Origin of the sequence: Streptomyces sp. NPDC051136 (assembly GCF_044455745.1) — a bacterium.
Lineage (GTDB): Bacteria > Actinomycetota > Actinomycetes > Streptomycetales > Streptomycetaceae > Streptomyces.
On the sequence record NZ_JBITFE010000003.1, the window covers coordinates 155,566 to 211,931 of the forward strand.

Sequence of the window (56,366 nt, forward strand, 5' to 3'; positions counted from 1 at the left end):
AACTGGCCTGCCATGTCGAGCCGGGGAAGCTCGTCAGCCAGCCCAGGATCGCGCGGGCACCGACCATGCGCGTGGACTGTGCGCTCCTGCCGTCGGCGCGGAGAGGCCGGCGGCCGAGGGACTCCAGGATGTAGTCGGTGTCGGCTTCGGTCATGGGCCAGGCTTCGGGGTTCTGGCGGGGTGGGAACTTCTGCAGAAGCGTGGCGGCCTCGGCGCCGGCGAGCTTGCGCGGAGTCTGCGGTGGCGCCGTGAGCGTTGCGGTGGTCATGCGACGAGCCCCCCGAAGAGGGTGTTCAGCGAGTCCTCGTTGTAGGCGGGTGCTGCGGGAGCCGGCGGCGGGTTGTTCTTCTTCGCCTCCTGCCGGGCGTGGTGTGCCAGCCCGGCTGAGATGACCTCGTCCCGGCTCGGTCGGATGTACTTCTGCAGCGTGCGCTGGTCCTTGTGGCCGAGGATGTGCTGGACGTAGACCAGCGACATTTCGGGGTCTTCGGTCATGCGGTAGGTGGCGGTGTGCCGCAGGTCATGGAGTGTCCAGTTGGCGCCCAGGAGCTCGTTGGCGCGGTTGAACATCATCCGGGCTGCGTCGTATTCGAGAGGTCGCCAGGGGCGCCGCAAGGTCCACCACAACGGTTGTGTGCGGCCTCGGGGGACGCCCTTCTTCCAGGCTTCTTCCTGGTAGAGCCGGAGCCAGATGAACGCGTCTGGGGACGCGGGGAGTTGCTGGTAGTCGCGGGTGCCTTTGCGGATTACGCCGATGAGCTGCTGGCCGGGCAGGGCGTCGCGTTCGGTCGCTGTCAGCAACTCTTCCGATCGGGCGGCGCTGGAGACCCAGAAGGCGAGCAGTGCGCGGTCGCGGTGCGAGCGCAGGCCGGCGAAGACCTCGGTGTACTTGTCGTCCGGAATTCGACGGGGGATCCGTTCTGGGACGGTCGGCCGGTAGCGGCCGGTCCGCTCGTTCTTGAACTCGTCCGCCGGGTTGTGGTGGGCATGGGGCCGCCCCTTGCGGCGGTTGCGGTCCAAGGGGAACGGGTTGACCAGCAACTGGCCGCTGTTGAGGTCGAGGTGGAAGTCGTAGAACGTCCGCAGCACGGTCTCGCAGTGAGCACGGGTGCTGGGTGCGTACTTCTTGCCGACCGTCGGCTTTCCGGTCACGGGGTTCGGCGTTCCCGGCGCGAAGGTCGGGGGCTTGCGCCGGGGTATCTCGGCAGGGTTCTTGCTGCGGTGTCGCCAGTGCACGCGTACCGGTTTGTCGGCGAGCTGCATCCACAGGGTGAAGTCGCGGGCGTCCTCACGTACGGCGCGGTCCCACTCGATGCCGTGAGCCCACAGGAATCGCCACCAGCGGAGCAGGTCGTTGCCGTACGAGTAGAGCGTGGTGGCAGGGCTGTCTGCGGCGAGCAGGTCCTTGAAGTAGACCGCAACGGGTTCGACGGGTCGGCCTTCCGGGTCGATCAGTCGGTACGGCTCCCAGGCGTCTCCTGTCGCTTGCAACCGTCCGATCTCGGGCAGCACGAAGGTCTTCAGATTTCGTTCAAGTGTCCTTGCTTCACGCACTGCCGGAACTTAACAGAAACACCCTCTGACCTGCGAAAACACCTGAGTTAGTTCGGTCAATACACCGCATCCGCCCTCGTGTCCCGTGTTCAACGCGGCCAGGAGATGGACCACCTCGGGACCGCGCACCTCCCCCACCACCAGCCGGTCCGGCCGCATGCGCAGCGCCTGGCGCACCAGGTCCTCCAGGGTGACCAGGCCCGCGGCCTCCTGGTTCGCCGGCCGGGTCTCCAGACGGACGACGTGCGGGTGGTCGGGCCGCAGCTCCGCGGAGTCCTCCGCCAGCACAAGGCGTTCGTCCGGCCCGACGAGCCCGAGCAGGGCGCTGAGCAGCGTCGTCTTGCCGCTGCCCGTCCCGCCGCTGACGAGGAAGGACAGCCGGGCCCGCATCAGGGCGCGCAGCACGCGGTCCCCGCCGGGTGGCACGGTGCCCGCCGCCGCCAACTCGTCGAGCGTGAAGGCATGCGGCCGTACCACCCGCAGCGACAGACAGGTGCAGCCGACGGCGACCGGCGGCAGCACCGCGTGCAGCCGGGTGCCGTCGGGCAGCCTTGCGTCGACCCAGGGCCGCGCGTCGTCGAGCCGTCGTCCGGCGACGGTGGCGAGGCGCTGCGCGAGCCGCCGTACGGCGCCCGCGTCCGGGAAGGCGACCGGTGCCAGTTCGAGACCGCCGCCCCGGTCCACCCACACCCGGTCAGGAGCGGACACCAGTACGTCCGTCACCGACGGGTCGGCGAGCAGCGGCTCCAGCGGTCCGCTGCCGACCAGCTCCGACCTGAGCTGCTCGGCGGCTCCGAGGATCTCGGCGTCTCCCAGCACCCGGCCCTGCTCCCGGAGGGCTTGCGCCACCCGTGCGGGCGTCGGCTCCGCCCCGCTCTCGGCCAGCCTGCGCCGTACACCGTCGAGCATCCCGGGCGCGGTCGGCATCCCGTGTGCGGCACCCGGCCCGCCCCGCGGTGCCGCCCCCGGCGCCCGTACGGGAACCCGCTCCTGCCCGTGCGGCCGTCCGACCGCCGTTGCCGGACCTCCGGCAAGTGCCGGTCCCGTCAACGGTCCGGAAGCGTGGCGCCCGGTCCCTCCCGCAGGGGGCCGATCGCTCTGTCGAGAGGCCCGTCCCGGCGCCTCGGACGCCCCCGTCCTGCGCGAGCCCGCCCCCCTCTCCGCCGCCGGGACATGCGCCACGGTCGTCCCTGGCCTCCCGCCCGACCGCGCCGCAGTCATCACATCCATCTCGCCCCAGGTCCCGTCCGACAGCCCCGCAGTCGTCACGTCCATCTCGCCCCGCCTTCCTCCGCTCATCACCGATCCGGCCCCGTCCCTCACGAACCGCTCCCGACCCGGCCGTCCGTCTCCGCCAGCGCCATCTCCCAGAACTCGCGGCAGAAGCGCGCCAGCGGGCCCCGGGCGGGGGTGCCAGGGGGGCGTCTGCTCTCGGTGGCGCGCAGGAGGCCGGACTCGACGGGCACCTCACCGACGAGGGGGAGGCCGAGCAGCCGGGCCACCTCACGGTCGTCGAGTCCGGAGGCGTAGGGTCCGCGCACCGCGACCCGGAGGTCGCGCAGGACCATGCCGACCGCGGCGGCCACCCGGCCGGCCGCCGCCACGGCCCGCAGCTCGGCGGGGACGACGAGGACCCCGACGTCGAGCTGCGCGAGGACCTCGGCGACGCCGTCGTCGATCCGGCGCGGCAGGTCGACGACGACCGTGCCGCCCCTTCGCCGGGCCGCGGCCAGCACAGCGCGTACGGCCTGCGGCGGCACGGAGACGCAGTCCCCGCGGTCCCAGCTGAGCACCCGCAGCGCATGCAGCTCGGGCAGCGATTCCTCCAGGGCGCCGCCGCCGACCCGCCCGCGGGAGGCCGCGAACGCCGGCCACCTCAGGCCGTCGGCGGTCTCACCGCCCAGGAGGACGTCGAGGCCGCCGCCCATCGGATCGGCGTCCACCAGCAGAGTGCGCAGCCCTTCCCGCGCGGAGGTGACGGCGAGCGCGCAGGCCAGCGTGGACGCCCCGGCGCCGCCCCGGCCTCCGATGACCCCGACGGTGAGGGCCGGACGGCCCACCCCCTCGGCGACGTCGGCGATACGGTCGACCAGCCATTGCTCGCCGTCCGGCAGCATCAGGACGTGGTCGGCACCGATCTCGACCGCCCGCTGCCAGATCCCCGAGTCGTCCTGGTCGCGGCCCACGAGGACGACCCCGCGCCTGCGCACGGCTCCGCGGACGCGTCGCGCCGCGTCGTCCCCGACGAGGACCAGTGGCGCGGCCTCCCAGCCGGCCGGCCACGCGGAAGCCGACGCCGCGGACGCCGAGGACGTCACGGGCGCTGCCGTCGTGAGCGCCCAGGACGGCGAGGAGCGCGATCCGGGCACCGAGTGGTGGACCTCCGGTGTGGCGCCCGCGGCCGCGCACAGGCGCAGCAGGTCGTCGAGGAGGTCCGGGTCCTCCGTGACGATCAGGGGTCCGCTCTGCCGGCCTCCGGAGGCGGGCGGCGGGTCGTGCGTGATGGTTCCGGTCATGGCTGCTCCCTCTGCGCGCGGCACCCGCGGTCGCGTCGGTGTCTCGTGGTCTCTCGCGCAGCCCCCGCGGCCCCGCGATCGGCGGCCGTGTGAAGGACCGGAATCCGGTCCCGCACGAGCGGCCGACATCACGCGTCCGGCAAAGGAGATCCGGCCGTAGAACTCGGCGCGGCCCGAACGCGTGGGAATCACGGTGCAGCGATCTGGAAAATCGTGTGGATCTTGGTCGAAAACTGTGGACAACTCGACGATTGTGAATATCGACTCACTCGAACCGGTGAGCCCCGTCCGACCTCGCTCCGCCCCTCGTGCGACTTCCGTAGAGCAGTCCGTTAACTACGCTCAGTAGTCAACGACGTCCATGACGGCGTCTGGGCCCCCGCGCCGCAACGGCTCGGGGCCCAGATCGAGGAAAGAGCGAAAAACCCACCCGGACATGCGACGACCCCCGCCGGGGGGGAGAGCGGGGGTCGTCTCCACGGCCGACTCGGGGGGGGAGGAGTCGGACCGGGTTAGCACGGTCGCGAACGATCCGTGACTTCCATGGTGTACCCGAGAGCCTTCTCAGGCAAACCCACACGCCCCACCTTACGCCGAATGGGCTGCGCCTATGCTCAGGGTCGTGGAAAACCACTCCTCGCCCCACTCCGCGCCGCACTCCATGCCTCGCGCGGCGGCCTTCTTCGACCTGGACAAGACGGTCATTGCGAAGTCGAGCACACTCACGTTCAGCAAGTCGTTCTACCAAGGCGGCCTGATCAACCGCCGGGCTGTGTTGCGTACCGCGTATGCCCAGTTCGTCTTCCTCGCCGGTGGAGCCGACCACGACCAGATGGAGCGGATGCGCGCGTACCTTTCGGCGCTGTGCCGCGGATGGAACGTCCAGCTGGTCAAGGAACTGGTCGCCGAGACCCTGCACGACCTGATCGACCCGATCATCTACGACGAGGCGGCCTCCCTGATCGAGGAGCACCACACCGCCGGCCGCGACGTCGTGATCGTGTCCACCTCGGGCGCCGAGGTCGTCGAGCCGATCGGTGAGCTGCTCGGCGCCGACCGGGTGGTGGCGACGCGCATGGTCGTGGGTGAGGACGGCTGTTTCACCGGAGAGGTGGAGTACTACGCGTACGGCCCGACGAAGGCGGAGGCGATCCGGGAGCTGGCCGGGTCCGAGGGATACGACCTGTCCCGCTGCTACGCCTACAGCGACTCGGCGACCGATGTCCCGATGCTGGAGGCCGTGGGCCACCCGCACGCCGTCAACCCCGACCGGGCACTGCGCAAGGAGGCCCTCGCGCGCGAGTGGCCGATTCTCGACTTCCACCGTCCGGTGCGGCTGAAGCAGCGGTTCGGGCGGTTCTCCGTGCCACCGCGGCCCGCGCTCGTCGTCGCTGCGGCGATAGGCGCCGCGGCGGCCACCGCCGGCCTCGTCTGGTACGCGAGCCGACGCCGCTCCCCGGCGGCCTGACTCGGTCCCCTCGTCGCCCGCCGGGCCGGCTCCCTGCCTGCCGAACCGCCCGATCAGCCGTTTCACCCGCGTATGAGCGCAAAAGTAAAGAAGTGCGACGAACACTTCCGCTTGCTCCGGCCCAGGAGTACAAAGGAATCAACGGCCCGCGAGACCAAGGACATCCGAAAGGATTACCTTAAACACGCATTTGGCCCCACGGACCGAGCATGGACACCGGGCACCCACGCGACGTCGACCCGTCGATTACGGGCCAGCCGCACCAGGTGACGGGCGAAGTTCCCGACCTGATGGGCACATCCGAGGACGCTTGGTAACCCGGTGGTCATGCCAGCGGCGGTACGAGCACTCGTACCGCCGCATTTCTGTACCGGCCCCACGGACAGCGCGCCGTGCGCGTTATGCCGCCCCGCGCTGGAGCGCCTCGCACACCGCCGTCGACTCGCGGGCGCCCAGCGCCACCGCCTCGCCGCAGTGGCCGATCCAGGCGGCCATGCCCTCCGGCGTCCCGGACACGTACCCGTCGAGCGCCGCCAGGTAGGCCGCGCGGCCCAGCTCGGCGTGGCCGACCTCGGCCGGGCAGACCGACTTGGGGTCCAGGCCGCTGCCGACCAGGACGATGCGCTCGGCCGCCCGCGCGACCAGTCCGTTGTGGGAGGCGAAGGGGCGCAGCGCCAGGATTTCCCCGTGCACCACGGCTGCCGTCACCAGCGCCGGAGCCGAACCACCGGCCGCGATCAGCTCGGCCAGGCCGTCCAGACGGCCGTGCGCCTCCCCTGCGTCGGGCAGTGGCAGCTCCACCATCGGTTCGTCCACCGGTTCGCCCCGCCGACGCGGCCGGCCCACCTCGTCGGCCTGGGTCGCGGCCGCCACCAGGTGCAGCCGGGCCAGCACCCGCAGCGGCGACTGGCGCCAGATGGACAGCAGCTGTCCCGCCTCGGCGGTGAGCCGCAGCGCGGCGCCCACCGCGCGCGCCTCGTCGTCGCCGCTGAAGTCGCTGCGCCGGCGCACCTCCTCCAGGGCCCAGTCCGCGCCGGACAGCGCCGCCGAACCCCGGGCGCCGCGCAGTGCCGCCTCGGAGGTGATCTCGTTGCTGCGGCGTCGCATGATCCGGTGGCCGTAGACACGGTCCACGGCCTTGCGTACGGACTCCACGGACTCGGACACCCCGGGCAGGGCACCCAGGGCCGCGAGCGGATCGGCGTTCGCGCCTGTCGTACTCATGGGTAAGACCCTACGCAAACCCGCGCCGCGCCCCACGAACGAGTGGTCTTCTTCACCCCTCACCAGCCTCCAGTGCCACGTACAGCTATCGAGACACTACCGTTGGTGAACATGAAAATTGCTTTCGTCGGGAAGGGCGGCAGCGGCAAGACCACCCTGTCCTCCCTGTTCGTCCGCCATCTCGCCGCCACCGGCGCACCCGTCGTCGCGATCGACGCCGACATCAATCAGCACCTGGGGGCCGCACTGGGCCTCGACGAGGCGGACGCGGCCACGCTGCCCGCGATGGGCGAGCGCCTTCCGCTGATCAAGGAGTACCTGCGCGGCACGAACCCGCGCCTCCCCTCCGCCGACACGATGATCAAGACGACACCGCCCGGCGAGGGCTCGCGCCTGCTGCGGGTGCGCGAGGACAACCCGGTCTACGACGCCTGCGCCCGGCCGGTGGAACTCGACGGCGGGGCCGTCCGTCTGATGGTCACCGGCCCTTTCACGGACGCCGACCTGGGAGTCGCCTGCTACCACTCCAAGACCGGAGCGGTGGAGCTGTGCCTGAACCACCTCGTCGACGGCCGTGACGAGTACGTCGTGGTGGACATGACCGCCGGCTCGGACTCGTTCGCCTCCGGCATGTTCACCCGTTTCGACATCACGTTCCTCGTCGCCGAGCCGACCCGGAAGGGGGTCTCCGTCTACCGCCAGTACAAGGAGTACGCCCGCGACTTCGGCGTCACCCTGAAGGTCGTCGGCAACAAGGTCCAGGGCCAGGACGACCTCGACTTCCTGCGCGACGAGGTCGGGGAGGACCTCCTGGTCACCGTCGGCCACTCGGACTGGGTGCGTGCCATGGAGAAGGGCCGCCCGCCCCGGTTCGAGCTCCTGGAGGAGGCCAACGGCCGGGCGCTGCGCGCGCTGCACACGGCCGTCGACGCGACGTACGAGCTGCGGGACTGGGCGCGTTACACCGAGCAGATGGTCCACTTCCACCTGCGGAACGCCCGCAGTTGGGGCAACGAGCGCACCGGGGAGGACCTGGCGGCGCAGGTCGACCCCGACTTCGGGCTCGGCGAGGAGGTCACCGCACCCGCGTGACCTGCCACGTGAGACCTCCTCGCGCGACCGCACTCGTGCCTGCTCCGGGCAGGGGGCGCTACTGCTTGGCGGCCGGTGCCCCGGGCACGCCCTTCGGCGCCGGTGCGGGCGCGGCCGACAGGAAGGACGCCCAGCCCTTCTCGGGGGCCTCCCCGACGCCGAGGGTGCGCAGCTTCTTCAGGACCTTCGGGTCCTGGGCGTCGAGCCAGTCCGCGAGTTGCCGGAAGGAGACACAGCGCACTTCCTCCTTGGTGCACACCGTCTCCACGACCTCCTCGACGGCGCGCATGTAGGTGCCGCCGTTCCAGGACTCGAAGTGGTTGCCGATGACGAGGGGCGCCCGGTTGCCGTCGTAGGCCCGCTCGAAGCCCTGGAGGAGGCTGTCCCGCATCTGGTCACCCCACCCCTCGCGCTTGGCGGGGTCCCCCTGGGTGGCGGTGCCCGACTGGTTGACCATGTAGTTGTAGTCCATGGTCAGCTGCTCGTAGGAGTGGCCGGGGAACGGCACGAGCTGCATCGACAGGTCCCACAGGCCCTCCTTCTTCGACGGCCAGACCTGGTTGTTCACGCCGCTGCTGTCGTACCGGAAGCCCATCTGGCTCGCGGCCTTCGTGAAGTTCTTCTGGCCCTCCAGGCACGGGGTGCGGGCGCCGATCAGCTCCTTGTCGTAGTCGAAGGGGAGCGGCGCCGCGTTCTTCGTCCCGGTGTTGGTCTTCCAGGTCTTCACGAACTGCTTGGCCTGCGTGATCTCCTCCTTCCACTCCTCGACCGACCACTCGCCGACGCCGCCGCCGGCGCCGCAGAAGTGGCCGTTGAAGTGGGTGCCGATCTCGTTGCCCTCCTGCCAGGCCAGCCGCAGCTGCTTGACGGTGTCGGTGATGCCCTGCTCGTCGTTGAAGCCGATGTCGGAACGGCCCGGGGAGTGCTGCGGAGGGTTGTACAGGTCCCGCTTCTCCGTCGGCAGCATGTACACGCCGCTCAGGAAATACGTCATCGTGGCGTTGTTCTCCTTGGCCACTTCGCGGAAGTGGGAGAACAGCTTCTGGCTGTCCTCACCCGCGCCGTCCCACGAGAACACCACGAACTGCGGGGGTTTCTGACCGGGCTTGAGGCGTTCGGGCCGGGGCAGGTGCGGCTGGGCCCCGGTGTACGCGGTGGAACCGTCGCCGATCAGCCGCACGGCGTTCTTGGGCGCCGGTGCCGCTTTCCCCTTCTCCTTCTCCGAACCTCGCGTCCCTTCGGAGCCGTTGCCGCTGTCGATCGCGCAACCGGCGAGCGACGCGGCGCAGACCGCGGCGACCACGGCGCGCGCGGCCATCCTGTGGGAAGCCATCCTGCGGGTGGCGGCCATGTCCGCCCACCTTCTTCCTTCTCTCGGGCCAACGCCGACGAGGCGATGTCGGGTGCTGAGCCGGGCCGTTCCGTCAGCGCCGTCAAGGTGACACGGAAATGAGAAGGAATTAGTACGACAAGCCGATGAAATAACTGATTCACCCGAATACGCGGGGCACTACTCCATTCGCGCTAAAAAACTATGCCTCTTCTTTACTCTGAATTACTCTTTGTTTACTCGCTGTAATCGAACGAGCTCAGGAGTCGGACACATGTCAGCCTGCGTCCCCGCCCGCGCCGACTCGGCCCGGACCGAACACGTTCACCCACCCCACAGTCCTCCGCCCGGCGGCTCCCGGCGCTTCCGCGTCGCGGGCGCCGACGTCTCGGCCGCGATCGCGGTCTTCCTCATCGCTCTCCCCCTCTCCCTGGGCATCGCCCTCGCCACCGGCGCCCCCCTCCAGGCGGGCCTCGTCGCCGCAGCGGTGGGCGGGATCGTCGCCGGGCGGATCGGCGGCTGTCCGCTCCAGGTCAGCGGCCCGGCAGCCGGACTCACCGTGGTCACCGCCGACCTCATCCAGCGCTACGGATGGCGTACGACCTGCGCCATCACCGTGCTCGCCGGGCTCGCCCAACTGGGCCTCGGCTGCCTGCGCGTGGCGCGCTCGGCGCTCGCCGTGAGCCCCGCGATCGTGCACGGCATGCTGGCCGGCATCGGCGTCACCATCGCCGTCGCGCAGCTGCACATCGTCCTCGGCGGCACCCCGCAGAGCTCCGTCCCCGACAACCTGGTCGCCCTGCCCGCCCAGCTGGCCGACCTGCACCCCGCCGACCTGGCCGTGAGCGTGCTGACCCTGTCCCTGCTGCTGCTCTGGCCCCGCATCCCCGGCCGCGCCGGACAGCTGCTGGGCAAGCTCCCCGCCGCGCTGATCGCCGTCGCCGGGGCCACCGCGGTCGCCGCCCTCGCCGGGCTGAGCCTGCCCAAGGTCGACCTGCCGTCCTGGAGCAGCCACGCCCTGGCCACGCTGCCCGACGGTCCGGTGCTCGGCCTCGTCGCCGCCGTCCTCACCACCACGCTGGTGTGCAGCGTGCAGTCCCTGCTCGGCGCGGTCGCCGTGGACAAACTGGTGGCCGCCCGGCCCGTGTCGACCGGTCACGTCAAGCGCTCCGACCTCGACCGCGAACTGCTCGGGCAAGGTGCCGCCAACATCGTCTCGGGGTCGCTCGGAGGGCTGCCCATCGCCGGTGTGGCCGTGCGCAGTTCGGCGAACGTGGCGGCTGGCGCCGTCAGCCGGAACTCCACGATGCTGCACGGCGTTCTCGTGGTGATCGCGGCACTGCTGATGGTCCCGGCCCTGGAGCTCATCCCGCTGGCCTCGCTCGCCTCCCTGGTCATGGCCGTCGGCCTCAAGATGGTCTCGCTCAACCACATCCGCACGGTGACCCGCCACCGTGAGGTGCTGGTCTACGCGGTCACCACCTGCGGCGTGGTGTTCCTCGGCGTCCTGGAGGGCGTCGCGCTGGGCATCGCCGTCGCCGTCGGGGTAGCCCTGCACCGCCTCACCCGCACCCGGATCACCCACGACGACGCGCAGGGAGTCCATCACGTTCACGTGCGGGGCCAGTTGACGTTCCTCGCCGTGCCCAGGCTCAGCCGCGTCCTGCACCAGGTGCCGAACGGAGCGGACGCGGTGGTGGAGCTGGACGGGTCGTTCATGGACCACGCGGCCTACGAGGCGCTGCAGGACTGGCAGAAGACGCACACCGCACAGGGCGGCGCCGTCGACATCACCGGCCGCCGGCCCGGCACCCGCATCTCCGAGCCGGCCGAGGCCGACGGCTGCCGCTGCCGCCCCTGGACCCCGTGGCGCAACCACCAGTGCGAACGACCGCCGTCGGCACCGTCACCCGGCACGGACCGGCAGGCCACCACCGGCAGACCCCCCGGCGGGCACCCGGCCGGCGCCCCCGGCACGGCGACCGGAGCGACACCGGGAGCCGCCGCTCAGGCCACCGGCCCGGCCGCCAGACCAGACGCACCCGGCACGCCCGACGGTTCAACCGTCCGCACCACGTCCACCAGCCCCACCGCGTCCGTCGGTCCCACCCGCTCCGCGAGACCCACCAAGGGTGAACTCGCCCGTGGCATCAGCGCGTTCCACCGCAACACCGCCCCGCTGATGCGCCACGAGCTGGCCCGGCTGGCGCGGGAGGGGCAGCAGCCTTCCCAGCTGTTCCTGACGTGCGCCGACTCCCGGGTCGTCACGTCGATGATCACCTCCAGTGGCCCCGGCGACCTCTTCGTTGTGCGCAACGTCGGCAACCTCGTGCCGCTGCCCGGCGAGGAGAGCGGTGACGACTCGGTGGCCGCCGCGATCGAGTACGCCGTGGACGTGCTGAAGGTGCGGTCCGTCACCGTGTGCGGGCACTCCGGGTGCGGAGCCATGCAGGCACTGCTCGGTGCCGAGCCCGGGGGTGCGCGGACGCCCCTCCAGCGCTGGCTGCGGCACGGCCTCCCGAGCCTTGAGCACGTGTCCACGAGCGAAGACGCGGACGGGGGCAAGGACGCCGACGGTGTCGGGACCGGCCGCCGTCGGTCGCCCCGGCTGGCCGGACGCGAGCCCGCCGACGCCGCCGAGCGGCTGTGCCTGGCCAACGTGGTCCAGCAACTGGAGCACCTGCGCGCCCACGAGTCGGTGGCCCGGGCCCTGGGCGCCGGAGACCTGGAGCTGCACGGCATGTACTTCCACGTCGGCGAGGCCCAGTCGTACCTGCTGTCCGAGGACGAGGAAGGCGGCGTGTTCCAGCTCGTGCTGGAGACGGACCTGACCGCCTGACCCCCCGAGCGTCCGGGCGGTCCCGGAGAGCCGAGGCGCGGGCCGGTGTGAGCGGCGTTACACACACTGAACCCCGCGCCGTCGGCGTCCGTGGGTACGGATGACCACTGACCGCGAAGGACACGCGAGGACACAGGAAGGGCATGCGGCGCGCAGGACCGCCGGACAGGTCTAAACCATTTGCCCGTCGACCCTTGTCATCGGCCCCCCGGGTCTGATGAGCTGTGGCCTGGGACACAACGGACAACCCTGAGAAAGGGAGATGTCGTGAGCAACGAATCCTTGGCCAACCTGCTCAAGGAAGAACGCAGGTTCGCGCCCCCCGCCGGCCTGGCCGCGAACGCCAACGTCACGGCAGAGGCGTACGAACAGGCCAAGGCTGACAGGCTCGGCTTCTGGGCCGAGCAGGCCCGCAGGCTGACCTGGGCGAAGGAGCCGACCGAGACGCTCGACTGGTCGAACCCGCCGTTCGCCAAGTGGTTCGCGGACGGCACGCTGAACGTCGCCTACAACTGCGTGGACCGGCACGTGGAGGCAGGCAACGGCGACCGCGTCGCCATCCACTTCGAGGGCGAGTCCGGCGACAGCCGCGCCCTCACCTACGCGCAGCTCAAGGACGAGGTCTCCAAGGCCGCCAACGCCCTGCTGGAGCTGGGTGTGCGGAAGGGCGACCGGGTCGCGATCTACATGCCGATGATTCCCGAGACCGCGATCGCGATGCTGGCATGCGCCCGCATCGGCGCCGCGCACTCGGTGGTCTTCGGCGGCTTCTCCTCGGACGCGCTGGCCACCCGCATCCAGGACGCCGACGCCCGCGTCGTCATCACCGCCGACGGCGGTTACCGGCGCGGCAAGCCGTCCGCGCTCAAGCCCGCCGTCGACGAGGCCGTCGAGCGCGCCGGGATCGTCGAGCACGTGCTCGTCGTCCGCCGCACCGGCCAGGACGTCGACTGGGACGCCTCCCGCGACAAGTGGTGGCACGAGACCGTCGACGGGCAGTCCGCCGAGCACACGCCCGAGGCGTTCGACGCGGAGCACCCGCTGTTCATCCTGTACACGTCCGGTACGACGGGTAAGCCCAAGGGCATCCTGCACACCTCCGGCGGCTACCTGACGCAGGCGGCGTACACGCACTGGGCCGTCTTCGACCTCAAGCCGGAGACCGACGTCTTCTGGTGCACCGCCGACGTCGGCTGGGTCACCGGTCACTCGTACATCGTCTACGGCCCGCTCGCCAACGGCGCGACGCAGGTCATGTACGAGGGCACCCCGGACACCCCGCACCAGGGCCGGTTCTGGGAGATCGTCCAGAAGTACAAGGTCTCCATCCTCTACACCGCGCCCACCGCGATCCGGACGTTCATGAAGTGGGGCGACGACATCCCCGCGAAGTTCGACCTGTCGTCCCTGCGGGTCCTCGGTTCGGTCGGCGAGCCGATCAACCCCGAGGCGTGGGTGTGGTACCGCAAGAACATCGGCGCGGACGCGACCCCGGTCGTGGACACCTGGTGGCAGACCGAGACCGGCGCGATGATGATCACGCCGCTGCCGGGCGTCACCGAGGCCAAGCCGGGCTCCGCCCAGCGCGCGCTCCCCGGCATCTCCGCGACCGTCGTCGACGACGAGGCCAACGAGGTGCCGAACGGTGGCGGCGGGTACCTGGTCCTCACCGAGCCGTGGCCGTCGATGCTGCGCACCATCTGGGGCGACGACCAGCGGTTCATCGACACGTACTGGTCGCGTTTCGAGGGCAAGTACTTCGCGGGCGACGGTGCCAAGAAGGACGACGACGGCGACATCTGGCTCCTCGGCCGGGTCGACGACGTGATGCTCGTCTCCGGCCACAACATCTCCACCACCGAGGTCGAGTCGGCCCTCGTCTCGCACCCGTCGGTCGCCGAGGCGGCCGTGGTCGGCGCGGCGGACGAGACCACCGGCCAGGCCATCGTGGCCTTCGTGATCCTGCGCGGCGCGGCGGCGGAGAGCGAGGACCTGGTCACCGAGCTGCGCAACCACGTCGGCGCCACGCTCGGCCCGATCGCCAAGCCCAAGCGGATCCTGCCGGTGGCGGAGCTGCCGAAGACCCGCTCCGGCAAGATCATGCGCCGTCTGCTGCGCGACGTCGCGGAGAACCGCCAGCTCGGAGACGTCACGACCCTGACGGACTCGACGGTCATGGACCTCATCCAGTCGAAGCTCCCGGCTGCCTCCAGCGAGGACTGAGCCCCGGACGAGGACTGAGCCACGGACACCGAGGGCACCCGGCACCGCACACGTGCCGGGTGCCCTCGCCCTGTGGGAGCGCCTGGGCCCGGGTAAGCTGAGGAGGACGTTAGAGACCCATCAAGATCCTCATGGTGCGCCGGGAAGTCTGGTCGGCACGTGTTCCGTGCTGCCCACCGACCGGAGGTTCTCCTCGTGACCGCGCCCCGCACTCCCCGCAAGGTCTTCGGACGGTTGTCCCTTCCGGAGCGGAACTACCTCGCGGACGCGCTGCGCACCGAAACCGTGGGTGGCGTCCTGCTGCTCGTCGCCGCCGTCGCCGCCCTGGTCTGGGCGAACGTCCCGGCGCTGCGCGACAGCTACGAGAGCGTCGGCCACTTCCACTTCGGCCCCGAGGCCCTCGGCCTGAACCTGTCGGTCGCGCACTGGGCCGCCGACGGACTCCTCGCCGTCTTCTTCTTCGTCGCCGGCATCGAGCTCAAGCGCGAGCTGGTCGCCGGTGACCTCAAGGACCCCAAGGCCGCCGCCCTCCCGGTGGTGGCGGCACTGTGCGGCATGGTCGTACCGGCGGTCGTCTACACCGTCACCACCTCCGCCGGCGGCGGTTCACTGGCGGGCTGGGCCGTGCCGACCGCCACCGACATCGCCTTCGCACTCGCCGTGCTCGCCGTCATCGGCACGTCGCTGCCGAGCGCCCTGCGCGCCTTCCTGCTGACGCTCGCCGTCGTCGACGACCTGTTCGCCATCCTGATCATCGCCGTCTTCTTCACCGACACCCTGAACTTCGCCGCGCTGGGCGGCGCGGTCGCCGGCCTCGCCGTCTTCTGGCTGCTGCTGCGCAAGGGTGTGCGCGGCTGGTACGTGTACGTTCCGCTCGGCCTCGTGATCTGGGGCCTGATGTACAACAGCGGCATCCACGCCACCATCGCCGGCGTCGCGATGGGCCTGATGCTGCGCTGCCACACGCGCGAGGGCGAGGAGCACTCCCCCGGCGAGCGCATCGAGCACCTGGTGCGCCCGCTGTCGGCAGGGCTGGCCGTGCCGCTGTTCGCGCTGTTCAGCGCGGGTGTGGCCGTCTCCGGCGGGGCCCTGGCCGAGGTGTTCACCCAGCCGGAGACCCTCGGCGTGGTGCTCGGGCTCGTCGTCGGCAAGACGCTGGGCGTCTTCGGCGGCACCTGGCTGACCTCGCGCTTCACCAGGGCGTCGCTCAGTGACGACCTGGAGTGGGCCGACGTGTTCGCGGTGGCAACCCTGGCCGGCATCGGCTTCACCGTCTCGCTCCTGATCGACGAGCTGGCCTTCGAGGGCGACACGGCGCTGACCGACCAGGTCAAGGCCGCCGTCCTCATCGGCTCGCTCATCGCGGCGGTTCTGGCGACGGTGCTGCTGAAGATACGGAACGCGAAGTACCGGGGGATGGTCGCCGAGGAGGAGCGCGACGACGACCTCAGCGGCGTACCGGACATCTACGAGGAGGACGACCCCGCGTATCACCTGCGGGTGGCCGCCGTCTACGAGAAGAAGGCCGCCGAGCACCGCCGGATCGCCCAGGAGATGGAGTCGGCGCGGCTTGCCGAAGTCGCGGGCGGGGCAGGCGATGAGGGCGACGGTCCGGCATGATCTGACGAGACGGTACAAAAGACGGGACCGTCAGCAGTCGGAGCGGACACGGGCAGGCCGGAGCAGGGCGGCCCGGGGACGACCCGACGCCACGGAACCGTACGCAGATGAGCCAGCAGAAGAGGGAGACCGCGATGAGCGCACCCGACGGCAGCCCGGTCGGCACCGAACGCAGCATCGGCCAGCTGTTCGCCTCGGCGACCACCGAAATGTCGGCGCTCGTGCACGACGAGATCGCGCTGGCGAAGGCGCAGCTGAGGCAGGACGTGAAGCGCGGGGCGACGAGCGGCGGCGCGTTCTCCGCCGCGGGTCTGCTCCTGGTGTTCTCGCTGCCGATGCTGAGCTTCGCGCTGGCCTACGGCATCCGGACCTGGAGCCACTGGAACCTCGCGGTCTGCTTCCTGCTGTCCTTCGCGGCCAACGTCCTGATCGCCGGCCTCCTCGCGCTGATCGGCGTCGTGTTCGCCAAGAAGGCCAAGAAGGGCCGCGGTCCGCAGAAGGTCGCCGCCTCGATGAAGCAGTCGGCGGGCGTGCTGCAGAACGCCAAGCCGCACCCGCGTCCGGAACTGCCCGCGGACCGGTCCCCCGAAGCGATCGAGGCTGTGGCACGCTCGACCTCATGACGGGCTCCACCACCCCTTCGGGGCAATCCTCCTCGGCGCAGCACCCCACGTCGGTCGTACGGCTCGGAATCCCGGGCGGGCGCGAGGTGACCCACCGGGACGTCGCGGCCAACGGTGCCCGGTTCCACATCGCCGAGCTGGGTGACGGGCCGCTGGTACTGCTGCTGCACGGTTTCCCGCAGTTCTGGTGGACCTGGCGGCACCAGTTGGCGGCGCTCGCCGACGCCGGTTTCCGCGCGGTCGCCATGGACCTGCGCGGCGTCGGCGGCAGCGACCGCACCCCGCGCGGTTACGACCCGGCGGGTCTCGCCCTCGACATCACCGGCGTGGTCCGCTCACTGGGCGAGCCGGACGCCGCGCTGGTCGGTCACGACCTCGGCGGTTACCTGGCGTGGACGGCCGCCGCGATGCGGCCCAAGCTGGTGCGGCGGCTCGCGGTGTCCTCGATGCCGCATCCCCGGCGCTGGCGCTCGGCCATGCTCGGGGACGTCCGCCAGAGCCGGGCGGGCTCCTACATCTGGGGTTTCCAGCGCCCCTGGGTGCCGGAGCGTCAACTGACCGCGGACGACGGCGCCCTCGTCGGCCGGCTGCTGCACGACTGGTCCGGGCCGCGGCTGCTGGACGACGAGGCGGTGGCGGCGTACCGCCGTGCCATGTGCATCCCGTCCACGGCGCACTGCTCGGTCGAGCCGTACCGCTGGCTGGTGCGGTCGCTGGCCCGTCCGGACGGCATCCAGTTCTACCGCCGGATGAAGCGGCCGGTACGGGTGCCGACACTGCATCTGCACGGCTCGCTGGACCCGGTGATGCGCACGCGGAGCGCCGCCGGATCGGGCCGGTACGTCGAAGCGCCCTATCGCTGGCGGTTGTTCGACGGGCTCGGGCACTTCCCGCACGAAGAGGATCCGGTCGCCTTCTCCACCGAACTGATCAATTGGCTGAAGGATCCCGAACCCGATCGGTGACCGAACCGCTGCCGTACGGTCACCGAACGGACGCGCCCGGTATCCGAACCGGAACGCCTGTCCTGTGAACGGCCACTTGCCCGGCGCATAGGCCAATTGGGGGCCCGGGGAGAGGTTATCGACCTTGGGGCGGGGGCAGACGTCCCGGTATGGGCTGGACGCACGACTACAGTGACGTAGCACGCGACGGCCGCTCCACGAGCGGCGTGAGCAGTACCCACCGACGCGGCAGCACCCCGCAACTCGCGGGTGCGGACCTGCGGGTGGGCATTCCGCGCATCCTGCGCCGCCGGGCCCGCTGGGTCTCCGTCCGCCTGCGCCATCCGCGGACCTGACGCACCCGGACCTGACGCACCGGGCCTGACGCACCGGGCCTCCGCTTCCGGGTCCCGCTCCCGGGACGCCTCGGTGCCCGGTACGCCTCGGCGCTCCCGCGCGTGCTGTCCGACCGGGCTAGAGCGCGCAGCTGTCGCTGTCCACCTGCTGGGTGGCGGTGCGGCCCTCGCTGATGTCCTCGCGGATCTCGTCCGCGGTGAGCGCGTACCCGGTGTCGGGGTCGTCCAGGGACTTGGCGAAGACCACGCCGTACACCTCGCCGCGCGGGGTCAGCAGCGGGCCGCCGGAGTTGCCCTGACGGACGGTCGCGTACAGCGAGTAGACGTCCCGGCGCACGGTGTCGCGGTGGTAGATGTCCGGCCCGTTGGCGGTGATGCGCCCGCGCACGCGTGCGGCGCGGACGTCGTACGCCCCGTTCTCCGGGAAGCCCGCGACGATCGCGCCGTCGTCGCCCTGCGCGTCCTCGTCCTCGCCGGTGAACCGCAGCGCGGGCGCGTCGAGTTCGGGCACGTCCAGTACGGCGATGTCGCGCCGCCAGTCGTAGAGGACGACCGTCGCGTCGTACTTGCGGCCCTCGCCGCCTATCTGCACGGTGGGTTCGTCGACGCCGCCCACCACGTGGGCGTTGGTCATGACGCGGCGGTCGGCGAAGACGAAACCGGTGCCTTCGAGGACCTTGCCGCAGTCGGGAGCGGTGCCCATGACCTTGACGATGGAGCGCTTGGCGCGGACCGCGACCGGGCTGTTCGCCAGCGCCGGGTCGGGCGGCTGCGTGTTGGGGATCGACTCGTTGGCGAACGGGCTGAAGACCTGGGGGAAGCCGTTCTTGTCGAGGACCGAGGTGAAGCTGTCGAACCAGTTGTCGGCGCCCGCGGGCAGCACCTCCTGCACTCCCGCGAGCACCGTGGACTGGCGCACCTCCTTGCCGACCGTCGGCATCGTGGTCCGCGCGAGGGCGGAGCCGAGCAGCCAGGCGACCAGGAGCATGGCGACGACGTTGACCAGGGCGCCGCCGGTGGCGTCCAGGGCGCGGGCCGGGGACCACGTGATGTAGCGGCGCAGCTTGTTGCCCAGATGGGTCGTCAGGGCCTGGCCCACGGAGGCGCACACGATGACGACGACGACCGCGACGACGGCGGCGGTGGTGCTCACCTCCGCGTCGTCCGTCAGCGCGTCCCAGACCACCGGCAGCAGGTAGACGGCGACGAGACCGCCGCCGAGGAAGCCGATGACCGACAGGATGCCGACGACGAAGCCCTGGCGGAAGCCGACGATCGCGAACCAGACGGCGGCCAGCAGCAACAGGATGTCCAGCACGTTCACTGATTCAGGCCTCGCCTTGTCGTCTGCGGTACGCAGGCCACCCTGTCATGCGTGCCAGTCCAGCGGGACCTGCTTGTCCCGGTCCCAGGGCCGCTCCCAGCCGGCGAAGTGCAGCAGCCGGTCGATGAGTCCGGCGGTGAAGCCCCACACGAGCGCCGATTCGACCAGGAATGCGGGGCCCCGGTGACCTCGGGGGTGGACGGCCGTCACCCGGTTGGCGGGATCCGTGAGATCCGCCACGGGGACCGTGAAGACGCGCGCGGTCTCGGCCGGGTCGACGACGCCGACCGGGCTGGGATCGCGCCACCAGCCCAGCACCGGGGTGACGACGAAGCCGCTCACCGGGATGTAGAGCTTGGGCAGCACGCCGAAGAGCTGGACGCCGGCCGGGTCGAGCCCGGTCTCCTCCTCGGCCTCGCGCAGGGCGGCCCGCAGCGGTCCGTCACCGCGCGGATCCCCGTCCTCGGGGTCGAGGGCGCCGCCGGGGAAGGCGGGCTGGCCGGGATGGGAACGCAGGGAACCGGCCCGCTCCATCAGCAGCAGCTCGGGCCCGCGCCCGCCCGCCTCGCCGACCTCGCCCGCACGGGAGCCGTCGCCGAAGAGGATCAGGACGGCGGACTGGCGGCCGGCGCCGTCGGCGGGCGGCAGGAACCGGCTCAGCTGGGTCGGCCGGACCGTCTCGACGGCCCGCACCACCGGGTCAAGCCAGTCCGGCAGCCCGTCCTTGCCGAGGATCGCCCCCCGAGCGTGATCCCGCGTGGGGTCATGCGTGTCGCTCACTCGTGTCATCTCCACCCCCGCCCTGCAGAGTCCAACGCCCGGCACCCCCGAGATCGTTCCGTCACCCGGCCCCCAGCGGCGGCGCCGGCTTGCCGCCCGCGTCCAGGTACGCCTGCGGGGGCTTCAGCCGCTGCCCCGGGAAGCCGCCCTTCTCGTACTTGAGCAGCTTCTTCGCCTTCTCCGGGTCCGTCTCGCCCTCGCCGTACGCCGGGCACAGCGGGGCGATGGGGCACGCACCGCAGGCGGGCTTGCGGGCGTGGCAGATGCGGCGGCCGTGCCAGATCACGTGGTGGGAGAGGTCGGTCCAGTCGCTCTTCGGGAAGAGCGCGCCGACGGCGGCCTCGATCTTGTCCGGGTCGGTCTCCGCGGTCCACCGCCAGCGGCGCACCAGGCGCTGGAAGTGCGTGTCCACGGTGATGCCGGGGCGGCCGAACGCGTTGCCCAGCACGACGAACGCGGTCTTGCGGCCCACGCCGGGCAGCTTGACGAGGTCTTCGAGGCGTCCGGGGACCTCGCCGCCGAAGTCCTCCGCCAGCGCCTTGGACAGCCCTATGACGGACCTGGTCTTGGCCCGGAAGAAGCCGGTCGGGCGCAGGATCTCCTCGACCTCCTCGGGAACCGCGGCGGCCAGGTCCTCGGGGGTGGGGTACTTGGCGAAGAGCGCGGGCGTCGTCTGGTTGACCCTCAGGTCGGTGGTCTGGGCGGACAGCACCGTGGCCACGACCAGCTGGAACGGGTTCTCGAAGTCCAGCTCCGGGTGGGCGTACGGATAGACCTCGGCCAGCTCGCGGTCGATACGGCGGGCGCGGCGGACCAGCGCGGTGCGGGACTCGCCGCCCGGCGGCTCGGCGGCGACGGTCTTCGCCGGGGCGACGCCCTTGACGGCGGCCGCGGCCTTCTTCGGGACGACGGCGGGCTTCTTGGCGGGCGCCTGCCGCTTGAGGGGCGCGGTCTTCTTGACTGCCGTCTTCTTGACTGCCGTCTTCTTGACTGCCGTCTTCTTGACTGCCGTCTTCTTGACTGCCGTCTTCTTCGTGGCGGTCTTCTCAGCTGCGGTCTTCTTCGGGGCCGTCTTCTTCGCGGCGGCCGTCTTCGCGCCCGCCGTGCTCTTCTCGCCCGCGGCGGCCTTCTTGGTTGCGGCGGCCTTCTTGCCCGCGGCGGTTCTCTTGCTCGCCGGGGTCTTCTCGACCGAGTCCGTCTGCTCGCTCGCGGCGCTCTTCTTCACGGCACCCTTCTCCGCACTCACCCTCTTGGCAGGTGCTGACCTCTTTGTCGCTTTTGCCGATTTCCTACCGCCATCGGGAGCCCGTTCGCCCACAGCGGAATCACGACGTACACCCACCCGCGCAACCCCCAGGCCTGTGCTCCCACCGGCGATTTGGACACCCGGCCAGCCTACGACCCGGTACCGTCATCCGCCCCGGACCTCGAAGATCGGCGTCCAATTGGACCCCTGCCGCGTACCCCGGGACATCAGTGCGGCATCCTTGTGACAGATCACACTGTTTGGACTGTCCGGCAAAATGGGCACCACGGACCCCTGGTACACCGGGGGAACAAGATCCTCTGAGCCGGTCGACAAGGAGAGAACTCGTGGACGACGTTCTGCGGCGCAACCCGCTCTTCGCGGCGCTCGACGACGAGCAATCCGCGGAACTCCGCGCCTCCATGAGTGAGGTGACCCTCGCTCGCGGCGACACCCTGTTCCACGAGGGCGACCCCGGAGACCGCCTCTACGTGGTCACGGAAGGCAAGGTCAAGCTCCACCGCACGTCCCCCGACGGGCGCGAGAACATGCTGGCCGTCGTCGGTCCCAGCGAGCTGATCGGCGAGCTGTCGCTCTTCGACCCGGGCCCGCGCACGGCGACCGGCACGGCGCTGACCGAGGTCAAGCTGCTCGCCCTCGGCCACGGTGACCTCCAGCCCTGGCTGAACGTCCGCCCCGAGGTGGCCACCGCGCTGCTGCGCGCCGTCGCCCGTCGCCTGCGCAAGACCAACGACGCCATGTCGGACCTGGTCTTCTCGGACGTGCCCGGCCGTGTCGCCCGCGCCCTGCTCGACCTCTCGCGCCGCTTCGGCGTGCAGTCGGAGGAGGGCATCCACGTGGTGCACGACCTGACGCAGGAGGAGCTGGCCCAGCTGGTCGGCGCGTCCCGCGAGACGGTCAACAAGGCGCTGGCGGACTTCGCCCAGCGCGGCTGGCTCCGTCTGGAGGCACGCGCGGTGATCCTGCTGGACGTCGAGCGGCTGGCCAAGCGCTCCCGCTGACCCCACGTCTCCAGGTCCCCCGGCCCTCGCCCCCCCCCCCCCCCCCAGGGGGGCCTAGTCGGACAGCTGGATCAGCCCGTGCTCGCCGAGGTACTCCAGCTGCGCCCGCACCGACAGCTCCGCCGCGGGCCACAGGGAGCGGTCGACGTCCGCGTAGACGTGGGCGACGACCGCGCCGGGCGTGCGGTGGCCGTCCTCCACCGCCGTCTCGACCTGGGCGAGGCGGTGGGCGCGATGGGCGAGGTAGTACTCCACGACGCCCTGGGCGTCCTCCAGGACGGGCCCGTGCCCCGGCAGCACCGTGTGCACCCCGTCGTCGGCCGTGAGCGACCTGAGCCTGCGCAGCGAGTCCAGGTAGTCGCCGAGGCGGCCGTCGGGGTGGGCCACCACCGTCGTGCCGCGCCCCAGGACGGTGTCGCCCGTCAGGACCGCCCGGTCGGCCGGGAGATGGAAGCACAGCGAGTCGGCGGTGTGCCCCGGGGTCGGTACGACCCTCAGCTCCAGCCCGCCCACGCCGATCACGTCCCCCGCGGCCAGCCCCTCGTCGCCCAGCCGCAGCGCCGGGTCCAGTGCCCGTACGTTCGTGCGCGTCAGCTCGGCGAAGCGCGCGGCGCCCTCCGCGTGGTCCGGGTGACCGTGCGTCAGGAGGGTCAGCGCGACCCGCTTGCCGGCCCGCTCGGCCGTGTCGACGACGCGCCGCAGGTGGGCGTCGTCCAGCGGACCCGGGTCGACGACGACGGCCAGGTCGGAGTCGGGTTCGGCGAGGATCCAGGTGTTCGTGCCGTCCAGGGTCATCGCCGAGGCGTTGGGGGCGAGGACGTTCACCGCGCGCGCGGTGGCCGGGCCCGACAGGACACCGCCGCGCGGCTGTCCGGGCAGTGCTGCTGCGTCCGTCATGCGGGGGCTCCCCCGGTCGGGTCGGAAGGCGTCGCCGGCGCCGGGTGCGCGGACGTGAGCGTGTTCGTGCTCGGCACGTGCTTCGTGAACTCGTCGTGTCCCGGCCAGGACAGGACGACCTCGTCGCCCGAGAGCCGCGCGCGGGCCAGCACGGGCGTCATGTCGCGGCCCGGGGCCGACGCCAGCGCCTCGGCCGCCGTACCGCACTCGGCCAGGCCGCGCAGGGTCGCGACGGTGGGCGGCATCATCAGCAGCTCACCCTTGTCGTACCCGGCGGTCGCGTCCGCCGGAGTGATCCACACCGTGCGGTCGGCCTCCGTGGAGGCGTTGCGGGTGCGCTGCCCCTCGGGGAGCGCGGCCACGAAGAACCACGTGTCGTAGCGCCGGGACTCGAACTCCGGCGTGATCCAGCGCGCCCAGGCGCCGAGCAGGTCGGAGCGCAGGACGAGGCCCCTGCGGTCCAGGAACTCCGCGAAGGACAGCTCGCGCGCGACCAGGGCGGCCCGGTCGGCCTCCCAGTCGGCGCCGGTCGTGTCGCCGACCACCGAGTCACCGGTCGGACCCGCGAGCAGGACGCCGGCCTCCTCGTAGGTCTCCCGCACGGCCGCGCAGACGATCGCCTGGGCGCCCGCCTCGTCGACGCCGAGCCGCTCGGCCCACCACGCGCGCGTGGGGCCCGCCCAGCCCACGGCGCGGTCGTCGTCGCGCGGGTCGACCCCGCCGCCCGGGTAGGCGTACGCGCCGCCGGCGAACGCCATGGAGGTGCGGCGGCGCAGCATGTGCACGACGGGGCCGGAACCGGTGTCCTTGAGGAGCATGACGGTGGCCGCGCGCTTCGGGGTGACCGGGGTGAGGGTGTCGGCCGCCAGCGCGCGGATGCGTTCCGGCCACTCCGGGGGGTACCACTGACCATTCGCCATGGCCGGAGGCTATCCGGTGACGGGCGGATGTTCGAGTGGCCCCCGGGGCCCCGGAGCCGTCAGGAGGGCAGGCCGGTCAGCCACTCGGTGAGCAGCCGGTTCGTCTCCTCGGGGCGCTCCTGCTGGAGCCAGTGGCCGCAGCCGTCGAGGACGTGGGAGGCGCTCAGGCCGGGCAGGGTGTCCGGGAACGCCTCGATCGCGTCGGACAGCCAGGTGGTGGAGGCGTCCAGGGCGCCGCCGAGGAACAGGGACGGCTGGGTGATCGGGGCGCCCTCGTGCGCGGCCAGGTCGGCCCAGTCGCGGTCCATGCAGCGGTAGCGGTTGAGGGCGCCGGTCGTACCGGTGCGCTCGAACTCCCCGGCGTAGACGTCCAGCACCTCCTCGGTCAGCCAGGAGGGCAGCCGGCCGGGGCCCGGGAACCGGTCGCGCATCCTGCCGCCGGGGGCGACGAAGTGCGGGTCGGGCTCCTGGGGGCCGGGCATGGTGTCGGCGGACAGGGCGGCGTAGAGACCGGCGAGCCAGCCGCGTACGTCGGGCTCGATCTCCGCCTCGGCGCGGCCGGGCTCCTGGAAGTAGGAGACGTAGAACTCCTGCCCCGCGAAGGGTCCGGCCGGATCGCTCATGGCGGCGAAGGCCTCGCTCGGCCTCGGGCCGCCCGGCGGGGTGTACGGCACGCTCAGCAGGCCGACCGCGCGGAACACGTCGGGCCGCAGCAGGGCGGAGTGCGCGGCGATGTTCGCACCCCAGTCGTGGCCGACGATCACGGCCGTACGCTCCCCCAGGGCCTCCACCACGGCGACGCCGTCCGCCACCAGGTCGAGCATCCGGTACGCGTCGACGGCGTCCGGCCGTGAGGAGCGCCCGTAGCCGCGCACGTCGACGGCGGCGGCGCGGAACCCGGCGGCGGCAAGCGCGGGCAGCTGGTGCCGCCAGGAGTACCAGGACTCGGGGAAGCCGTGCACGAGCAGGACCAGCGGCCCGCTCCCCTGCTCCGCCAGGTGGATCCGCCCGGCGGGCGACGGCACCAGCCGGTGCACGGGCCGGCCGGACCGGCCGGACGGCTGTTCGGGCCGGTGGGGCGGCTGGTCGGTCACGGACGGCTGCGGCTGCGGCACGGCTCCTCCTGGCGCGTAGGTCCACGGGATCGGTACGGCCCCCGGACGGACCGGGACCGCCGGCCGGGGCCGGTTCCCGCGCCCGTACGGGGCACCTGCACCGCATCCTGCGGGGCCGCGGCCCCGTGAGCGAGGTTTGTTGCCGACCCGGCAACGCACCCGGCCACCCGGCCACGCACCCGGCCCCGCGAGCCGGACGCGGTGACGGCCGGACGAAGTACGGCCGGACGAGGTACGGCCGGACGAGGTACGGCCGGACGGCAGGCCTTACGGCTGGACCAGCTCCACCTGGATCTCGACCTCCACCGGCGCGTCCAGCGGGAGGACCGCCACGCCGACCGCGCTGCGGGCGTGCACGCCCTTGTCGCCGAGGACCTCGCCGAGGAGTTCGCTGGCGCCGTTGACCACCCCGGGCTGGCCGGTGAAGTCGCTCGCGGAGGCGACGAACCCGACCACCTTGACGACCCGGGCGATCCGGTCGAGGTCGCCGGCGACGGACTTCACGGCGGCCAGGGCGTTCAGCGCGCAGGTGCGGGCCAGCTCCTTGGCCTCGTCCGGGGTGACCTCGGCGCCGACCTTGCCGGTCACCGGGAGCTTGCCCCCCAGCATCGGCAGCTGGCCCGAGGTGTAGACGTACGGGCCGGACTGCACGGCCGGCTGGTAGGCGGCCAGCGGCGGGACGACCTCGGGCAGCGCCAGGCCCAGCTCGGCGAGCTTCGCCTCCACCGCGCTCATGCCTGCTTCTCCCGCTTCAGGTAGGCGACGAGCTGCTCGGGGTTGTTCGGCCCGGGCACGACCTGGACGAGCTCCCAGCCGTCCTCGCCCCAGGTGTCCAGAATCTGCTTCGTGGCATGGACGAGCAGCGGCACGGTTGCGTATTCCCACTTGGTCATGCGGCCGACTCTAGCCGTTGCCCGACACACCTTCGCGGGCCGACCGGGGCCACCTTGTCCACAGCCTCCCGCGTACTCGGTGCGCGAACTGGTTACGCTCGAATACGTGAGCAGGCTCCAGGTCGTCAGTGGCAAGGGCGGTACCGGCAAGACCACGGTGGCCGCATCCCTCGCGCTGGCCCTGGCCACCGAGGGGAAGCGCGCGCTTCTCGTCGAGGTCGAGGGTCGCCAGGGCATCGCGCAGCTCTTCGAAACGGAGGCGCTGCCTTATGAGGAGCGGAAGATCGCCGTCGCTCCCGGGGGCGGGGAGGTGTACGCCCTCGCCATCGACGCCGAACTGGCGCTTCTGGACTACCTCCAGATGTTCTACAAGCTCGGCAGTGCCGGACGGGCCCTGAAGAAGCTCGGCGCGATAGATTTCGCGACCACCATCGCGCCGGGGGTCAGGGACGTCCTGCTGACCGGCAAGGCGTGCGAGGCGGTCCGGCGCAAGGACAAGCAGGGACGATTCGTCTACGACTACGTCGTCATGGACGCCCCGCCGACCGGCCGCATCACGCGCTTCCTCAACGTGAACGACGAGGTGGCCGGCCTGGCGAAGGTCGGCCCCATACACAATCAGGCGCAGGCCGTCATGCGGGTGCTGAAGTCGCGCGAGACCGCCGTGCACCTGGTGACGCTGCTGGAGGAGATGCCGGTCCAGGAGACCGTGGACGGCATCGCCGAGCTGCGCACGGCGCGGCTCCCGGTGGGGCGGGTCGTGGTCAACATGGTCCGGCCCCAGGTCCTGGACGACACCGGCCTGGAGCTCGTCCGGGACACCCCGCGTACGGCGCTGGCCCGGTCCCTGTCCGGGGCGGGGCTCGGCGGGGCGCGGCGGGGCGGGCACGCCGAGCGGCTGGTCGACCCGCTCCTCGCGCAGGCCGGGGAGTACGCCGAGCGGTATGCGCTGGAGCAGGAGCAGCGGGCGGTCCTCGGCGAGCTGGGCCTGCCGACGCTGGAACTGCCGCTGCTCGCGGAGGGCATGGACCTGGCGGGCCTGTACGAACTGGCCACCGAGCTGCGGAAGCAGGGGATCGCATGAGTCCACAGGACCCGGCCCGCCACCAGGAGAGCGCGCGGCGCCTGACCCACGCGCGCGTGCTCGACGTGGACCGTCTGCTGGAGAACCCGCGGACCCGCATCGTGGTCTGCTGCGGTTCGGGCGGCGTCGGCAAGACGACCACGGCGGCGGCCCTGGGCCTGCGCGCGGCCGAGCGCGGCCGCAAGGTGGTCGTCCTCACCATCGACCCGGCCCGGCGGCTCGCGCAGTCCATGGGCATCGACTCGCTGGACAACACCCCGCGCCGGGTGAAGGGCGTCGACGACGCGGCGGGCGGTGAGCTGCACGCCATGATGCTCGACATGAAGCGGACCTTCGACGAGGTCGTCGAGTCCCACGCGGACCCCGAGCGCGCCGCGGCGATCCTGGGCAACCCGTTCTACCAGTCGCTCTCGGCGGGCTTCGCGGGCACGCAGGAGTACATGGCGATGGAGAAGCTGGGGCAGCTGCGGGCGAAGGACGAGTGGGACCTCATCGTCGTCGACACCCCGCCGTCCCGCTCGGCGCTGGACTTCCTGGACGCCCCCAAGCGACTCGGTTCGTTCCTCGACGGGAAGCTGATCCGTCTGCTGCTGGCCCCGGCCAAGGTCGGCGGCCGGGCGGGCATGAAGTTCCTGAACGTCGGCATGTCGATGATGACCGGCGTCCTGGGCAAGGTGCTGGGCGGGCCGTTCCTCAAGGACGTGCAGACCTTCGTCGCCGCCATGGACTCGATGTTCGGCGGTTTCCGTACCCGCGCGGACGCGACGTACAAGCTGCTCCAGGCGCCCGGCACGGCGTTCCTGGTGGTCGCGGCCCCGGAGCGGGACGCACTGCGCGAGGCCGCGTACTTCGTCGAGCGGCTGGCGGCCGAGGACATGCCGCTCGCCGGTCTGGTGCTCAACCGGGTCCACGGCAGCGGCGCCGACGGGCTGTCGGCCGAGCGGGCGCTCGCCGCCGCGGAAAATCTTGAGGACGCCCGCATTGTGGATCAGGGCGACGGGAAAGCTGGACTTCGTACCTCCCCCGGCAACTCTCCCGATGCACACGGCAGTTCAGGACCGGCCGACTCCGTCCCCGACGACTCGGCCTCCGGCACCTCCCCCGAGGATCCCGGCACCTCCGCCGGGGCCCCCGGCACACCGGAGCAGTCCGTCGACGCGCTCACCGCGGGCCTGCTGCGGCTGCACGCCGAGCGCATGCACCTGCTCGCGCGGGAGCAGCGCACGCGTGACCGCTTCACCGCGCGTCATCCCGAGGTCGCGGTCACCGAGGTGGCCGCGCTGCCCGGCGACGTGCACGACCTCGCGGGGCTGCGGGACATCGGGGAGCGTCTGGCGACCGGCCGGCCCGAGCTTCCCGAGCCGGACGCCTGATCCGTCCCTGCCGAGCCCTGGCGGGCTCAGACCACGGCCGCGAAGTTCTCGTACACCTCGTCGTCATCGAGGGGCACGATGCCGGCCCCCCGCTCGTACTCCGTCCGCGCCGTCTCGAGCAGGCGGCGCCAGGAGGTCACGGTGGGCCGCCTGCGCAGCAGCGCGCGGCGCTCCCGCTCCGTCATGCCTCCCCACACGCCGAACTCGACGCGGTTGTCGAGCGCGTCGGCCAGGCACTCGGTCCGCACCGGACATCCGGTGCACACCGCCTTGGCCCTGTTCTGCGCTGCTCCCTGAACGAACAGTTCGTCCGGATCGGTAGTGCGGCAGGCGGCCTGCGCACTCCAGTCGGTTACCCAGCCCATACCGGCGCCGTCCTCTCCCGAATCGAGGCTCCCCCACGGCGGCAGCGGCATATTCACCGCCGCCAGTTGAGGACGTTACGGAAGGTGGGCACAGCGCAACACCCCCTTCGGGCCCAATCTTGAATGGCCCGAACGGACTATGGGTAAGCGGCAGATCACCCGGGGGAGTGAGCTGGCGACATGCGCGACGATCCCGACATTCAGGTCATCCCTGGTACGTCACAACGGACACCGATTGACACACGAGGCGGATTCGGACACGCACCCCTCACGCCTTGGCACGCGCCGGCACACACCAACACGCCCCCCAGCGGGGCCCCTCGGAAAAAATTCGAGCGGATCCGGAACGATTCGGGGTCTCCGGACGTATTGATACGTGGCCTCACTGCTGTGACAGTTGAGTGCAGCTTAGGCCAAGGCATATACGCGTGTCCGGCGAATGAGAACGTAGGCTGCCTCCATGCCAAAGAAGCGCTCGGGCGGTGGTCTGTCGCCAACGCAGCAGGCCGCCAAGTTCCTCGGTGTCAGTGTGCTCGCGGGAGCAGTGCTGGCCGGCATCGCGTTGCCCGCAGTGGGCGCGCTGGGGCTGGCGGCCAAGGGGTCGGTGGAGGGCTTCGACGCCCTCCCGACCAACCTGAAGACTCCTCCGCTGAGCCAGCGCACCAACATCCTCGACGCCGAGGGCGGCACCATCGCCACGGTGTACTCGCGCGACCGGACCGTGGTCGACCTCAAGGACATCTCGCCGTACATGCAGAAGGCGATCGTCGCGATCGAGGACTCCCGCTTCTACGAGCACGGCGCGATCGACCTCAAGGGCGTCCTGCGCGCCCTGAACAAGAACGCGCGCAGCGGCGAGGTCTCCGAGGGCGCCTCCACGCTCACGCAGCAGTACGTCAAGAACGTCTTCGTGGAGGAGGCCGGCGACGACCCGACGAAGGTCGCCCAGGCCACCCAGCAGACGATCGGCCGCAAGATCCAGGAGCTGAAGCTCGCGATCCAGGTCGAGGAGGAGCTGGGCAAGAAGAAGATCCTCGAGAACTACCTGAACATCACCTTCTTCGGCCAGCAGGCCTACGGCGTCGAGGCGGCCTCCCAGCGCTACTTCTCCAAGCACGCCAAGGACCTGACCGTGCAGGAGGCCGCCCTCCTGGCCGGCATCGTCCAGTCGCCCAGCCGGTACGACCCGGTCAACGACGAGGCCGAGGCCACCAAGCGGCGCAACGTCGTGCTGAACCGCATGGCCCAGGTCGGCGACATCTCCACCGCCGAGGCGGAGAAGGCGAAGAAGGCACCGCTCGGGCTGAAGGTCAGCAAGCCGAAGAACGGCTGCATCACGGCCGTGGACGACGCGAGCTTCTTCTGCGACTACGTGCGCGAGGTGTTCCTGAGCGAACCGGTCTTCGGCAAGACCCGCAAGGACCGGGCCAAGGTCTGGAACCAGGGCGGACTGACCATCCGCACGACCCTCGACCCGCAGGCGCAGGAGTCGGTCCAGCAGTCGCTCAAGGACCACGTCAACAAGTCGGACTCGGTCGCCGCGGCGAGCACGCTGGTCGAACCGGGCACCGGCAAGGTCCTCGCGATGGGCCAGACGAAGCCCTACGGCTACGGCAAGAACGAGACCGAGATCAACTACTCGGTCGACCACGCCGCGGGCGGCTCCAACTTCGGCTTCCCGACCGGTTCCACGTTCAAGCCCTTCGTCGCGGCGGCCGCGCTCGAGGAGGGGCGTCCGCCCACGCAGGAGTACTCGTCCCCGTACGAGATGCCCTACCCCGAGCCCGTGCAGACGTGCAGTGGGAAGCCGTGGCTCAACACGGCCGGCGAGAAGGTCCCCAACGAGAGCGAGTCGGAGGTCGGCCCGTACCGGCTGAAGAAGGCGATGGCCCTCTCGGTCAACACCTACTTCGTCCAGATGGTGGCCGACATCGGGCTGTGCCCGGTGATGAAGATGACGGACGCGCTGCACGTCGTGCAGGGCAGCGGCGAGAAGCTCCCGGAAATGCCCGCCATCTCCCTCGGGTCCAAGGGCGTGTCCCCGCTGACGATGGCGAGCGCCTACGCCGCTTTCGCCTCCCGGGGCATGTACTGCACGCCGATCGTGATCGAGTCGATCGCCCAGAAGATCGGCAACAAGCAGCAGTCGCTCGACGTCCCGAAGTCGACGTGCTCGCGTGCGATGAGTGAGAAGACCGCGGACACGGTCAGCACCCTGCTGCAGGGTGTGGTCGACTCCGGCACGGGCAAGGCGGCCGGGCTCACGGACCGTGACAACGCGGGCAAGACCGGTACGACCGACGAGCGCAAGAACGCCTGGTTCGTCGGCTACACCCCGAACCTGTCCGGCGCCGTCTGGGTGGGCAGCGCCTCGCAGCAGGTCAAGATGAAGAACATCACGATCGGCGGGCAGTACCACGAGCTGGTCTTCGGTGGCGCGGTCCCGGGTCCCATCTGGAAGGACGCCATGACCGGCGCCCTGGCGGGCAAGGACTCCCCCTCGTTCAACCTCGTCGACATCCCGGACGAGGACAAGAACAAGGACAAGGACAAGAACAAGGACCGCGACAAGGGGAAGCCCGACGACGGGAACAACGGCGACGACGGGAACGACGGCGGCGACGACGGCTTCATCGGCGGTCTGGTCGACGGCGGCAACGGCAACGGCGGCTCGGACGGCGGCTTCCCGGGCAATCTGATCCAGGGGCCGGGCAACGGGCCGGGCGGGCGGCGCTGACCCGCCCCACCGGCACCCGTACGGCCAGAACGAAACGGTCCCTTCTCCTGAACGGGGGAGGGACCGTTCGCCTTGTTTCCAAACCTATTCGACGTGATTACGCCAGCCGTCGAGAGAGCCATTCCGTGGGCACGATGCCGTGACATAGTCGCGTCTGGCCCCGCCACCGGGTGCCTTTGATTGCTGCACCACGGAGGGGAAATGAAACTTCGTACACGGATCGGCGCGACGTTCGGCGCACTGATCAGCGCTCTCACCCTGGTCCTCATGCTCCCGGGCTCGGCGCAGGCGAGCGCCCAGGCGTGCTCCGGGTTCGGCTGCGACGGCCACGACCCGAACATCCAGTCGTGGCAGAGCGGTCCGGTCAGCCCGTACGGGCCGTACCAGCTCGGCGGCTCCTTCCTGTACGAGCTGCGGTGGGGCAAGACCGACGGCGACCAGTACAGCTGGGCGCGGCTGCACTACATCAGCGGCTCCAACGAGGGTGACTGGAGCGTGTACGTCCAGCGCTGCACCAAGGACCAGTCCGAGTGCTACTGGCGGCTCGGCCTGAAGAAGGGCGGCGCCTCGGGCTGGACCGGCAAGATTCCCGGCGGGACGAACTACTACTGGACGCGCACCCCGATGTACCACAACCCGTCGACCCACATGATGCGGGCCTGCGTGGAGGACCCGTCGGGCGACCAGAGCTGCACCCCCTGGTACTGAGCCGGCCCGCGGCGGCCGTGACGACGGTGCCGCAGCCGCAGGGCGGAACGATGGAATTCCATCGTTCCGCCCTTTTGTCGCTCATCTTTCATTTATCCGTCTTCCCCGTGCGGGAAAGTTCATTTAAAATGGATCGCGCATAACCGCCGCACATCACATCGGGGTTCTTTTGACCGCCAGACCGGAGAATTGCGTCGACCTTTCCGCCGTCGGCGACGACGACCGAAAAATTCTGCATCTTTTGTATGCCGGCTTCAGCGACGCCTCGATCGCCCGGCGGCTCGGCGTAGGTCACCGCACGGTACAGCGCAGGGTGCAGCGGCTCATGGAGCAGCTGCGGGCCAACGGACGCGTGGCCCTGGGAGCGCGGGCCCAGGAGCTGGGCCTGCTCCGCGCCATGCGGCCGCCGTACGAAACGGGAGGGCATCCGCTGGAGCGGACACCCTCCCGCAACCCGTGACGGGCCGGCCGGCCGGTCAGCGGTAGCGCTCGGCCCGGCGGCGACGGGAGGGTTCCGTCACGTCGGGCACCACGCCCGCACCCGCGCCCGGGACCTCGTTCCACGAGCGGATCTTCGCGGCGACGCGTCCCAGCCGGGCGTCGTCCGGCGGTACGTCGAGGTAGAACAGCCCTTCGTACGGGTGACGGTCGTCGCCGCCCCACCGGACGACGCCCTCGGTGTCGGCGAGGATGTCCCGGAGAGTCAGCACCTGGGCAGCGGTGAAACCGTCCCGCACACCCGCCGGGTAGGAACCCGGCCTGATCACGACGGCGGTACCGGACGCCAGGTTCGACTCGGGCCGCCGGGCGTCGCGCACCGTCGAGGGCGCGGTCCACCCCTCCAGGGCCCCGGGCCCCGTACCGGCACCCAGGGCGTCCACCTCGTAGTGGAAGCGGCGGATCACATGGACCAGCACCGTCTGCGTGTCACCCATGCGCAACCGGACGGTCTGCCCGGTGCCCGGCACCGGGCAGGTGACGACGGCACCGTCGGCGTCGACGGCGTTCTGCATCTCCCACCCGTTGGCCGACGGCCGGCCCGTGCGCAGTCGGCGATGACGCGCTTTCGCGCGGCGCAGCGCCTCCTTCAACGCGTCGTTCCTGACCGGCTGCGGCCCGGCGGCGACGGCCGGGGAGGCGAGCAGGCCGGTGGTGGTGAGGCTCGCGGCGGCGGTGACACCGGCGGCGGCGAGGAGGGTGGTGCGGCGGGGAATACCGGAGTTGTTCAACGGCTCATCCTTTCTTCTGTGTCGGCGTGCGCTGCTGGTGGTGCAGGAAGGCGGAGACCGCGGCACCGAGGAGCGCGAGCACCAGCAGAACGGTGAGGGTCGGATTGACGTAGCCGGGGACGACGACGGAGTAGTCACGGCCGTCCGAGACCTCGCAGACGAGCCGCAGCGGGACGAAGTCCCCTCTGCGGCCCACCAGGACCGCCCCTTCGGGTCGCTGCCGCTCGCACTCCTGCGCCTGCTCCTGGTCCCCCAGGAACAGCAGGCCGAGCAGGCCCCACAGGTAGACGGCGAGGCCCGCCGCGACCGCCGTCAGGGAGACGTCCCGCGTCACCCCGGCCGCAGTGCGGTGCAGGCGGGCCCGCGCGGTGAACCGGGAGCACAGATACGCCAGGAGGGCGATCAGCGTCGGTGTCGCCGTGAGGAGCACCGTGAAGAGAACGGTGTCGTCGTGGCCCTGCCAGGGATCGGCTGCCGTGACCACGCGCGTCAGACCCCGCGGATGGCGAGGTTGTACTTCTCGAAGATCGCGTAGAGCGGCATGCGTTCCTGCGCGTGGGCCTCCGCCTCGGTGCCGAAGCCCTGGTAGCGGCGCAGCACCTCGTAGATCTCGGTCTCGGTGTAGTCGAGCGCGGGGCGTCGGATCGGGGTCTCGGCGTGATCGCCCGCCTTTCCGTCGGCGCCCCAGATGTGCATGTGCGGCACGGTGCTCAGGTTGAACACGTTGTCCTGGTTGACCTTCTGCCACATGGCCCAGCGGTCGTCGTCGTCGGTCGAGTCGAGGATGGTGCCTTCCAGCAGCCCCGCGCGGATCGAGTTGTTGCGCGCCAGGATGCAGGTGCGGCCGGAGATCTTGGCGATGCCGGTGCTGCTGTCGACCAGTTGCTCGATCTTGGGGAGGTCCTTGGCCCAGTCGGGGATGATCCCGGTGTGGTAGAGCGTCACACCGGCGTCCTCGGTGAGGTCCTTGATGCTGTAGTGGCAGAACTCCCAGAACGCCGAGGTCTGGATGAGCGCCTTGCGCATCCGGTACCTGCGGGCCCCCGAGGTGATCGCCGCGTCGTGGCTGATGATCGTTTCGAGGCACTCCTGCAGGGTGTAGATGCGCTCCCCGCCGGGCTTGCCGATGCTCGCCATGTAGGTCTGGATCTCCTGCAGCAGGGCGGGCAGGAGATCGATGTCGAAGCCGATGTCGAGCTTCTCGGAGGGTGTGGGGTAGAAGTCGCCCTGCCCGGTGTCGCGGCCCGAGGCGATGTTGTTGTCGATCTCGATCTGGCCGCTGCCGGAACCGACCGTCTTGGTGACGATCTGGTCGAAGGACCAGTTCTCGGGCATCGGATATCCGAGGTTGCCGGAGAAGCCGGACGACATGTCCGACACGAAACTGGCGTCCGCGTAACCTGCCGCGGATATCCGGGAACAGGCGTTGCGCGGGCCGTAGACCCCGATCTTGTAGGGACTGCCCAGCCGGTTCATCTCGTCCCTGACGCTTCGGAAGTACGGCAGGATGTACGCGGTCACCTCTTCGTCCACCGCGTCGTAGTCGACGGCGAAGTAGATGCGCGTGCCGGGCTTGAACCCGTGCTCCTCCGCCTTGTACGAGGCCGTCATGCAGTCGGTGACGCCCTGCTCGACGCTGTAGTAGTCGACCGAGCGCGCCCACGTCTGGTAGATGGGGAAGCAGCGCAGCCCGTACTCCTTGATGGTCGCGAGCTCGCCCGGCTGGATCTCCTTCTCCGGGAGCGACGTGGTGGACGGGTTGTAGAGGTACCGCCCGACGTACTTGTAGCCGGCGGCCTTCAGGGCCTGGGCCCGGGCGGCGGTGATCTTCGTGACGCCGTCGCACGCCTCGCCCGCCCGGCTCTGGTCGCCGTAGGAGACGAGCAGCGCGGCCCAGGTCTCGAAATCTCCCTGGCCGTTCACGGCGAGCTTCATGAACGACTGGAACGTGCTGACGCTGGAGGCCAGCGAGGACGTGTACGAACTCGTGAAGGACACCGGACGCTTGTTGAGGACCATCGCCCCGGTGAACAGCTGCACCCAGACCCCGGAGGAGCCGGTGGACACCGTGTGGCTCTTCAGGCCGGACTGCGTTCCGGGACCGAAGACTCCGTTCGCGACGCCGTCGGCCATGCCCAGTTCGTACTGAATGGCGAAGAGCATCGACTTGGCGACGTCACGGGAGTGATGGCCGTCGCAGGGAATGATGTAGAAGTCCTTGCGGAGCACGTACCGGCCGTTGAGCCACTGCTGGATGGACCGGATGGTCTCCGACCCGTCGTTGACGGTGACGTAGGCGTCCATGTTCATCAGTCCCTTGACCACCTTCGGCCACAGGGAACTGCCGGGATAGGTGCCGCCGACGCCCATGTTCGCGTTCAGCTTCGCCACGGCCGCCTTGACGCGGTCGTTGTAGGTTCCGTCGATGTCACCGCCGTCGTAGCCCTTGCAGTAGAGCGCCGACTGGATGATCCGGCAGAAGTTCGCCGACGGGATGGTGGTCTCGTCGAGCTTGCCGTACTTCTCGGCGATGGTGGCGAGGGTGGTCGGACCGAAGTTGTCCGACAGTGACGGGATACCCATCTCGTACTGCAGTGCCCGAGTCAGGGCATACATCACGGTCCAGCCGGTGCGACCGTTCTCCTCCAGTTTGGAAATGCCGAGGGTGGCGCCGTTCCCGTATGTGGTGTTGATGAATCTCTGGGCGCGGAGCACCATCTCGTCAGCCATGGGGTCCCTTCCTGCCGCCGGAATTCGAAGGCGGGGCGGAAGAGGTCGGCGCACACCGCGTCACCGTCATCGCGGCATTCATGGGGTCGGGCATGCCCTGATTCGCCCCCGAGAACGACATTTCCCACCCCAGCAGCCCTCAGGACTGCTCTTGACCAGTAGGAACCTAGATCATCGGGGCGGCCACGAAAAGCACTCGGACAGCGCGGAAACACGAAGGCCGAATTTCGCCGTGACCAGACCGACGCAAAGGGTCCAGGGAAAGAACACTGCGCCGCAAGCGGTTTCTTCTACGCTTTCCAAGCCCGCGTCACGGAAGGGTCGAAATCCGGCTTTCGGCTGTTCTGCCGCCGGCCCGGGAAACACCGGACGGCCGGGACGCGGATGCCTCCCGGCCGTCGGTCGCCGTACGTACTCAGCCCGCCAGGAGCTTCTTGACCGCGGCCGCGACCCGGCCGCCCTCGGCCTGTCCGGCCACCTTCGGGTTCACGATCTTCATCACGGCGCCCATGGCCCGCGGCCCCTCGGCACCGCCCGCCTTCGCCTCCTCGACGGCCTGCGCGACGATCGCGTTCAGCTCGTCGTCGGAGAGCTGCTTCGGCAGGTACGCGGCGAGCACCTCGCCCTCCGCCTTCTCCCGCTCGGCGCTCTCGGCGCGGCCGCCCTGGGCGAAGGCCTCGGCGGCCTCACGGCGCTTCTTCGCCTCGCGGGTGATCACCTTCTGCACCTCGTCGTCGGAGAGCTCCCGCTTCTCCTTCCCCGCGACCTCCTCCTTGGTGATCGCGGCGAGCGTCAGCCGGAGCGTCGAGGAGCGGAGCTCGTCGCGCTCCTTGATCGCGGAGTTGAGGTCGTCGTGCAGCTTCGACTTGAGCGTGGTCATGGACCTGATTGTCGCAGGTGCGCGAGGACCGGCGCCCGCCCATTTACGCGCCCTGGGCGCGTCCGGGAGCGGGCCGCCTCGCATCTCCGCTTCGCCACCGCTTCTGACACGATGGAGGTATGCGCGCGCGATACGGAGTACCCCTGGGAATCACGGCGGTTGGTGCCGCCGGTCTGATCTACGCGACCGGGATCGAGCCCCGCTCCTTCCGCCTGCGACGGGTGACGGTCCCCGTCCTGCCGTCCGGGATGCGTCCCCTGCGCGTGCTCCAGGTCTCCGACATCCACATGGTCGGCGGACAGCGGGCGAAGCAGCGCTGGCTGCGCTCGCTGGCCGGACTGCGTCCCGACTTCGTGCTCAACACCGGCGACAACCTCTCCGACCCGGAGGGCGTCCCCGAGGTCCTGGACGCCCTGGGCCCCCTGATGGAGTTCCCGGGCGCCTACGTCTTCGGCTCCAACGACTACTACGGGCCCCGGCCGCGCAACCCCGCCCGGTACCTGCTCGAGAAGGTCCAGGGCCGCCACGGCCTCAACGGCAACCCGCCGGTCGTCGGCGCCGTCCACAACCCGTGGGAGGAACTGCGCGACGGTTTCGACGCCGCGGGCTGGCAGGACCTCACGAACACCCGGGGCCTGCTCAAGATCGAGGGGGTCTCGGTCGAGCTGACGGGACTGGACGACCCGCACATCAAGCGGGACCGGTACCCGGAGGTGGCGGGCGGCCCGTCGAGCGCGGCGGACTTCTCGATGGGCGTGGTCCACGCCCCGTACCTGCGCGTGCTGGACGCCTACGCGGCGGACGGCTACCCCCTGATCGTGGCCGGCCACACCCACGGCGGCCAGCTGTGCATCCCCTTCTACGGCGCCCTGGTCACCAACTGCGACCTGGACACCGACCGCGTGAAGGGCCTGTCCACCCACATCGCCGAGGGCCGCACGTCCTACCTGCACGTCTCGGCCGGCTGCGGCGCCAACCGCTACACCCCGTTCCGCTTCGCCTGCCCGCCGGAGGCGACCTTGCTGACGCTGGTGGGACGGGAGCGCTGAGCGATCCCGGGGGCGGGGATCGTCCGGCTGAGCGGTCCCGGGGGCGGGGATCGTCCGGCTGAGCGGTCCCGGGAAGCGTGGGGGGATCATCCGGGATCGTCCGGCGGCCGGGTCGTCCACGGCTTGCGTTAACCCACTCGGCCCACCCGCATAGCCCGCTATGTCCGGTCTGTCTACGTTGGGGCCATGACAGCCCCGATACCCAGGGACATCCCGGACCTCCCCCCGATCCCGGGCCATGTCGTCCTGCCGCCCACCGTCGTCCCGGCCCGGGCCGTGCTGATCCCGGCCCGCCGTCGCCCGGTCGCCGTCTTCCGCGTCGCGGTCGCCCTGCTGGCCCTGGCCGGCGTGACGATCGAGCTGCTCACCGGCGGCGACCCCGTCACGGCGGTCCTGAGCAGCTTCACGGTCCAGAGCGGCATCCTGCTGGCGCTGGTCATGCTCGTCTCCGCCCGGTGCGCCTGGTCCGCCCAGCATCCCCTGCCGGGTGCCCTCACGGGCGCGGCCCTCTTCTACGTCGCCGCCGCGGGCCTGGTCCAGCACGTACTCCCGGCCGGCGCGTCGCCCCTGTTCGCGGCGTCGGGCGGGGCCGGCCCGGCCTGGCAGACCGCCGCGACCCACCTCCTCCACACGGCGGTACCGGTGGCCGCGGCCCTGGACTGGCTCCTCTTCACCGCCCCCGGCCGCCTGCACCTGCGCCACGCCCCCGTGTGGCTCCTGTACCCCCTGGCCTACCTGGCCTTCTCCCTGGCCCGCGGCGAGCTGCTCAGCCCTGGCTCCCAGGACCGCTACCTCTATCCCTTCCTCGACGTCGCCCGGCACGGCTACAAGGCCGTCCTCGGCAACGCCCTCCTCGTCGGCCTCGCCCTCTACGCCCTGGCCGTACTCCTCGTGGCCCTGGACCACCTCCGCCCGAGCCCGCTCCGTCGCCCCCGCTAAACGCGATTTCGTCTCCGGCCACCGGTGGGCTAAAGTAAACGACGTCGCCGCGACGAGCAGCGACGATCGGGGTGTGGCGCAGCTTGGTAGCGCGCTTCGTTCGGGACGAAGAGGTCGTGGGTTCAAATCCCGCCACCCCGACGCTGGTCAAAGGCCACTTACGGAATTCCGTAAGTGGCCTTTGTCGTGCGTACAGCAGCGGAGTACAGCAACCGCTATGACTCTGGACGACCGTCCATGTCCTCCCCCTCCTGCTGGCTCTTCTCGCCCTTCTTCTGAGAGCCGCGGCCCAGTGCCTCACCGAGCTTGCGGAGCGCCCGGCGGGTGTCGGCGGAGAGCACGTGCGTGTAGACCTCCATGGTGACCGCGATCTCGGAGTGCCTCAGGATCTGCATCGCGATGCGCGGATGCACGTCCATGGCCGCGAGGAGCGAGGCGCAGGTGTGGCGGGTGTCGTGCACGCGAATGCGTCGGACGCCGGCGCGCTGGCAGCGGCGGTCGAACTCACGGGTGAAGTTCCTCGGCTCGACCGGGGTGCCATAGCGCGTGGTGAAGACGAGGTCGGACTCTGTCCAGAGGTCCCCGGCCCGTTCCTTGGCTGCCTGCTGTTCCTTCTGCCGGAGCCGGAGGGCAGCCAGGCAGACGTCCGGCAGGGGGAGCACGGCCTCCGACGCCTCCGTCTTGGCCGTGTCGGTGTGCAGGAGACGTCGGCGGACGCGCTGCAACTGGTGGCGGATCTGCAACTCCCCCGAGTCCAGGTTCACGTCCGCCCAGGTGAGGCCGAGGACCTCCCCCTTCCGCAGGCCGAGAACGAGGATCAGGACGTACGCCGGGTACAGGTAGTCCCGCCACATTTGACACGAACACCGACTCGCGCCCAGGCTCGTACAACACGCTCTGCCGCTCCACACGGGCAGCGACAGCCCGACCGACCGCCTCAGGGGTCGAGTCCGGTGCGCTCTCGAAGACGTGACTGGCGTACTCCGCGCTCTGGAGCAGCGACGGCAGAACGACACACTGGAACGACCGCACCAACCGAGCACCGCGGACCGCGTCATCAACGACGAGCCCAGCGGGCAGCCCCGCAGGTTCGGAATCGGTGGCGATCGCAGCCTCAACGGCGCCGAGCAGTTCATGGACTTCCCCGGCCGCCGACTCATCGAGGTTGAGTGCTCGGCACAGCCGGTCCAGCACATCGACGCTGGGGACCATGCGCCCGGTTTCCACCTTGGAGACCGTCGGCTGACCAACGCCGGCCCGCTGAGCCAGAGCAGCACCCGTCAGACCAGCCTCCGCACGCAGAGCCCGAAGACGTGCCCCAAGCACCCTCATCCGCTCGCGCCGTTCACTCCCCATACTCAGGGTTCTACACCACGAGCCGATAGCCACCAGGTGCAAGAGCAGCATCAGCGACGGTCAGTATGAGCGTGATTCAAAGTCTCTCTACTGGTTCAAGGCGGCTCGCTCCGCTCACCGCGCGCGGCCCGCCCCCGGCCGGGCCTGCGCTCCTGTCTCCGCCCCGCTCCAGCCCGGCCGGCGCCCGTGCCGCGCCCGTAGCTATCAGCCGCGTGACACGGAGAAGGGATAGGTCGTGGCTGGGGGCAGCCGATTCAACAGTGTTGCCAAACCAGATTAGGCTAGGCGCACACTCTTACTCCACGCCCCTGTCTCCTGAAGCTTAGACCGGATTTGATCCAGCCGTTTGGCTACGGCAGCAATCTGCTTCTGCCGGTCGATATCCGGATTTCCATCTGCATCCACCGGAACCTCAACTGACAATTGAGCGACACGCTTCGTATAGAGCTTGGCCTCATAGAGATAGCCACCCTGAGCAATCGTTTGAGACAAGGCCACGGCCAGGTAGGCCAAGTCAATCTCGTGTTCCGGAATCTTGTCACCGACAGGCTCTGCGATATCCTGCGCGTTATTCTCAAAGGTCAGCTGTAGATCGCTGTCTGCCTTTGGCCACGACTGAACAATTACGACATCGTCTGTCATCACACAGTTCGCTTCACGGTAAAAGACTGTGCCGACGGCAGAAGCGCCAGTGGCCATTACCGTCACAGACGGATAAGGCTCTGGTTCAACTCCTCGCTCCAGCAACCACTCTCGACTGATGTAGCCCTTCACTGTTTCGGGTCGGGTGAATACTGAATAGACCGGCACGTCACCCGGGTTTTCCCGGAGGTCGACATTACGAATCCTGATCCCGGACCGCACTTGAAACCTGCTCGAGTCGGCAAGAGAGAAAGTCCTATTGGGCCCTGTCTGTAGTTCTGCGAGCTCTTCCTTGGCTGCTCGAAGGTCATCGATTAGCTCCTGAAGGGTCTCCGTTGCTAGATCGATGAAGTCAGAACGGTCAATCGTCTCAGATCGCTCACCCAACTCAACGTGCTCGGAGTCCGTCCAATGGCGAATCACATCCCAGCGCTCATCCGGCGCAAACTCGCTCGCGGGTACGAGCTTGGCAAAAAGGCAATCCGCATAGGTTGTAGGCCGAGTTACTGAACCTCCAGCGCCACTATTTGAGTAACGGACGAAGAGATCAGCCAACATTGCCAAGTCATTGTCGCCAGGCGTCGGCACTCTTTCGTGATCCAGAGTCTCACCAATACTGCGCGCAATCCCGCAGAACACAGGCGGACGGGATTGCCTTTCCACTCTGCGCTTCTCGAGGACCAGGATGTATGTCGGCTGAGCCGTATTAAAGAACGCATTCCGCGGGAGCTGCAAGCTGGCAAGAATATTGCATTCACGGAGCAGCTCTTTCTTCATCCTTTGGGCAGTTCGATTCAGGAGCCCCAACGGAACGATAACGAAAGCTCGCCCCCCAGGCTTCAACGCTCCAGAAATGTAACGAAGGAAGAGGGCTTCGACGCCAAGACCACCCGTGTCATAATAGGATTCAAGGTACGTGCCATTCCTTTTTCCCTTAAGGTGCTCGAGCTCCTTACGGTAGATCGCCGACCCTTGCGTCACATAGGGCGGATTCGTAAGGATGACGTCTACAGATTTTTGAGGCGGATAGAGAAGACTCCCCAGTGTCTCATTCTCGTTCATCAAAAGGAACGTGTTAGTAAGGGTCTGGTTGAGGGCTTCAGGAGTTGTCTGCGAATCTCGCACCGACTCGGCCAGATGCAAGAGCATGTTCGCCTTAGCCAGTATGTTAGTAGACGCATCCACATCGACGCCAACCAGCTTCACACGCTGCTTAGGCTTGCCATCATCAAACGTCACATTCCCAGGGAGAGCATCAGGGAACAATAGCGGTTCCAAGAGGAACCCTCCCACGCCGGCGGCAGGATCCAGTACGACAGCGTCTTCAGGAAGCGCATTAAGTTGCGCCATCTTCACCATGGGCTTCACGATGTTCCTGGGCGTGAAGAACTGACCCAAACGCTGCTGCCGTGCTGACCGCTTCAGGAAGGTCTCGTAGAGGCGAAGCTTGAACTCCTTGTCGATGTTTGTCAGAGATCCATATTCTTGGAACTCTTCCAGAATCTCGCAGAATACACGATTATACGAGGAGATCGTCGTCGTGGGAGACGATTTCAAGAATGCGAAACCATTGATAATCGAAGTGTGCGAAGTGATGGTGGCCATCCCGAACAACTCTCGCACCTTGTCATCATCCACTACAAGCCGTTCAGCGAAGATCTCCTTGATTCGCGGACGAATGATGCGGACATAGTATTCAATTTGAGAGATCCCTTTATCGAGCTTGAACTCGTCAGGGTTCTTAAGCAGTACATCAAACCGGTAATCTTTTGGAAATGCAGAGAGGGGGAGATTATCGGACAGAAACTTCAACATGAAAATCTCGACGAAGGTGAGCAAACAGTCTTTTGGCTCGGCCTTCGTGGCATGCCAGATAATTTGCCACACGGTTTCGGAAAGCGGGCGAGGATCCCGCTCCACATCAGACTCACCGCGATGAAGATCTGACAGGACCGACGGGTTGAAGTCTCTACTTTCGGAAATCTCGATGATCTTCCCAGCGTCGGCTGAGGCTGCCGCATCGATGTAGCGGTATCGCTCCCCATCGGTGGTTAGAGCCAATCGAACGCCCATAGCGAGCGCTCCGACAACAGCCTGCTCCGCAGCCGCAAGAATATCGTCATCCCTCTTTAGCTTCGCTTTGTCCTTCCATTCAGCAACCGCGATCGGAACCAAGCGTCCTGCCACACGCTCCACATAGACACTGTCCGGCTTACAAAGGTTGGCGTTCTTTGGAGCCTTGTAGCGCTCGCAGGAGAAGGGGATGGAGCTGGCCGGCGTGAAGTCCAGACCAGCTTTAGCGAGACGAGCAACTGAGGTGGCGCCGATATCTAGGACCTCATAGTCGCCAAAGCGCTTACCCTGTACACCTGCGGGGGTCAGATATCCCTTCTGGGCAAGCTCTTCCATACTCAAGGCAGCCACCATCCGCTCGCCATGTCGTCGTGCCACACGACGACAGTTGATCTTCGCAGTTCCCGAACCCCGCACTCTACTAACACTCAGGCCTTGCCGGGCACACCTGGGTCGACTGGGTGGCCGCTGGGCCAGGTCCTGATACCTCCCAAGGCTGTCGAGCAGGCACTGACGCAGGTGTACAGCACTGCCGACGCTCGGTTCCCCTCCAGGAGGCTTCGGAGATGTGCCGCCCCTGGCGCTCAATCCGGATGACGCAGGAGCGAGTGCACGTCTCACACTCGGCGGCCACTGCGCCCGTAACAAGCGTTGCCGTAACGATCCTTGTGAGCGTTCAGCCTCGCCGTAGGACTGGTGAATGTGAACGTCTGTCCACAGTACGCGCATTGCATGCGATAGCGTCCTGCCGCCGATCCGCGTCGAACGACCGCCCGTCGGCGGAGGGCGCTAGAGAAGGTCGTACGGTCACCGAGCTCGCCTGCGTTAGTGAGCTCAATGTCATAGCGAGGCTCGAAGGCGAGGTCAGTGACGGCAACGTCGCTAATCTTGTAGTTCAACAAGGACTTGAGGCCAGGTCCAGATCGCCCGCCGGTCTGGTCCCATGCGTAGAGGTATTCCTGCCCTACTCCGTCTGTGCGCCTCTTGAATCGCAATGAGTAGGGCTCCACGAGACGTTCGGTGCCTTCGTATGTCATACGCAGCAGAGTGCGGTTCGCCCCAGCTTCCATGATCGGCGTGCGAATTTCGGCCGGAAAGAATGCCAGCTCTCCGTCGTCGCCGTACCGGAAAGTAGAAAATAGCGAACCGAGTTCTTCCTTGAAGCGTTCAACGGCTGTAGTGAAGTCCAGCAGGCTTTCCCGAGCGCAGATGATCTTATTCTCCCAATAGTGGCGCATGGTGTCGAACGGCACGGCCAGAAGAAGTGAGAGTGCGGCCTTGGGGCTGGGCATGAAGATTGTCTTCTTCAGGAAGGTAGTGATAATGACACGCTTGTCCACTTCGATATCATCGTTTACGAAAATGGAGTACACCAGGTCAAATAGATCAAATGAGGAGCGTCGCTGCAACAGGCACTTGAGCTTGTCCGCCAACCCTTCTTCCAAACTGACGACTTGAATAGGGACAGCGCAATCATGCCGGTCCGAGTAAGGATGGATGAGCCGACGTTTCTGCGGAGGTTGGTAGAGACGACCAAACTCGGTTACGTCCATCCGTAAGCCGATCGTCACGTTATTCCGATTTCCATAGAAGTCCGTAAAGTACAATGTGTACTTGTAAACCGTCTTTTCGTTACCGATGCTATGGCTGGCAGCCTGGCGGTTACGCTCAAGGTCAAAGCTGACCCCGGTGCGCGCCTGGACTAGACGGCAGACGTCGTTCAGGGCGGCAAGCAACTGATCGGGGGCTATGGCACCGGGGGTAGCGAAGTCTAGGTCACCGGAGAAGCGCGTTCCGCTGAAGTACCCCTTACGGAAAGCGTTTCCACCTTTGAGAACGAGACTGTCAGCAAACTGGCTCTCGCCGTACAGGCCGGCAAGGAGCCATCCAAAGACGTAGTCACGCTGGACATCGGCGGCGTTGACGCCGAGCGCAGCACCCATCTCCTTGATCTCGTCGCGGCTGATCATCCTGCCATTGTGCGCGCTACACAGGCTGGAGGCACCCGTTTTGCAGCAGATTCAGGCGTCCGAGGCAGCTGACCTGCTCTACACCAGCACGGCCACCCCAGAACTCATCGCATCCCCCACGGAGGATGCGCCCATGTAGCTTCATAAGTCACGATGCTGGCCGCGCTGTCGCAATGGAGTAGCGGAGCGGCACCGACAACAAGCTCGCGCAGGGCAACCACCGGACTCAAAGCAGGCCAGCCTGCTGGAGTGCCCCGACATCAGCGCTGTACGGAAGGCAGTGGCCGTGTTCAAGGCTCTTCAACACGAGTTCACCGTCAACCAGATCGACGTGGAAGGTAGACCAGGTTCTACAGACCGGGCACACCTGACCCGTGAGAAAGGGGCGAAGGAGATACAAGCGATGGTCGCGATCTACCAGGTAGAGACTGCCTTTCTCCACTTCGCTGCTTGCGTACGACAACGTTGACGTAGGTACCACAGGGTGGTCACCCGCAAGCCGCCGAAAGCTGAGTGTTGCTCTCCCTTGGAAAGCGTCCCAATCTACGGACGTCACCTGGATGAGGGACCAGTCAGCGAGAAATCGAGCACGATCCGCAAGAATCCTCAAATCGTCGAAAGTCTCGCGCAAGGCAACGGGAAGATCGACAGGGTCGACCGGTCGGAGGTGTGCTTCGGCATTTCGTCGACCGGCGATACGTTTGCGAGCGCTTCTGGCTGCATCGTCGCTGAGTAGACTGCCTAGCTCGTGAAGAGGATGGTCCTGGCTCAATGATCGGCGCTTTTTCGTTCCAGCGATCTCTTGTAGCACTGCGGTCCACTCTCCCAGTCCCGGCCCACCCCGGTTCCCAGCAAGTTTCGCGCGCAGCCCAGCCACTGAGGAGAGTTCGATCGACTCGCTGTGCGCAAGCGCCGCAGCAAGCAATGCGCTATAACACAAAAGAATTTCGCCTGCTTCGAGGACTGAAGCATAGGCCCGCGCCAGGTCGTCAGTGCTCTCCCGAGCCTCAGCCTCTCTCCATCGCAAGGCAACGGGGTACGGAAAACGGGTGCGGACGATATATCCGAAGTCATCCAGTTGCGCAGCGGCCTCAGCACGGAGGCGCGTCAACTGCCCTATCTCAATAATCGACTGCCTAGCTACTGCAGTATTCGCACCTCCGTCAAAGACTGATTCTGCGAGAGAAGCAGCCTCCGTACCCCAGCCAATCATCTGATTTCGTGCTGTCTCTAGCTCATCGAGGGCGGCGGAGAGAGCCTCATCAGCTTCTGGCAAAATCAATGACACAAGGTCACTCTTACTCACACGCATACGGCCGAAGCCACCCCGAGCCCGGGACGCGACAGCAGATGAGCGCAGAAATGCCAGAATCAGACGCGTATGTTCAGGAGATAGGACGGAAGCCGGTCGAAGAACGAGGATACTGCCTACAGCAGCGGCTGGGAGGTCCCGCTCTCGCACAACGGCTGCCTTGGGGCGTCCTGACACAATTTCCGAGAGAAGAAGGTCACCGGCTCGGAGACGATTTCGGTCCGGGATATCGGAGCGCCAGACGGTGTTCTCATCTGGTTCGGCGATCGTTCCATCACGATCTATGTGCCTGAGCCATAGGAGACGAACCGCACCTGCGGAATCAGCCGTACAACCGCCCGAAGCAGAAGCAGAAATCGCGAGTCCACGATAGATGTCGCTGAAGATGGAGGAGACAGACAAGTCGGCAGCAACCGATCGATCCGGACCGTCCTCGGGCAACGGAGTATCCACAACTGAGCCTGACACGGTAGTTCCCCCTACGCTTGCGCCCAGTGGCAGTTTACGCGTCGGCCAACTGCTTGGCCGCGTCGGTCGTCAGGTCATGTACCTCATCGCGACTAAAACCAAGCGCCAACCCGGCCTCATCGGTCAACTGCCCAGCTCGTCGGGTCTCAACGATCGACGTGGAGGTAGCGTGGCTGAGGCCGGTGGGGGTACAGCGAGGCACACGCGCGCCTGGTCGGTCGGCGCACCGGCCATCGTGGCTCACTGTCGTCGGCTGAGGTTCGTGCCACAACCGTGCCAGATGCAGGAGTCAGTCACGGTCAACACCAGTACCCCGCAGTCGAGTAGCCACCCGCTTCCTCGGCCGGCAAAGCCGCAGCTCAGCCCACAGGTCACCCAGCCTCTCTCCTAAAGCGGTGATGAGTTGCCCAGCCGCCGTACGCCTATGCCAGCCACCAGTGCACCGCCGTGCAGCCGCTGGCATCGCCGGGATCTGTCACATCCATCGAGGTACCGCCTATGCACTGCACAACCAGTGTTGTGATACGGCCCTCTGCGTGACTACCGGTTCCCGCGTGTCCACGGCCGCCGCGGACCAGCGCCGAAGATCCCGTCCATGACCACGGCTCCCGTCTAGATCCCGGGCCGGATCTGCTTCCGGTAGACCTCCTCGGTCACCGCCGTCTCGGAGTGCTCGACGAGCCGGGAGATCACTTCCACGGGACGCCACGGTCGGACAGCAGGGAGGCGAGGCCTTGCTTCAGGGATCCCGGCGACAGTCCAGAAAAGTCCGAGGGTTCCGCCGAGGAGCACGGGGGGAGTACCTGCCGTGGGGCGACTTCTCCCGGCTTCACGAAGGGTCATCATGGGTGCCAATTGGGCAGGGTTGTTAATCGCCGTGGTGGGCGTGGCGGGCACACTGGGGGCCGCGCTGCTGACACAGAACCGCGCGGACCGCACCAAGCGTATGGAGCTCCAGGCCGCCGCTGAACAGCGGCGCGAGGAGCGCGGTCATGCCAAGGAGTTGCTCCGGGCGGAGCAGGCCAGACAAGGGCAGCGAGAGAGCCTTGAACGGCGGCGTACCTGCTACATCACCCTGAACACTGCCTCACGCCAGTACCTGACGGCGATGACCAACTATCTCTACGCACTTCAACGTGGCGAGGACGTCGACACGTCCCTGAAGGATCTGGAGGCGTGCAGGCTGGCCTATCGGGACAGCTACGCGGAATCCCAGATGGTTGTTCCGGACGCGGTGTTGCGTTCCTCCGGCACGGCGAAGAAGCGTTTGAACTCCGCGTACGGCAAGCTCAAGAAGTACGGAGCGGCACCCGCCACATACGTAGAGGAACTGGCGACGCTGGAAGGTGAATTCCACGACGAGGTCTGGCCTTATCTGGGGGCACTGAAGCAGTCCATGCGCGCCGATCTGGGTGTCGCCGAGTAGTTGTGGCCGGTCAGCCCCGCACCACAGCCGCACCAGAATGGGCGGGGAACGGCGGTAAATCACGGTGAATCCAGGTATTACCACCAAGGCCGCGATTCAGCCGTTCGGCCAGTTCAGGGGCTGATTCGGCCCCCGTGATCGCAGCTTCCCAAGCTGAGGGCTCGGCCGGCCGCCGTCGTCAGGCGCTGGCCGTCGGTACCTGCTCCTGTCGACGGCACAGGCAGCATGGTTGAGGCCGGTGGGGGTGCAGTGAGGCACACGCGTGCGTGATCGGTTGGCGCACCCGCCGTCGTGGCGGACTGTCGTCGGCTGAGGTCCAGACAGGGCGCATCGAAAGTGCCGCCCGTCGGCCGAGCGAGACAAAACTGGGCCGTCTCTGGGCCGTCCGAGGTCGCTCAACAGTGGCCAATGACGACCAACGTCGACCACCAGACGCACGGGCCCACCGCTCTTGAGCAGCGAAAACGCAGGTTACCAAGATCCCCGGCAAGACCCAGGGCAAGAAGAAGTAGATTGATGTGATCACACCCTCGACCTGCGTGAATGGCGCGGAGCGGGGGCGTTTCACGGCCTAGGCCCCCTGCGAGCCCTCGGGCAGGTGGTCAGTATCGCCGAGAGCGTTTCGCGCACAGTCCAGCCCGCCCTCAGCCCTGCGACGTGCAGAGGACCGTCTGCATGCGCAGCAGTGTCATGGAGCGCTACTACGCGCCTTGTACCGGCTGGCAGTGTGTTCGAGGAGCTTTCGGCATGCCTCCGCCATTTCTTCCAACTGGTCGTCATCAACAGCAAAGTCCACAAGGACACCACCGTTTGAGATGGGTACCGCGCTGCGGACCTTCGCGGCTCGGAGACTGGGCCAGAAGCGACCGTGGGCAAAGCCGGAGGCCACACGCCACAGTGCTTGGGTTGGGGTAGGTGCAAGCCCAGCGCCTGCGGCAGCCTCGTAAATAATGCTCGTGGCCTCTGGCTTCGTCAGGTTGGGCAGGCCAAGAGTCTGAGCCAGTTGCTTGACCTCTTCCCGGCGCTCCGTTCCAGTCTTGCCGCCCGGCCGCGGGACGTGGTTTGTGTCTCTCTCGTGCTGGGCTCGGTTGCGGAAGTCTTCGGCCCACAGGCAGAGCACCCGGTGGCGACGCTCCTCGCGATTCTTGCCGACCAGGAGCCACGCGGCGGTAGCGAAGTTCTCAAGGGCTCCGCGCAGCAAGGTCCAAGGGCTGTGCAGGTCAACCTGTTGCGCGACGCTGACGAGCTGCTTGAAGGCCTCGACATGCATGAGGCCAGCAGAGAAGGAAGACTGGACGAACTTGGCGGTACCCCACGGTCCCAAGGGTTCGTCGTCCTTTGCCAGACTGCTGCGTTCCGCCACGTCAGGCAACAACCGGAAGTGATCGTCCCCTCGGTAGGCGTCGGCAGCGTTGAAGAGCGGAGCGAGGTAGGTGAAGTCCTCCAGGCCGTTTGCGGGCGCGTTCATTTGGTCACCGTACGCCCTCTGTGATGTGTCACGCCTGACGTTATCTATCCCTGCTCCTCTGGTCTTGCATCGTGTTCGCGTGTGCCCCACGAGCAGCTCCTGGCACGTATGGCAGGCGCACACAGGCCAGATGGCCGCGCCCGTGCCAGACGCCTGACGCCTGACGCCCGACGCCCGACGCCCGACGCCCGACGCCCGACGGAGCGTACGGAGAACATCGGGCAGAAGCCCAGAAAGCAGTCAGGCGCCAGCAGCACTACCAGCCCAGATCAGCAGACCAACAAGTAGTGGATCACCTCCATTTCCCACGATGACTCCCGAGCACCGTCCGCCGGCGCGCACTTAGCACATCTTTCCGTAGCGGTGTGCTGAAACCATGAAAGTTCCCTCAGAGGCGCTCGATCAGGGGACGCGACCCGCGTCTGGCCAGTAGGAAGTGTTCATCTCGCTTAGCACCTCTTAGGGGGAGGCATGACGTTCGCTGACCGAGTGCATGCACTTCGGCTCCGCAAGCTCAAGATCCTGGACGACCACAACAGGAGGATTCAGAAACTGCAGCGCGCCCTCAACTCTGAGCTGTCGGAGATCGACCGAGAGATCAGCGAGCTGGGCGATACGAGCGCGAGGCTTCCCTGTCTCGTGCGCATCACACCTGGCCCTGAACTGACGGTCTATCACTCAGCTGATGCGCCCTGCGGACGAGTGCATAACCGTCAAAACTTCAAGGTCATGTCGGAGATCGACGCCATGGACGCGTCTCCGTACGCCTACCTGGAGCGTTGCTCGGCCTGTGGCTGGAAGCGAGCGGCCAAGATCCACGGCAACCGTTTGATTGGAGATGTGTAAGTAGTGGTAAGGGAAGCCGACGCCGGTAGCTACCTGTACTGGTCAGAGCGCCGCGTTGACGAGATCGCGTCCGACAATGGCGTCACCTGGGACAGTCAGCTGAGCTGGACCCTCAAGGCCGCCCCGCAAGGCGTCGGGGCAGAGGTCGGGAACCGAGAGCGGGCGGGTCTCACTCGCCGCGAAAAGGCTCGCAAAATCGAAAGGGTCATTGGGGACCAGGCCGTCTCCGCTTTCAACGCACCGCCTCCCGCTCGCTTTGCCAAAGGCGTCGGTCAGGTTCGCATCGCACGGTTCATCGGTGGGCCGGAGCGAGACAAGGGCGCAGTGCTCCATGTCAGAACAAGTAGTGTCGATGGCCGACAAGTCGATCTGGTCCTCTTCGGTAGCCTGGACAGCTTCCCTGGCCACCCCTTTCGACCCTCAGACGCCCCAGCAGCCGGTTGGTTCTCCTCTGCCTGGTATGCCATTGCAGAGCTGCTGGAGAGCCGTGGTACTCGAAACACGTCTCAGTGGGACGACCCCGAATCTCTTTCCGTCGAGGCGCTGCACATAGCTCTGAACCAAGGGAGTGAACATCCTGGGATCGATCATGAAGAACCTTGGACCCGGGGGCTCACTCTCGCGCACGCACACGACTGTGAGTGGTTCGCTCAAATCTACACTGATGTCGAGTTGACCCAGACCCGTTGGGACTTCCGCGACAACAGGCGGGGCGCAGACCGCATTTTGATCGGGGCTCCTGTGTGGGTGCGGACTGCGAGTCCCGACTCGGTGACTCGGTACGCGGAACTACGACGCGCGGCGGGCAGAAGCCCCCGCCGACTGCTGTCTCTGCGCGGAAGCCGTCGTCGCGGCGCGAGCTGACCATCTCAGTTTCCGTCTCATTAAGCGCCGTTCACGGCCGTTCAGACACGACCTGGAGCCGCCCCAGCCCCGCTAACCGACCGCCCGTGAACGCAGGTGTACGCCCCGGCACGCACCCCCACGCCCCACACACACAGTTGGAAATCGTGCACGTCCTCAGGGGCTTGGGAGGGGAGTGGTGTCGGAGCTTCACGAAGTCCCGGACCAACGTGGCTCTGGGGCCTCTTCTGAGCCACCCCCCTTGGTCGCGCTTTCGCCGTACAGCGGCAGCAGACCGACCCAACGCTTCGTAGCGTACGGGCGAGCGCTGACAACGCCACTGCACCACAAGCGCACCAGATCGAACGGGGAACCACAGTGAAACCATCGACGCCGACGAGGCCGCAGCCCATCCGTCCGCCCAGGTCAATGCCCGAGCCGGCTCGAAATGACCGCAGCTTCCCAAGCTGTGGGTCTTCGCGGCACCATAGGTCCGCTGACTCCAGGGGGCGTCGTGGGGAACAAGGAGACGGAGCAGGCCGCGGTCACGCATGTGATGGCCTTGGAGCGAGCCGCCGGCCGCGATCCGAAGGACGTCCGCACCTCGGGTCTCCCGTACGACGTGGAGAGTTCGCCTCGCATGATCGAGGTGAAGGCCTTCAGCCGCTCGGCGCGCAGTGAAGCGCTGCCGCTGGAACACCGGCAGGTCGAGGCAGCCAAGGCGAACCCCGAGCGCTACTACGTCTATGTGGTCGACAACCTTGCGGGCCCCGACGGGACAGACGTCGGCGTGCGAATCCTGCACGGAGAGGCGCTCCTGGCAATGATCGAGCGAACCCAGCCCCAGATCACGTATTGGCCCACGCTCAGGGCAGCCGAGTACGACCAGGCGGAACGGCTGCTATGAGCGCTGCGGTACAGCAGCGAAGTACAGCAACCACCACGACCGCAGCCGACCGCCAAGAGCCGTCAGCGGCCGACTGACCAGCTCGCTGGACCTCAATGACCACCCAGCCGAGAGTTCGGGACGAAGAGGTCGTGGGTTCAAATCCCGCCACCCCGACGGTGAAGTAACAGGTCAGGCTCCTACTGAATTCAGTAGGAGCCTGACCTGTTTGGTGTGCGTGTCTGTCTGCGCGATCACTGCATGGCTCAGGCAGCCGTCGCGAGACGATCATCGGACCGGTGGGCTGGGATACTTCGGCCATGGGTGCTGGGGGGACAGGGAGCGGCGGTACGCGGTCGGGTGGGGCGGCGCGTGCGTCGACCGCGTCGGCGGGCGGTGTGGACTGGGGGCTGCGGGCGGCGGTGGCCGCGGACGTCGAGGTGATCGCGGAGTTGCGGGCCACGGTGTTGCGGGCCGATCTGGAGCGCCTCGGGCGTTACGACGCCCAGCGGGTACGGCAGCGGCTTCGGGACTCCTTTTCCCCGGCGCACACCTCGATCGTCGTGATCGACGGTGAGCCGGCCGGTTGCGTCACGGTCCGGCCCGTCGGGGGCAGGCAGTGGCTGGAGCACTTCTACCTCGCCCCGGAACGGCAGGGCCGGGGGCTGGGGTCCGCCGTGCTGCGCTCCGTACTGGAGCGAACGGACGCGCAGGGCGTGACCGTGGGCCTGAACGTCCTTCAGGGCAGTGCCGCCCGTCGGCTCTACGAGCGCCACGGTTTCGTCGTGGAGTCCCAGGATCCGATCGATGTCTTCATGATGCGTCCGCCCGGGGTGACGGCGGGCGCTGCCGAGGATCCCTGACCGGGTGCCCTTACGGGCGCCGGGTTCGGAATGCGGCTGCCGGCGCTGCCCTCCCGGAGGGCACGCCCTAGGCTCGGCGGTATGGGACAGCGGGGCGGGGCGGAGCAACAGGCGGATGCGGCGCAGAAGTTCACCGGTATGCGGCCGATGGAGCCGCCGCCGACCGGGTCGGACGCGCTCGGGGTGACGACCCACTACCTGACGCATTTCAGGAAGGAGTACACCCGCACGCGCGAGCTGATGAAGAAGAAGGCCCGCCGGGCCACCGTGGGGATCGCGGCCCTGAACGGACTGATCGCCGTGCTCGGTGTGGCCGTCGCGGCCTGGAGGTCCTACGCCCCCTGGCTCGGGCTGGCGAGCACCGGCGTCGCGGGGGTCGTCGGTGTCATCTCGGCGTGGAGCGGTCTCATGCGCCACCACGAGCTGTGGCAGCAGCGGAGTCTGATACTCGCGGAGCTCCAGCGCATCATCCGGAACGTCGAGCGCCGGGAAGCGGCGGGCGACGACCGGCAGCTCATCGCCCGGGAAGCCATGGAACTGCTCGACGCGACGCTGAGCCAGGACGCCAGCAACTGGGGCAGCCTGAGCCGCACTCCGCTGGCCGGAGCCCCGTACCCGTCCCTCTCGGCGCCCGCCGAACGCCCGCAGGAGTGACGGCGCGTCCGTGGCCGCCCGCCCGGCGACGGCCCTCGTACCGCTCTGCGGGTCCCGCCGTCGGCCATGTCCCGGGCAGCCCGCGGGACTGCCGCTAGGCGGAGATCCTTCCCGTCCCCTGACCACCCGCGGGACTCTCCGGGCCCGTCGGCAGTGCCACCGTGACGCGGAGGCCGCCCTCGGGGCGGGGGGCGACGGTGAGGGTGCCGTCGTGGGCCTCGGTGATGGTGGCGACGATGGCCAGGCCCAGGCCGGTGCCCGCATGGTCGGTGTGGACGCGTTCCGTGCCGCGCTGGAACGGTTCGGTGAGGGTCGCCGCCTGGGCGGGGCTGATCGGGTCGCCGGTGTTCTCGACGGTGAGCAGCGCGGTGCGGGGGCCCGGGGCGGTGTGGATCCGGACCCAGCCCCGTTCGGGGAGGTTGTGGACGATCGCGTTGTGGACGAGGTTCGCGGTCAGTTGCAGAAGGAGGGCCGGTGAGCCCAGGGCGGGGGTCACGTCACCGGCGGTTTCGAGGGTGATGCCGTTCCGCTCCGCCAGGGGGAGCAGGGTCTCGGCGGCCTCTTCCGCGAGGAGGGACAGGTCGACGTGCTCCCGGGTGAAGGCGCGCTGTCCCGCGCGGCTGAGCAGGAGCAGGGACTCGGTGAGGTCGATCGCCCGGGTGTTGACGGCGTGCAGGCGCTCGATGATCTCGCCGGTGTCCTGGTCGGGGTCGGTGCGGGCCACGTCGAGGAGCGTCCTGGAGACGGCCAGCGGGGTGCGCAGTTCGTGCGAGGCGTTGGCCGCGAAGCGCTGCTGTGCGGCCACGTGGGCTTCCAGGCGGTCGAGCATGGTGTCGAAGGCGTCGGCCAGTTCCCGGAACTCGTCCCTGCGGCCCGGCATCCGGATCCGGTGGGAGAGCGATCCGGTCTGCGCCGTGCGGGTGGCGTGGGTGATGCGGTCCAGGGGGGCGAGCATCCGTCCGGCGAGGAACCATCCGCCCAGCAGGCCGAAGACCAGCAGGAACGCCATGACCGCGACTGCCGTCGGGGCGAAGCTGCGGAGGAAGACCGTGCCCGGGGTCGCTCTCACCGCCCCCCGTTCGTTGGTGATCAGCCACCCCTGCCGTACGAGGAACACTCCCACGGCCGCGAGCAGCAGGGCGCCCGCGAGCATGAGGAAGCCCGCGTAGCTGAGGGTGAGTTTGAGGCGGACGCTCATGCCGGAGGGTCTAGGCACGGTCGCCGCCGTCGTGCCCGTCGGCGGGCGGGGTGTCGATGCGGTAGCCGACGCCCGGCACGGTGGCGATGATCCAGGGTTCGCCGAGGCGCTTGCGCAGGGCCGACACGGTGATGCGGACGGCGTTGGTGAACGGGTCGGCGTGCTCGTCCCACGCGCGCTCCAGGAGTTCCTCGGCGCTGACGACGCCGCCCTCGGCGGCGACCAGCACGTCGAGCACCGCGAACTGCTTCCTGGTCAGGGCGACGTAGCGGCCGTCCCGGTAGACCTCCCTGCGGAACGGGTCGACGCGCAGACCGGCGATCTCCCGTACGGGGGGTCTGCTGTGGGCGCGCCTGCGGTCGAGCGCACGGAGTCGCAGGGCGAGTTCCCGCAGGTCGAAAGGCTTGGTCAGGTAGTCGTCCGCACCGAGTCCGAAGCCGGAGGCCTTGTCGTCGAGGCGGTCGGCCGCGGTGAGCATGAGGATCGGCATGCCGCTGCCGGAGGCGACGATGCGACGGGCGATCTCGTCACCGGACGGGCCGGGGATGTCGCGGTCGAGGACGGCGATGTCGTAGGCGTTGACCCCCAGGAGGTGCAGGGCCGTGTCGCCGTCGCCCGCGATGTCCGCCGCGATCGCCTCCAGGCGCAGGCCGTCGCGGATGGCCTCCGCCAGGTAGGGCTCGTCCTCGACGATCAGCACACGCATGCCGTCGAGGTTACGAGCCGGCACCTGTCGTCGGCGTATCGAAAAGCGCATACGCCGGTGCAACGGGGCCTTGCCTTCACTGGCGGTATGTCTGTGACACGACCGACCTCCACGCCGCCGGCGTCCGCCCCTGCACCAGCCCCTCTCCCGGCCCCCGCGCCTGGGCCGGCACCGGCACCGGCACGGGCGTCCCTGCTCCGTGCGCTGCCGCGGCGGGTGCTGCGCGGGGCCGGCCGCTCCGGGCTCTGGAAGCGTGCGCCGGTGCTCACCGGGGCGGCGCTGGCGCTGGGCCTGGTCATGCTGCTGCACGCGTACGTCCCGAACCGGTGGGGGAACGTCGGCAGCCTGGTCGAGACCTTCCTGCCGTGGTTCGGGCTGTTCGTCCCGGCGCTGGCGGCGGGGGCGGTGTGGCGCCGGGCGCCCGCCGCGGTACTCGCGCTGGTGCTGCCGGTCACGGTGTGGCTGAGCCTGTTCGGCGGGCTGCTCGTCGACAAGTCCCACCCGGGCGGCGACCTCACCCTGGTGAGCCACAACGTCGGCGCCGGCAATCCGGACCCGGCCGGCACCGCCCGCGA

49 protein-coding genes, 1 tRNA gene and 3 pseudogenes (2 of these 53 only partly in view) are annotated in these 56,366 nt (G+C 68.6%); 24 read left to right on the top strand and 29 right to left on the bottom strand.

All coding sequences use genetic code 11. From position 1 onward, the window contains the following. The 4 genes and pseudogenes from ACIBCJ_RS09880 to ssd form a co-directional block, all read right to left on the bottom strand. On the bottom strand, positions 1 to 268 hold the 5' portion of the coding sequence (locus tag ACIBCJ_RS09880) for a site-specific integrase (protein WP_365979339.1). The gene continues 2,186 nt to the left of window position 1, outside the view; the window shows 268 of its 2,454 coding nt (coding positions 1-268); it begins with the start codon at positions 266 to 268; the stop codon falls past the left edge of the window. Continuing rightward, complete coding sequence (locus ACIBCJ_RS09885) at positions 265 to 1,554, bottom strand: tyrosine-type recombinase/integrase (protein ID WP_365979340.1); 1,290 nt, start codon at positions 1,552 to 1,554, stop codon at positions 265 to 267. Before ACIBCJ_RS09885 ends, ACIBCJ_RS09880 begins: the two co-directional genes overlap by 4 nt. A gap of 57 nt (positions 1,555 to 1,611) precedes the next feature. After that, positions 1,612 to 2,481: pseudogene (locus ACIBCJ_RS09890) on the bottom strand (TadA family conjugal transfer-associated ATPase); the annotation flags it as partial. Positions 2,482 to 2,873: 392 nt separating this feature from the next. Next, a complete protein-coding gene (gene ssd, locus ACIBCJ_RS09895) occupies positions 2,874 to 4,070 on the bottom strand; it encodes a septum site-determining protein Ssd (RefSeq protein ID WP_365979341.1) in 1,197 nt (398 codons plus the stop codon). Between the two features lie 610 nt (positions 4,071 to 4,680). Here ssd and ACIBCJ_RS09900 point away from each other — a divergent pair. Further along, entirely contained in the window at positions 4,681 to 5,538 is an 858-nt protein-coding gene (locus ACIBCJ_RS09900; protein WP_362507851.1) for an HAD family hydrolase, read from the top strand. 399 nt (positions 5,539 to 5,937) lie between these two features. On the opposite strand, the gene ACIBCJ_RS09905 is transcribed toward ACIBCJ_RS09900, so the two are convergent. Next, the gene (locus ACIBCJ_RS09905; RefSeq protein WP_365979342.1) at positions 5,938 to 6,762 is read right to left on the bottom strand and encodes an oxidoreductase; all 825 of its coding nucleotides are present in this window, start codon (positions 6,760 to 6,762) and stop codon (positions 5,938 to 5,940) included. Between the two features lie 111 nt (positions 6,763 to 6,873). On the opposite strand from ACIBCJ_RS09905, the gene ACIBCJ_RS09910 reads away from it, so the two are divergent. After that, positions 6,874 to 7,854, top strand: a complete 981-nt coding sequence (locus tag ACIBCJ_RS09910; RefSeq protein WP_365979343.1) for an ATP-binding protein — start codon at positions 6,874 to 6,876, stop codon at positions 7,852 to 7,854. A gap of 58 nt (positions 7,855 to 7,912) precedes the next feature. Here ACIBCJ_RS09910 and ACIBCJ_RS09915 read toward each other — a convergent pair whose 3' ends face one another. Then, entirely contained in the window at positions 7,913 to 9,205 is a 1,293-nt protein-coding gene (locus ACIBCJ_RS09915; RefSeq protein ID WP_365979344.1) for a hypothetical protein, read from the bottom strand. A gap of 253 nt (positions 9,206 to 9,458) precedes the next feature. Here ACIBCJ_RS09915 and ACIBCJ_RS09920 point away from each other — a divergent pair, with 253 nt between their 5' ends. The 6 genes from ACIBCJ_RS09920 to ACIBCJ_RS09945 all read left to right on the top strand — a co-directional run bounded on the left by ACIBCJ_RS09920 (position 9,459) and on the right by ACIBCJ_RS09945 (position 17,789). Beyond that, positions 9,459 to 12,023: a SulP family inorganic anion transporter gene (locus ACIBCJ_RS09920; protein ID WP_365979345.1), complete on the top strand. Its 2,565-nt coding sequence runs from the start codon at positions 9,459 to 9,461 to the stop codon at positions 12,021 to 12,023. Positions 12,024 to 12,290: 267 nt separating this feature from the next. Then, entirely contained in the window at positions 12,291 to 14,246 is a 1,956-nt protein-coding gene (acs, locus tag ACIBCJ_RS09925) for an acetate--CoA ligase (protein WP_365979346.1), read from the top strand. A gap of 195 nt (positions 14,247 to 14,441) precedes the next feature. Continuing rightward, positions 14,442 to 15,866: a Na+/H+ antiporter NhaA gene (gene nhaA, locus ACIBCJ_RS09930; RefSeq protein WP_362105691.1), complete on the top strand. Its 1,425-nt coding sequence runs from the start codon at positions 14,442 to 14,444 to the stop codon at positions 15,864 to 15,866. 134 nt (positions 15,867 to 16,000) lie between these two features. After that, on the top strand, positions 16,001 to 16,489 hold the full coding sequence (locus tag ACIBCJ_RS09935) for a phage holin family protein (RefSeq protein ID WP_133888847.1): 489 nt from the start codon (positions 16,001 to 16,003) through the stop codon (positions 16,487 to 16,489). Then, a complete protein-coding gene (locus tag ACIBCJ_RS09940; protein ID WP_362105688.1) occupies positions 16,486 to 17,454 on the top strand; it encodes an alpha/beta hydrolase in 969 nt (322 codons plus the stop codon). Before ACIBCJ_RS09935 ends, ACIBCJ_RS09940 begins: the two co-directional genes overlap by 4 nt. 149 nt (positions 17,455 to 17,603) lie before the next feature. Then, complete coding sequence (locus tag ACIBCJ_RS09945) at positions 17,604 to 17,789, top strand: hypothetical protein (RefSeq protein ID WP_123625497.1); 186 nt, start codon at positions 17,604 to 17,606, stop codon at positions 17,787 to 17,789. Positions 17,790 to 17,907: 118 nt separating this feature from the next. Here ACIBCJ_RS09945 and ACIBCJ_RS09950 read toward each other — a convergent pair whose 3' ends face one another. The 3 genes from ACIBCJ_RS09950 to nth are packed head-to-tail and all read right to left on the bottom strand — an operon-like array spanning position 17,908 to position 21,118. After that, positions 17,908 to 19,113 carry a MarP family serine protease gene (locus ACIBCJ_RS09950; protein WP_362507833.1) on the bottom strand — a complete coding sequence of 402 codons (1,206 nt, stop codon included), beginning with the start codon at positions 19,111 to 19,113 and terminating at the stop codon, positions 17,908 to 17,910. A 45-nt stretch (positions 19,114 to 19,158) separates the two neighbouring features. Next, positions 19,159 to 19,902 carry a CoA pyrophosphatase gene (locus ACIBCJ_RS09955; RefSeq protein WP_362507830.1) on the bottom strand — a complete coding sequence of 248 codons (744 nt, stop codon included), beginning with the start codon at positions 19,900 to 19,902 and terminating at the stop codon, positions 19,159 to 19,161. A gap of 52 nt (positions 19,903 to 19,954) precedes the next feature. Then, positions 19,955 to 21,118, bottom strand: coding sequence for an endonuclease III (gene nth, locus ACIBCJ_RS09960; RefSeq protein WP_365979347.1), 1,164 nt, complete (start codon positions 21,116 to 21,118; stop codon positions 19,955 to 19,957). 368 nt (positions 21,119 to 21,486) lie between these two features. On the opposite strand from nth, the gene ACIBCJ_RS09965 reads away from it, so the two are divergent. Further along, on the top strand, positions 21,487 to 22,161 hold the full coding sequence (locus ACIBCJ_RS09965; protein WP_003975365.1) for a Crp/Fnr family transcriptional regulator: 675 nt from the start codon (positions 21,487 to 21,489) through the stop codon (positions 22,159 to 22,161). 54 nt (positions 22,162 to 22,215) lie between these two features. On the opposite strand, the gene ACIBCJ_RS09970 is transcribed toward ACIBCJ_RS09965, so the two are convergent. The 5 genes from ACIBCJ_RS09970 to ACIBCJ_RS09990 all read right to left on the bottom strand — a co-directional run bounded on the left by ACIBCJ_RS09970 (position 22,216) and on the right by ACIBCJ_RS09990 (position 25,986). Beyond that, entirely contained in the window at positions 22,216 to 23,058 is an 843-nt protein-coding gene (locus ACIBCJ_RS09970; protein WP_362105675.1) for an MBL fold metallo-hydrolase, read from the bottom strand. Then, the gene (locus tag ACIBCJ_RS09975) at positions 23,055 to 23,978 is read right to left on the bottom strand and encodes an NUDIX hydrolase (protein ID WP_365979348.1); all 924 of its coding nucleotides are present in this window, start codon (positions 23,976 to 23,978) and stop codon (positions 23,055 to 23,057) included. Before ACIBCJ_RS09975 ends, ACIBCJ_RS09970 begins: the two co-directional genes overlap by 4 nt. Positions 23,979 to 24,037: 59 nt before the next feature. After that, positions 24,038 to 25,072, bottom strand: a complete 1,035-nt coding sequence (locus ACIBCJ_RS09980) for an alpha/beta fold hydrolase (RefSeq protein ID WP_399282341.1) — start codon at positions 25,070 to 25,072, stop codon at positions 24,038 to 24,040. A 288-nt stretch (positions 25,073 to 25,360) separates the two neighbouring features. Continuing rightward, the gene (locus tag ACIBCJ_RS09985; RefSeq protein ID WP_362105669.1) at positions 25,361 to 25,828 is read right to left on the bottom strand and encodes a RidA family protein; all 468 of its coding nucleotides are present in this window, start codon (positions 25,826 to 25,828) and stop codon (positions 25,361 to 25,363) included. Further along, the gene (locus tag ACIBCJ_RS09990; RefSeq protein ID WP_003975360.1) at positions 25,825 to 25,986 is read right to left on the bottom strand and encodes a DUF4177 domain-containing protein; all 162 of its coding nucleotides are present in this window, start codon (positions 25,984 to 25,986) and stop codon (positions 25,825 to 25,827) included. Before ACIBCJ_RS09990 ends, ACIBCJ_RS09985 begins: the two co-directional genes overlap by 4 nt. Positions 25,987 to 26,092: 106 nt before the next feature. Between ACIBCJ_RS09990 and ACIBCJ_RS09995 the strand changes: the two genes are divergently transcribed. Further along, entirely contained in the window at positions 26,093 to 27,070 is a 978-nt protein-coding gene (locus tag ACIBCJ_RS09995) for an ArsA-related P-loop ATPase (RefSeq protein ID WP_362105666.1), read from the top strand. Continuing rightward, the gene (locus ACIBCJ_RS10000; RefSeq protein WP_365979349.1) at positions 27,067 to 28,443 is read left to right on the top strand and encodes an ArsA family ATPase; all 1,377 of its coding nucleotides are present in this window, start codon (positions 27,067 to 27,069) and stop codon (positions 28,441 to 28,443) included. The genes ACIBCJ_RS09995 and ACIBCJ_RS10000 overlap by 4 nt, the downstream gene beginning before the upstream one ends. Before the next feature lie 26 nt (positions 28,444 to 28,469). Here the strand turns inward: ACIBCJ_RS10000 and wblA are convergent, their stop codons facing one another. Then, positions 28,470 to 28,808 (bottom strand): transcriptional regulator WblA, encoded by a 339-nt coding sequence (wblA, locus tag ACIBCJ_RS10005; protein ID WP_356602240.1) that lies wholly within the window; start codon positions 28,806 to 28,808, stop codon positions 28,470 to 28,472. A gap of 460 nt (positions 28,809 to 29,268) precedes the next feature. Here wblA and ACIBCJ_RS10010 point away from each other — a divergent pair, with 460 nt between their 5' ends. Both ACIBCJ_RS10010 and ACIBCJ_RS10015 read left to right on the top strand, forming a co-directional pair. Continuing rightward, positions 29,269 to 31,545: a transglycosylase domain-containing protein gene (locus ACIBCJ_RS10010; RefSeq protein ID WP_365979350.1), complete on the top strand. Its 2,277-nt coding sequence runs from the start codon at positions 29,269 to 29,271 to the stop codon at positions 31,543 to 31,545. Between the two features lie 201 nt (positions 31,546 to 31,746). Next, positions 31,747 to 32,253, top strand: coding sequence for a hypothetical protein (locus tag ACIBCJ_RS10015; RefSeq protein ID WP_362105657.1), 507 nt, complete (start codon positions 31,747 to 31,749; stop codon positions 32,251 to 32,253). 88 nt (positions 32,254 to 32,341) lie between these two features. On the opposite strand, the gene ACIBCJ_RS10020 is transcribed toward ACIBCJ_RS10015, so the two are convergent. Next, on the bottom strand, positions 32,342 to 32,548 hold the full coding sequence (locus tag ACIBCJ_RS10020; RefSeq protein WP_362507895.1) for a hypothetical protein: 207 nt from the start codon (positions 32,546 to 32,548) through the stop codon (positions 32,342 to 32,344). On the opposite strand from ACIBCJ_RS10020, the gene ACIBCJ_RS10025 reads away from it, so the two are divergent. Further along, positions 32,495 to 32,713: a LuxR C-terminal-related transcriptional regulator gene (locus ACIBCJ_RS10025; RefSeq protein ID WP_241965560.1), complete on the top strand. Its 219-nt coding sequence runs from the start codon at positions 32,495 to 32,497 to the stop codon at positions 32,711 to 32,713. The two genes, ACIBCJ_RS10020 and ACIBCJ_RS10025, sit on opposite strands and share 54 nt — an antisense overlap. 16 nt (positions 32,714 to 32,729) lie before the next feature. Here ACIBCJ_RS10025 and ACIBCJ_RS10030 read toward each other — a convergent pair whose 3' ends face one another. The 4 genes from ACIBCJ_RS10030 to ACIBCJ_RS10045 all read right to left on the bottom strand — a co-directional run bounded on the left by ACIBCJ_RS10030 (position 32,730) and on the right by ACIBCJ_RS10045 (position 37,092). Next, positions 32,730 to 33,482 (bottom strand): hypothetical protein, encoded by a 753-nt coding sequence (locus ACIBCJ_RS10030; RefSeq protein ID WP_365979352.1) that lies wholly within the window; start codon positions 33,480 to 33,482, stop codon positions 32,730 to 32,732. Positions 33,483 to 33,486: 4 nt separating this feature from the next. After that, positions 33,487 to 33,966 (bottom strand): hypothetical protein, encoded by a 480-nt coding sequence (locus ACIBCJ_RS10035; RefSeq protein WP_365979353.1) that lies wholly within the window; start codon positions 33,964 to 33,966, stop codon positions 33,487 to 33,489. 5 nt (positions 33,967 to 33,971) lie between these two features. After that, entirely contained in the window at positions 33,972 to 36,212 is a 2,241-nt protein-coding gene (locus ACIBCJ_RS10040; RefSeq protein ID WP_365979354.1) for a glycoside hydrolase domain-containing protein, read from the bottom strand. A gap of 415 nt (positions 36,213 to 36,627) precedes the next feature. Beyond that, positions 36,628 to 37,092: a GatB/YqeY domain-containing protein gene (locus ACIBCJ_RS10045; protein WP_133888631.1), complete on the bottom strand. Its 465-nt coding sequence runs from the start codon at positions 37,090 to 37,092 to the stop codon at positions 36,628 to 36,630. Positions 37,093 to 37,211: 119 nt separating this feature from the next. On the opposite strand from ACIBCJ_RS10045, the gene ACIBCJ_RS10050 reads away from it, so the two are divergent. From ACIBCJ_RS10050 to ACIBCJ_RS10060, 3 genes are all read left to right on the top strand, one after another. Beyond that, entirely contained in the window at positions 37,212 to 38,141 is a 930-nt protein-coding gene (locus ACIBCJ_RS10050; RefSeq protein WP_365979355.1) for a metallophosphoesterase, read from the top strand. Positions 38,142 to 38,327: 186 nt separating this feature from the next. Then, positions 38,328 to 39,080, top strand: a complete 753-nt coding sequence (locus ACIBCJ_RS10055) for a Pr6Pr family membrane protein (protein WP_365979356.1) — start codon at positions 38,328 to 38,330, stop codon at positions 39,078 to 39,080. A 67-nt stretch (positions 39,081 to 39,147) separates the two neighbouring features. Next, positions 39,148 to 39,221, top strand: a tRNA-Pro gene (locus tag ACIBCJ_RS10060). 74 nt (positions 39,222 to 39,295) lie between these two features. Here ACIBCJ_RS10060 and ACIBCJ_RS10065 read toward each other — a convergent pair. From ACIBCJ_RS10065 to ACIBCJ_RS10090, 6 genes and pseudogenes are all read right to left on the bottom strand, one after another. After that, entirely contained in the window at positions 39,296 to 39,934 is a 639-nt protein-coding gene (locus ACIBCJ_RS10065; protein WP_365979357.1) for a site-specific integrase, read from the bottom strand. Beyond that, a pseudogene (locus ACIBCJ_RS10070) lies at positions 39,921 to 40,436 on the bottom strand (Scr1 family TA system antitoxin-like transcriptional regulator); the annotation flags it as partial. The gene ACIBCJ_RS10065 and the pseudogene ACIBCJ_RS10070, both read right to left, overlap by 14 nt. A 276-nt stretch (positions 40,437 to 40,712) precedes the next feature. Then, positions 40,713 to 43,529, bottom strand: coding sequence for an N-6 DNA methylase (locus tag ACIBCJ_RS10075; RefSeq protein ID WP_365979358.1), 2,817 nt, complete (start codon positions 43,527 to 43,529; stop codon positions 40,713 to 40,715). A gap of 239 nt (positions 43,530 to 43,768) precedes the next feature. Beyond that, complete coding sequence (locus ACIBCJ_RS10080) at positions 43,769 to 45,121, bottom strand: nucleotidyl transferase AbiEii/AbiGii toxin family protein (protein WP_365979360.1); 1,353 nt, start codon at positions 45,119 to 45,121, stop codon at positions 43,769 to 43,771. 226 nt (positions 45,122 to 45,347) lie between these two features. Next, positions 45,348 to 46,409, bottom strand: a complete 1,062-nt coding sequence (locus ACIBCJ_RS10085) for a restriction endonuclease (protein ID WP_365979361.1) — start codon at positions 46,407 to 46,409, stop codon at positions 45,348 to 45,350. 1,104 nt (positions 46,410 to 47,513) lie between these two features. After that, positions 47,514 to 47,629, bottom strand: a pseudogene (locus tag ACIBCJ_RS10090) (site-specific integrase); the annotation flags it as partial. A gap of 116 nt (positions 47,630 to 47,745) precedes the next feature. Here ACIBCJ_RS10090 and ACIBCJ_RS10095 point away from each other — a divergent pair. Continuing rightward, complete coding sequence (locus tag ACIBCJ_RS10095; RefSeq protein ID WP_365979362.1) at positions 47,746 to 48,327, top strand: hypothetical protein; 582 nt, start codon at positions 47,746 to 47,748, stop codon at positions 48,325 to 48,327. Between the two features lie 688 nt (positions 48,328 to 49,015). On the opposite strand, the gene ACIBCJ_RS10100 is transcribed toward ACIBCJ_RS10095, so the two are convergent. Further along, on the bottom strand, positions 49,016 to 49,795 hold the full coding sequence (locus tag ACIBCJ_RS10100) for a hypothetical protein (RefSeq protein ID WP_365979363.1): 780 nt from the start codon (positions 49,793 to 49,795) through the stop codon (positions 49,016 to 49,018). Between the two features lie 471 nt (positions 49,796 to 50,266). Between ACIBCJ_RS10100 and ACIBCJ_RS10105 the strand changes: the two genes are divergently transcribed. From ACIBCJ_RS10105 to ACIBCJ_RS10125, 5 genes are all read left to right on the top strand, one after another. Further along, positions 50,267 to 50,641: a hypothetical protein gene (locus ACIBCJ_RS10105; RefSeq protein ID WP_365979364.1), complete on the top strand. Its 375-nt coding sequence runs from the start codon at positions 50,267 to 50,269 to the stop codon at positions 50,639 to 50,641. Positions 50,642 to 50,644: 3 nt separating this feature from the next. Then, positions 50,645 to 51,505: a DUF7019 family protein gene (locus ACIBCJ_RS10110; RefSeq protein WP_399282189.1), complete on the top strand. Its 861-nt coding sequence runs from the start codon at positions 50,645 to 50,647 to the stop codon at positions 51,503 to 51,505. A gap of 493 nt (positions 51,506 to 51,998) precedes the next feature. Continuing rightward, positions 51,999 to 52,391 carry a DUF3883 domain-containing protein gene (locus ACIBCJ_RS10115; RefSeq protein ID WP_365979365.1) on the top strand — a complete coding sequence of 131 codons (393 nt, stop codon included), beginning with the start codon at positions 51,999 to 52,001 and terminating at the stop codon, positions 52,389 to 52,391. A 299-nt stretch (positions 52,392 to 52,690) separates the two neighbouring features. After that, entirely contained in the window at positions 52,691 to 53,233 is a 543-nt protein-coding gene (locus ACIBCJ_RS10120) for a GNAT family N-acetyltransferase (RefSeq protein WP_365979366.1), read from the top strand. Between the two features lie 81 nt (positions 53,234 to 53,314). Further along, a complete protein-coding gene (locus ACIBCJ_RS10125; RefSeq protein ID WP_362099858.1) occupies positions 53,315 to 53,887 on the top strand; it encodes an SLATT domain-containing protein in 573 nt (190 codons plus the stop codon). 94 nt (positions 53,888 to 53,981) lie between these two features. On the opposite strand, the gene ACIBCJ_RS10130 is transcribed toward ACIBCJ_RS10125, so the two are convergent. Then, complete coding sequence (locus ACIBCJ_RS10130; RefSeq protein ID WP_365979367.1) at positions 53,982 to 55,085, bottom strand: HAMP domain-containing sensor histidine kinase; 1,104 nt, start codon at positions 55,083 to 55,085, stop codon at positions 53,982 to 53,984. Between the two features lie 10 nt (positions 55,086 to 55,095). Next, positions 55,096 to 55,791, bottom strand: coding sequence for a response regulator transcription factor (locus ACIBCJ_RS10135; RefSeq protein WP_365979368.1), 696 nt, complete (start codon positions 55,789 to 55,791; stop codon positions 55,096 to 55,098). Positions 55,792 to 55,878: 87 nt separating this feature from the next. Here ACIBCJ_RS10135 and ACIBCJ_RS10140 point away from each other — a divergent pair, with 87 nt between their 5' ends. Further along, positions 55,879 to 56,366, top strand: the 5' portion of a protein-coding gene (locus tag ACIBCJ_RS10140; protein ID WP_399282193.1) for an endonuclease/exonuclease/phosphatase family protein. Its footprint extends 631 nt past the window's final position; only the first 488 of its 1,119 coding nucleotides appear in the window; the start codon lies at positions 55,879 to 55,881; its stop codon lies off the right edge, out of view.

Excerpts from the sequence above, each read along its gene's own strand:
- ssd (WP_365979341.1), bottom strand. The coding sequence starts at position 4,070 with ATGACCGGAACCATCACGCACGACCCGCCGCCCGCCTCCGGAGGCCGG.
- ACIBCJ_RS09900 (WP_362507851.1), top strand. The coding sequence starts at position 4,681 with ATGCTCAGGGTCGTGGAAAACCACTCCTCGCCCCACTCCGCGCCGCAC.
- ACIBCJ_RS09905 (WP_365979342.1), bottom strand. The coding sequence starts at position 6,762 with ATGAGTACGACAGGCGCGAACGCCGATCCGCTCGCGGCCCTGGGTGCC.
- ACIBCJ_RS09910 (WP_365979343.1), top strand. The coding sequence starts at position 6,874 with ATGAAAATTGCTTTCGTCGGGAAGGGCGGCAGCGGCAAGACCACCCTG.
- ACIBCJ_RS09915 (WP_365979344.1), bottom strand. The coding sequence starts at position 9,205 with ATGGCCGCCACCCGCAGGATGGCTTCCCACAGGATGGCCGCGCGCGCC.
- ACIBCJ_RS09920 (WP_365979345.1), top strand. The coding sequence starts at position 9,459 with ATGTCAGCCTGCGTCCCCGCCCGCGCCGACTCGGCCCGGACCGAACAC.
- ACIBCJ_RS09935 (WP_133888847.1), top strand. The coding sequence starts at position 16,001 with ATGAGCGCACCCGACGGCAGCCCGGTCGGCACCGAACGCAGCATCGGC.
- ACIBCJ_RS09940 (WP_362105688.1), top strand. The coding sequence starts at position 16,486 with ATGACGGGCTCCACCACCCCTTCGGGGCAATCCTCCTCGGCGCAGCAC.
- ACIBCJ_RS09945 (WP_123625497.1), top strand. The coding sequence starts at position 17,604 with ATGGGCTGGACGCACGACTACAGTGACGTAGCACGCGACGGCCGCTCC.
- ACIBCJ_RS09955 (WP_362507830.1), bottom strand. The coding sequence starts at position 19,902 with ATGACACGAGTGAGCGACACGCATGACCCCACGCGGGATCACGCTCGG.
- ACIBCJ_RS09970 (WP_362105675.1), bottom strand. The coding sequence starts at position 23,058 with ATGACGGACGCAGCAGCACTGCCCGGACAGCCGCGCGGCGGTGTCCTG.
- ACIBCJ_RS09975 (WP_365979348.1), bottom strand. The coding sequence starts at position 23,978 with ATGGCGAATGGTCAGTGGTACCCCCCGGAGTGGCCGGAACGCATCCGC.
- ACIBCJ_RS09985 (WP_362105669.1), bottom strand. The coding sequence starts at position 25,828 with ATGAGCGCGGTGGAGGCGAAGCTCGCCGAGCTGGGCCTGGCGCTGCCC.
- ACIBCJ_RS09990 (WP_003975360.1), bottom strand. The coding sequence starts at position 25,986 with ATGACCAAGTGGGAATACGCAACCGTGCCGCTGCTCGTCCATGCCACG.
- ACIBCJ_RS10000 (WP_365979349.1), top strand. The coding sequence starts at position 27,067 with ATGAGTCCACAGGACCCGGCCCGCCACCAGGAGAGCGCGCGGCGCCTG.
- wblA (WP_356602240.1), bottom strand. The coding sequence starts at position 28,808 with ATGGGCTGGGTAACCGACTGGAGTGCGCAGGCCGCCTGCCGCACTACC.
- ACIBCJ_RS10010 (WP_365979350.1), top strand. The coding sequence starts at position 29,269 with ATGCCAAAGAAGCGCTCGGGCGGTGGTCTGTCGCCAACGCAGCAGGCC.
- ACIBCJ_RS10015 (WP_362105657.1), top strand. The coding sequence starts at position 31,747 with ATGAAACTTCGTACACGGATCGGCGCGACGTTCGGCGCACTGATCAGC.
- ACIBCJ_RS10040 (WP_365979354.1), bottom strand. The coding sequence starts at position 36,212 with ATGGCTGACGAGATGGTGCTCCGCGCCCAGAGATTCATCAACACCACA.
- ACIBCJ_RS10045 (WP_133888631.1), bottom strand. The coding sequence starts at position 37,092 with ATGACCACGCTCAAGTCGAAGCTGCACGACGACCTCAACTCCGCGATC.
- ACIBCJ_RS10050 (WP_365979355.1), top strand. The coding sequence starts at position 37,212 with ATGCGCGCGCGATACGGAGTACCCCTGGGAATCACGGCGGTTGGTGCC.
- ACIBCJ_RS10055 (WP_365979356.1), top strand. The coding sequence starts at position 38,328 with ATGACAGCCCCGATACCCAGGGACATCCCGGACCTCCCCCCGATCCCG.
- ACIBCJ_RS10065 (WP_365979357.1), bottom strand. The coding sequence starts at position 39,934 with ATGTGGCGGGACTACCTGTACCCGGCGTACGTCCTGATCCTCGTTCTC.
- ACIBCJ_RS10080 (WP_365979360.1), bottom strand. The coding sequence starts at position 45,121 with ATGATCAGCCGCGACGAGATCAAGGAGATGGGTGCTGCGCTCGGCGTC.
- ACIBCJ_RS10095 (WP_365979362.1), top strand. The coding sequence starts at position 47,746 with ATGGGTGCCAATTGGGCAGGGTTGTTAATCGCCGTGGTGGGCGTGGCG.
- ACIBCJ_RS10100 (WP_365979363.1), bottom strand. The coding sequence starts at position 49,795 with ATGAACGCGCCCGCAAACGGCCTGGAGGACTTCACCTACCTCGCTCCG.
- ACIBCJ_RS10105 (WP_365979364.1), top strand. The coding sequence starts at position 50,267 with ATGACGTTCGCTGACCGAGTGCATGCACTTCGGCTCCGCAAGCTCAAG.
- ACIBCJ_RS10120 (WP_365979366.1), top strand. The coding sequence starts at position 52,691 with ATGGGTGCTGGGGGGACAGGGAGCGGCGGTACGCGGTCGGGTGGGGCG.
- ACIBCJ_RS10125 (WP_362099858.1), top strand. The coding sequence starts at position 53,315 with ATGGGACAGCGGGGCGGGGCGGAGCAACAGGCGGATGCGGCGCAGAAG.
- ACIBCJ_RS10130 (WP_365979367.1), bottom strand. The coding sequence starts at position 55,085 with ATGAGCGTCCGCCTCAAACTCACCCTCAGCTACGCGGGCTTCCTCATG.
- ACIBCJ_RS10135 (WP_365979368.1), bottom strand. The coding sequence starts at position 55,791 with ATGCGTGTGCTGATCGTCGAGGACGAGCCCTACCTGGCGGAGGCCATC.